This is a genomic window from Stenotrophomonas sp. S39, assembly GCF_016624665.1.
GTDB lineage: Bacteria > Pseudomonadota > Gammaproteobacteria > Xanthomonadales > Xanthomonadaceae > Stenotrophomonas.
This window is the reverse complement of record NZ_JACVTT010000030.1, coordinates 1-48,770: the sequence shown is the minus strand read 5'-3', so window position 1 is coordinate 48,770 and position 48,770 is coordinate 1. Positions and strand designations below refer to the sequence as shown.

The following is a 48,770-nucleotide window of genomic DNA, read 5'->3' as shown; positions in this document are numbered from 1 at the left end:
ATGCGTGGATGCGGGCCGCCGTGCAGGTCGTAGATCCACGCCATGCGTGGACGGGGGCCGACGTGCAGGTCGTAGATCCACGCCCTGCGTGGATGCGGGGATCAACGCCGCGCCAGCAACACCAGCACCGCACCGGTGCCACCCTGGCCGGTCGGCGCCGAGTGGAACGCAAGCACGTCGTTGCGCAGCCGCAGCAGTCGGTCCACCAGGTTCTTCAACACCGGTGCGCCGCCATCGGACTGCAGGCCCTTGCCGTGGATGATGCGCACGCAGCCGTACTCGTGAGCGTGCGCTTCCAGCAGGAACTGGCGCAGCAGCATCTCTGCCTGCGCGGCGGTCGCGCCGTGCAGGTCCAGTTCGTCCTGCACCGAATACTGGCCGCGCTTCAGGCGCTGGAACATGCGCGGCGGCAGGTTGTCGCGGCGGTAGCTGGCGGTGTCGCCGGCTTCCAGCGGGCTGCTGTCGCGCAGCAGGCGGGCGAACTCACCCGCCGCCTCGGCTTCGTCGCGTTCGGCCATGCGCGCGCGCGGCTTCGGTCGCGGCGCCGCGGGCGCTGGCTCGACCTCCTTGCGCAGCGGCTTCACTTCGCCGATGGCCGCACGGAACAGGGCGGCCGGATCTTCATCTTCAGGGTGCGACATGCGCACAGGGTAAACCGCCCGCGCGGGTCTGCCTATGTCGATTCGATGACGCGCATCACCACCGGCAGGGTAGGACCGGCGGCCCGCTTGCGGCACAATACCCGACGCACTTGCGCGATCGCCGGCCCCCGACAGGGGCGCGGGTGGTCCCGCCCACGCGACAAGGTGACGGAATCGAATTCTTGGAAAATCAAGCGGTTAAATCGAAGATGCGCATCCTGGTCAGTAACGATGATGGCGTCGACGCCGCAGGCATCCGGATGCTTGCCGCGGTGCTGCGCGAGGCCGGCCATGAAGTGACGGTGGTCGCCCCCGACCGTGATCGTTCCGGTGCCAGCAATTCGCTGACGCTGGACCTGCCGATCCGGCTCAAGCGCATCGACCACTACACCGTCTCGGTGGCAGGAACTCCGACCGACTGCGTGCACCTGGCGCTGACCGGCCTGCTCGAATTCGAACCCGACATTGTCGTTTCCGGCATCAACAACGCCGCCAATCTCGGCGACGACGTCATCTATTCGGGCACCGTCTCGGCGGCGATGGAAGGTCGCTTCCTCGGCCTGCCGGCGGTGGCTGTTTCCCTGGTCACCCGCAACCACGATCCGAAGCACTTCGAGACCGCCGCGCGTGCCGCAGTGGAGATCGTCGCCCGCCTGAAGGCCGATCCGTTGCCGGCCGACACCATCCTCAACGTCAACGTGCCCGACCTGCCGTGGAGCGAGGTCAAGGGTTTCGAAGTGACCCGCCTGGGCAACCGTCATCGCGCCGAGGGCTGCATCGCGCAGAAGGACCCGCGCGGCAACGACGTGTACTGGATCGGCCCGGCCGGTCGTGAACAGGATTCCGGCCCCGGCACCGATTTCAATGCCGTGCGCACCGGCCACATCTCGATCACGCCCATCCAGGTCGACCTGACCCGCTACCAGGCACTTGAGAAAGTGGCCAGCTGGGTCGGCGGCCTCAGCGCCGCGCTGGACCAGCCGGCATGAGCCCGCGCCTGCGCCTGCAGCCGGAAGCGGTTGGCATCGGCATGACCTCGCAGCGGGTGCGCGACCGCCTGGTCGATCGCCTGCGCGAAGCCGGCATCGTCGACGAGTCCACGCTGAACGCGATCCGGGTGGTGCCGCGCCATCTGTTCATCGACGAGGCCCTGGCCTCGCGTGCCTACGAAGACACCGCGCTGCCGATCGGCCATGGGCAGACCATCTCGCAGCCGTGGGTCGTGGCCCGCATGACCGAGGCGGTGCTGCAGGTCGCGCCGAAGACGGTGCTGGAAGTAGGCACCGGCTCGGGCTACCAGGCCGCCGTGCTCGGCGCCGTGGGCCTGGAGGTCTACACCGTCGAGCGCATCGGCGATCTGCTGCGGCAGGCCCGCAAGCGCTTCCGCGCATTGGGCATGAACATCCGTACCAAGCATGATGACGGCCGCGTCGGCTGGGCCGAGCACGGCCCCTACGATGCGGTGGTGGTCACCGCGGCCGCGCCGGCCCTGGTCGATGCCCTGGTCGAGCAGCTGGCTGTCGGTGGGCGCCTGGTGGCGCCGGTGGGTGGCCCGGGCGGCCAGTCACTGGTACAGCTGGACCGCAGGGAAGACGGCAGCATCGAACAACGCGTGCTGGCACCGGTCACGTTCGTGCCGCTGCTGTCTGGCATGCTCGATTGAATCCACGGAGCAGGGTTGCATGAAGATTTTCGGGCCGCTGTACGAGCGGGCGATGAAGTGGGCGGCGCACGAACGCGCGCCGACCTACCTGACGGTGTTGAGTTTCTTTGAAGCCATCATTTTCCCGGTCATGCCGGAAGTGATGCTGGCGCCGATGTGCGTGGCCCAGCCCAAGCGCGGCTGGTGGTTCGCCACGCTCAGCCTGGCCGGCTCCATGGTCGGCGCGGTGGTCGGCTATGCGCTGGGGCATTTCGCCTTCGAGGCGATCAAGCCGGTGTTCGAGGCGCTGGGCATGCTGCCGGCCATCGAGCAGGGCATCGCCACCGTGCAGGCCAAGATGGCCGAGTCGCCGTGGGCGGTGTTCACCTTCCTGGTGCTGGGGGGCTTCATGCCCATCCCGATGAAGGTCTTCACATGGGCTTCGGGTATCGTCGGCGTGCCCATGCCACAGTACCTGCTGAGCATGTTGATCGGCCGCGGCAAGCGCGTGTACGTGCTGGCCGCGGTCATCCGCATCGGTGGTGCGCGTGCCGAAGCGGCGCTGCGCCGCTGGATTGAACCGCTGGGCTGGATCGCCACCGCGCTGGTGGTGGGGCTGGTTGCCTGGCTTGTATGGAGGTCGAAGTTCGCATGAGTGCAGATTGTCTGAGCAAGGGAGTGCGCATCGGCGCGCTGGCGTTGCTGGTATCCACCCTGGCCGCCTGTGGCACCGCCACCGTCGTCCGCCCCGGCGGCAGCAGCGGTGGCACCACTGTCAGCACGCCGAAGACTTCGGTTGCCAAGCCGGGGCAGACCGTGGTCGTGCGCAAGGGCGACACGATCTACGCGCTGGCCCGCATCCATGACATCACGCCGGCCGACCTGATCGCCTGGAACCGGCTGGACAATCCCTCGCAGATCTACCCGGGGCAGGTCATCCGCCTGTATCCGGCCGGCGCCACCGGCGGCCGTGCGCCGACCACGGTGGTGACCCCGCCGCGTGGTACCGCAGGCACGACGACGCCGACGCCGGTCGCGACGGCCCCGGTAGGGCCGGTGAAGAGCAACATCGGCTGGCGCTGGCCGGCAGACGGCGCGATCGTCGGTCGTTACGTGGCGGGCGATGCGACCAAGCAGGGCGTGGACATCGCCGGCTCCAGCGGCGCTGCCGTGCGCGCCACCGCCAATGGCGTGGTGGTGTATTCCGGTGCCGGCCTGGTCGGCTACGGCGAGCTGATCATCATCAAGCACAGCGACCAGTGGCTGTCGGCCTATGGCCACAACCGCAAGCGCCTGGTCAACGAAGGGCAGAGCGTCAAGGCGGGTGAACAGATCGCCGAGATGGGCCGCACCGGGGCCAACCGCGACATGCTGCACTTCGAGATCCGCTACAACGGCAAGCCGGTCGACCCGCAGCAGTATCTGCCGGCGCGCTAGCGCAGGCAGATACGGGTAGCGCCGGGCCGTGCCCGGCGTGCTTTGCGCCGCGATGCGGCGCCGTCCGAGCATCGGCTCGGGCGCTACAGACAGCTTGCAATCCAGGGTGATGCCGGGCCATGTCGGCGCGCTTCATCCCAGCACCGTGGTTCGGGTCATTTGCGTCATCATCTGTCGCATATTCATATTCCTGCCGGGCGGGAAAGTGCGGCATGCTGCGGCGGTATCCTTCGTGTCAGGTGCCACATGAATCGCGTTGCCTGCCTGCTTGCACTGTTCACCATCGCACCCATGGCCGCCGCTTCCGACGATCCCCACAGCGTGGTGAGTCGTCTGTATGCCGCCCTCCAGGCGTCAACGCCGAGTGAGGCGAGCATCGATCCACTGCTCGGCGACGCCCTCCGTGCAGCTGTGGAGGCCCAGCGGACCTACGAAAGGGCATGCTCTGCGTTGGCTGCGCATGACGAAAAGCCACACATGCTCGACCAGAGTCCCTATCTGTGGGCGCCGGATCGCCCGGAAACAGCAAGCGTCGGTCAGCCCACGGCGCGCGGTGATGCCGCATGGGTCCGGGTTGACATGGCGGCGGGTGACACACGCTGGACCGATCAGGTCCTGCTCGAGAGGCAGGGCATGGGCTGGAAGATCATGGATATACGCTGGGGCCAAGGGGGGCGCCTGACCGGCCGGCTGAAGGATTTCGCCGACTTCCGCTGCGTCGCTTCGCGCGAATAACGCCGGGCCACGCCCGGCGGCTCCGGCCTCAACCTTCCAGAATGAAGGCGGCGGCCACCTTGCGGCCTTCGCCGGCAAGGATGTTGAACGTGCGCGCGGCGGCCGGATTGTTCATCACTTCCAGGCCGATGCCGCGCGACAGGCAGGCCGCCATCACGGCCGCCGGCGGAAATACCTGGCGGTCGCCGGTGCCCAGCACAATCAGCGCCGGGTTCAGCGCAAGAATCGCTTCGATATCGGCCAGCTGCAGGTCGGACGCCTGGCGCACCGGCCACTCCGCGACCAGCTGGTCGGGGGTCAGGAAGAAGCTTTGCCCCAGCACCAGGTCGTTGACCCTGGCCGAGCGGCCGTCGGCGGCGCGCAGGCTGTAGGCGTAATCGGGCGGTTCGTGGTTCAGCTGCATGGGGGCAGGGCGATCAGCCGCGCGGCAGCACGATCTGGCGCTGTTCCTTGCTCGGGCGGTACAGCACGGCGACGTGGCCGATGCGCTGCACCAGCGCCGCCTCGGTGGCTTCGACGATCTCAGCGATCATCGCGTCACGGGCGTCACGGTCCTCGGCGGCAACCTTCACCTTGACCAGTTCGTGGCGTTCCAGGACTTCGTTCAGCTCGGCGATGAAGGCCGGGGTGATGCCCTTGCCGCCGGTCTGCAGCAGGGCCTTGAGGTCGTGGGCGTGGCCGCGCAGGAAACGGGTCTGGGAGGCGGTCAGTGCGATGGACATGCAGGAAAAGGGGGTTGAATGGGACGATCAGGGTATCATGGCGACCCCATCAGCCCCTATTTCCAATGGCCACCCGTAGCAAAAGCAGCCAGCGCTGGCTCAAGGAACACTTCTCCGACCCCTTCGTGAAGAAGGCGCAGGCCGAAGGCATGCGCTCGCGCGCGGCCTACAAGCTCGAGGAGCTGCTCGAACGTGACCGGTTGCTGAAGCCGCACATGGTGGTGGTCGACCTCGGTGCGGCCCCGGGCGGCTGGTCTCAGCAGGTCCGGAGACAGATCGGCGATACCGGCCGCGTGCTGGCGCTGGACATCCTGGACATGCCGCCGCTGGCCGGTGTGGAGTTCCTTCACGGTGACTTCAGGGAAGAAACCGTCCTATCGCAGTTTGAAGCCATGCTCGGGGATCAGCCGGTAGACCTTGTGCTGTCGGACATGGCCCCCAATAAGAGTGGTGTGGGCGCGGTCGACCAGCCGCGGATGATGCACCTGGCCGAGCTTGCGCTGGACTTCGCCGACAACCACCTCAAGACCGGTGGGGCGTTCCTGATCAAGCTGTTCCAGGGCGAGGGCTTTGACGACTATGTGCGCGAGATGCGCCGCCGGTACGACAAGGTCTCCATCCGCAAGCCGGAAGCCTCGCGCAAGCGCTCGCCCGAGGTGTATGCCTTGGGACAGGGAAAACGCGCCCACATGAAGTAAGCTCGCCGAGTACGCTCGACCCCAACGCAAGACCCGCACTAAGAGGAACGCCGGAGCCAATGAGGATGAACGACTTGACCAAGAACCTCCTGCTATGGGTGGTCGTCGCCGTCGTGCTGATGGTGGTCTTCCAGAGCTTCTCGCCCAAGTCCTCCGGGGCCGGGGCGCAGGGCGCGACGTATTCGCAGTTCCTGGACCAGGTGGACAGCGGCAACGTGCAGAAGGTCACCTTCGGTGGCGATTCGCGCGGCCTGACCAACCAGATCACCTACACCACCCGTGGCGGCCAGACGGCCACCATCGCCGCGCCGGCTGATCGCGACCTGATCAACGTGCTGCGCACCAAGAACGTGGACATCGTGCAGGAAGAGCCGTCCAGCGGCATTTCCTTCGCGGCCATCCTGATGAACTTCCTGCCGGTCATCCTGATCATCGGCTTCTGGCTGTTCATCATGCGCCAGATGCAGGGCGGTGGCGGCGGTGCCAAGGGCGCGATGTCCTTCGGCAAGTCGCGCGCCAAGCTGCAGGGCGAAGACCAGATCAAGGTCACCTTCGCCGACGTCGCCGGTTGCGACGAGGCCAAGGAAGAAGTGGGCGAACTGGTCGACTTCCTGCGCGACCCGTCCAAGTTCACCAAGCTGGGCGGCAAGATTCCACGCGGCGTGCTGATGGTGGGCCCGCCGGGTACCGGCAAGACGCTGCTGGCCAAGGCCATCGCCGGCGAAGCCAAGGTGCCGTTCTTCTCGATCTCCGGTTCGGACTTCGTCGAAATGTTCGTCGGCGTCGGCGCCAGCCGCGTGCGCGACATGTTCGAGCAGGCCAAGAAGCACGCGCCGTGCATCATCTTCATCGACGAAATCGACGCCGTCGGCCGCCATCGTGGTGCCGGCCTGGGCGGCGGTCACGACGAGCGCGAGCAGACCCTGAACCAGCTGCTGGTCGAAATGGACGGCTTCGAGGGTGGCGAAGGCGTGATCGTCATCGCCGCGACCAACCGTCCGGACGTGCTGGACCCGGCGCTGCTGCGCCCGGGCCGCTTCGACCGCCAGGTCGTGGTCGGCCTGCCGGACGTGAAGGGCCGCGAGCACATCCTGAAGGTGCACATGCGCAAGCTGCCGCTGGCCGACGATGTCGAGCCGATGGTGATCGCGCGTGGTACCCCGGGCTTCTCCGGTGCCGACCTGGCCAACCTCTGCAACGAGGCGGCCCTGTTCGCCGCGCGTGGCAACGAGAAGGAGGTCCGCATGGACCACTTCGACCGTGCCCGCGACAAGATCCTGATGGGTGCCGAGCGCCGCTCGATGGCCATGAGCGAGGACGAGAAGACCCTCACCGCTTACCACGAAGCCGGCCACGCCATCGTCGGCCGCCTCGTGCCCGAGCATGATCCGGTCTACAAGGTCACCATCATCCCGCGCGGCCGTGCGCTGGGCGTGACCATGTACCTGCCGGAAGGCGACAAGTACTCGATGAACCGCGTGGCGATCAAGTCGCAGCTGTGCTCGCTGTACGGTGGCCGCGTGGCCGAAGAGCTGATCTTCGGTGCCGACAAGGTCACCACCGGTGCCTCCAACGACATCGAGCGTGCCACCAAGATGGCCCGCAACATGGTCACCAAGTGGGGCCTGTCCGACCAGCTCGGCCCGATCGCCTATGGCGAAGAGGACGACGAGGTGTTCCTGGGCCGTTCGGTCACCCAGCACAAGAGCGTGTCCAACGACACCGCGCGCCGCATCGACGAGGAAGTGCGCAACATCCTCGACGAGGCTTATGCACGCACCACCGAGCTGATGACGGCCAACATCGACAAGCTGCATGCGATGTCGCAGCTGCTGCTGCAGTACGAGACCATCGACGCGCCGCAGATCGACGCCATCATGGAAGGCCGCGATCCGCCGCCGCCGGCGGGCTGGAACAAGTCCAACAAGGACGGTGGTGGCAACGACAAGGGCGGTGACGCCCGTCCGCTGCCGCCGATCGCCGGCCCGGCCGAGTCGCACTGACGGCCCGCCATTGCTGATTGCAGACGAGGCCGGGGAAACCCGGCCTCGTTGTTTCCGGGCCCGCTGCCCGACTGAATTCACCGCCTTACGCTGGAGCCCGCATGTCCGTTCCCCCGCCGCAACCGATTTCCCATACCGTCGAAATGGTCATCGCCACCATCGTCGGCGTTGCCGTGGGCCTGACCGTGGACAACCTGCTGCTGGGCTGCGGCGTCGGCATCGCCGTCGGCATCCTGCTGAGCATCATCAAGACCCTGTACGTGGACAGGAAGCGCCGCCGGCAGCGTTGAGGGTTTTCCCGGCAGGGCTGCGCCCTGCCTCTGACAGATTCCTGCAACTGTTGGTGGGTGCCGACCGTTGGTCGGCACGGCAGATCCACGCCATGCGTGGATGAGGCCTTGCGCGGTACCTCTGCTGCGCGTCAGGATGCGCCACCACGGCCGCCATAGGGGGAGGCCGGGTTTACAGGGGATCACCATGAAACTGCTGCTTCCGCTTGCCCTCGCAGGGCTGGCGACTGTTGTCCTGCCCGCTGCGGCCGCTGAGATACGCGTCGTGCAACCGGTGCCGTTCGCTGAATCAGCGATCATCGCCGACGCCATCAAGAGCGAGTGCACCATCGGTGCCACATTGGCGCAGTCGCTCGCCAGCAATGCCACCCGCCACGGCAACACCCTGGTGTCCGGACCGGTGGGTGCCGACAGCGGCAATGGGCGCTCGTTGAGGCTGGAGCTGGTCGAAGCGCAGAGCGCAGGCAACGCCTTTGTCGGGCATTTCAAGTCTGCCGCAGTGCGTGGTGTCCTGTTCGAGGATGGCCACCAGGTCGCGACGGTCACCGCAAGGCGGATCTCCCGCGGGGGTGCCTTTGCTGGTTTCAAGGGCTCCTGCACGGTGCTCGACCGCACCGTCAATGCGATCGGTGAAGATCTGGCAGCCTGGCTGGCTGCACCGACGGACAACGCGCGCCTGGGCGACTTCTGATCGGGGCGGAACTGCCGCCGGTTTCGGTGCCGGCCCGCAGCCGGCACCACCCCAGGATGCAGCGTGCGGCCCTGCGGACTTAAACTAGACACCGTTGCCCGCAGGATCACCCATGTTCGATATCTCCCCCCAGCTCGACTGCGCCGGCCGCATCCTGCGCCTGGACCGTGCCCGGGTCATGGGCATCGTCAATGTCACCCCGGATTCGTTCTCCGATGGTGGCGCCCATGACAGCACCGACGCGGCCGTGGCCCATGGCCTGAAGCTGGTGGAGGAGGGCGCCGACCTGCTCGACATCGGTGGTGAGTCCACCCGCCCGGGCGCCGCGCCGGTGTCGGTGGAGGAAGAGCTGCAGCGCGTGCTGCCGGTGATCGAACAGCTCGCTGCCCGCACCACCGTGCCGATCAGCATCGACACCTTCAAGCCGGAGGTGATGCGCGCGGCCGTGGCGGCCGGTGCCGGCATGATCAACGACATCTTCGGCCTGCGCCAGGACGGCGCGCTCGACGCGGCTGCCGACACCGGCGTGCCGGTGGTGCTGATGCACATGCAGGGCGAACCCGGCCACATGCAGGCCGACCCGCATTACGACGACGTGGTGGCCGAGGTCCATGGCTTCCTCGTACAGCGCCTGTTCGCCGCCGAAATGGCCGGCATCGCCAGGAAGAATCTACTGATCGACCTGGGCTTCGGTTTCGGCAAGACCACGGCCCACAACATGACCCTGCTGGCCCGGTCCGAGCGTTTCCTGGAACTGGGCGTGCCGATGCTGGCCGGCCTGTCGCGCAAGCGCAGCCTGGGCGAGCTGACCGGCCGTGCGGTGGCGACCGAGCGCGTGGCGTCATCCGTGGCTGCACACCTGATCGCGGTCCAGCGCGGCGCGCGCATCGTGCGTGTGCACGACGTGGCCGCCACAGTCGATGCATTGAAGATCTGGGAGGCCGTGGATGCGGTTCCGACGCCCCGCGCCGATGCCGCCCCGTCGATCCGCTGGCCGGGCGAAGAGTGATGTCCGTCGACCAGCGTCCGCTGGCGATCGCGGTGATGGGCCCGACCGCCAGTGGCAAGACCGCCACGGCGATCGCCCTGGCCCGTCAGCTGGACGGGGAGATCGTCAGTGTCGATTCGGCGCTGGTCTACCGCGGCCTGGACATCGGTTCGGCCAAGCCCGATGCCGCCGAGCGGGCGCAGGCACCGCACCACCTGCTGGACCTGCGCGACCCGTGGCAGACCTATTCGGCGGCCGAGTTCGCCGCTGACGCCGGCCGTGTGGTGGCCGACATCGTCACCCGCGGCAAGACCCCGATCCTGGCCGGTGGCACAGGCCTGTATTTCCGCGCCCTGCTGCAGGGGCTGTCGCCCATGCCCGAGGCCGACCCGGCGATGCGCGATGTGCTGAGCGCCGAGGCTGCTGAGCGCGGCTGGGCCGCCCTGCATGCTGAACTGGCGCAGGTCGATCCGGCCGCCGCCGCGCGCATCCACGCCACCGATCCCCAGCGCATCCAGCGTGCGCTCGAGGTCTACCGCCTGACCGGCACGCCGATCAGTGAATGGCAGCGCCGCCCCGGCGTGGCGCCCCTGCCGGTGCGCACCCTGAAGCTGATCCTGGCCCCGCGCGACCGCGCGGTGCTGCACCAGCGCATCGAGGCCCGCTTCGACGCGATGCTGGGCCAGGGCTTCCTTGACGAGGTGCGTGCCCTGCGGGCCCTGCCGCAGATGGCGGCCGTGGCCGCGCCGCTGGACCTGCCGGCGGTGCGTGCGGTCGGCTATCGCCAGGCCTGGGAATTCCTGGACGGGCAGGGCGACGCCGCCCGCTTCCGCGACAAGGCCATCTTCGCCACCCGGCAGCTGGCCAAGCGCCAGCTGACCTGGCTGCGTGGCGAGCTTGATGCCCGCTGGTTCGATCCCCATATCGACCAGGAGCGCCTGGCAAGCGCGGTGTCGACCTTCGTCGCACGCTGAACCGCCGCTGGCCGTGTACCATCATGGACCGGCGGGCGGCTCGGGGGCCGTGGCAACCGCCGGCAACCCAATAAGAACAATAATCAGGAGTTAGCAATGTCCAAGGGGCAATCGCTGCAGGATCCTTTCTTGAATGCACTGCGGCGCGAACGCGTGCCGGTTTCGGTGTACCTGGTCAACGGCATCAAGCTGCAGGGCACGATCGAATCGTTCGATCAGTTCGTGGTCCTGCTGCGCAACACCGTCAGCCAGATGGTCTACAAGCACGCCATTTCCACCGTCGTGCCGGCGCGTAACGTGAAGGTCGGGCCGGGTGGTGGCTACGTGCAGTCGGGTGAAAACGGTCAGGCGGGTGATGAAGCAGACGAGTAATTCTGGAGCGGTGAATGTTTGACCGCTCGAAAAAGGGCGAAAACGCCCTGTTGATCCAGCCCCACTTCGGCAAGCTGGAAGACGACGTGCTGGAAGAGTTCGGTGATCTGGCCCGCTCGGCAGGGGCCAGCATTGCCGCCACCATCACCGCGCGCCTTGACCGTCCCAACCCGTCGACCCTGATCGGCAGCGGCAAGCTGGACGAGATCAAGGCGGCGGCCGATGCAACCGGCGCTGACCTGATCCTGGTCAACCACTCGCTGAGTCCGGGCCAGGAACGCAACCTGGAACGTTTCCTGGAGCGCCGGGTGATCGACCGTACCGGCCTGATCCTGGACATCTTCGCCCAGCGTGCGCACAGCCACGAAGGCAAGCTGCAGGTGGAGCTGGCGCAGCTGCGCCACCTTGCCACGCGGCTGGTGCGCGGCTGGACCCACCTGGAGCGCCAGCGCGGCGGTTCCATCGGCCTGCGAGGCCCGGGTGAAACCCAGCTGGAAACCGACCGCCGCCTGCTGCAGAAGCGGGTGGAGCAGCTGCAGAAGCGGCTGGAGAAGGTCGAGGTGCAGCGCACCCAGATGCGCCGCGCGCGCCTGCGCAGTGAACTGCCGCGCGTTGCCCTGGTCGGCTACACCAACGCCGGCAAGTCGACGCTGTTCAATGCCCTGACCGGCGCCGAGGCGTACGCCGCCGACCAGCTGTTTGCCACCCTGGACCCGACGGTGCGTCGCATCGCCGTGCCCGGCGGCAGCGTCGTGCTGGCCGATACGGTGGGCTTCGTGCGCGACCTTCCGCATGACCTGGTCGCCGCGTTCCGCTCGACCCTGTCCGAGGCGCGCGAGGCCGACTTCCTGCTGCACCTGGTCGACGCCGCCGATCCGCACCGCGAGGAGCGCATCGCCCAGGTCGACGAAGTGCTGACTGCGGTCGGCGCAGGTGACCTGCCGCAGCTGCTGGTGTTCAACAAGATCGACCGCATCGAGGGCGGCGAGGTCCGCCACGACGGCCAGGACGGCATTCCCGATCCCTCGCGCCGCGAGCGGGTCTGGATTTCCGCCCGCGACGGGCAGGGCCTGGAGCTGCTGCAGAGCGTGCTGGGCAAGCGCCTGGGCCTGCAGCACGTCACCGGCGAGCTGCGCCTGCCGCCCAGCGCCGGCCGCCTGCGCGCGCGCCTGCACCAGCTGGAAGTGATCCGCAGCGAGGCGGCTGACGAAGACGGCTGGCTGCTGCAGGTGGACATCCCGATCGCCGAAGCTGAAAAGCTGGCTGCCAGCGCCGACGGCGGCCCGATCCGCGCCCTGCTGCCGGAAAAACTGCCGGAGTGGTGAACCACGACGGGTGGGGTCAGAGCCCTTTGCTGCGCAAAGGGATCTGACCCCATACCGACCCCGTGCCGACCAACGGTCGGCACCTACCAAAGCAGAGCGACTCCCCTCAGGAAACCTGCTTCTGCTGTTGCTCTGGCTTCGGCTTCTGCAGGTGCAGGGCTGCAAGCCCTGCTGGAACACTCCATCCCGCACTACCGGCCGATTACCGCACTCCAGCCGCCCGATAGTGCACATCCGCTCACGCCCGTCGGGCGGATGATCCGAGGGTCTGCCCCCACGGCACCCCCGGAGTCCCTTCCATGTCCCACGTCAGCACCGACGCACTCCCCCAGTACACCGCGGCGGAGAAACGCCACCGCGTGTTCGCCATCATGTCGGCCTCGTCCGGCAACCTGGTGGAGTGGTTCGACTTCTACGTCTACGCGTTCTGCGCCATCTACTTCGCCGGCGCCTTCTTCCCGGCATCCAACCCGACCGTGCAGCTGCTCAACACCGCCGGCGTGTTCGCGGCCGGCTTCCTGATGCGGCCCATCGGTGGCTGGCTGTTCGGCCGCATCGCCGATCGTCTTGGCCGCAAGAAGTCGCTGCTGATCTCGGTCAGCATGATGTGCGGCGGCTCGCTGATGGTCGCCTGCCTGCCGACCTACGCCAGCATCGGTGCGATGGCACCGGTCCTGCTGCTGGTCGCGCGCCTGATCCAGGGCCTGTCGGTCGGTGGCGAGTACGGCACCACGGCCACCTACATGAGCGAGGTTGCTCTGCGCGGCCAGCGCGGCTTCTTCTCCTCGTTCCAGTACGTCACCCTCATTGGCGGCCAGCTGCTGGCGGTGCTGGTCATCGTCATCATGGAAGCCCTGCTGAGCGAAGCGGAGATCCGCGCCTGGGGCTGGCGCATCCCGTTCGTGCTTGGCGCCGTCGCCGCCGTGGTCGCGCTGCTGCTGCGCCGTACCCTGCATGAAACGCAGAGCGAGGCCGACCGTGGCGACAAGGATGCCGGCAGCCTGTCGGCGCTGTTCCGTGACCACAAGGCCGCCTTCTTCACCGTGCTCGGCTATACCGCCGGCGGCTCGCTGATCTTCTACACCTTCACCACGTACATGCAGAAGTTCCTGGTCAACACAGTGCACCTGCCGATCAAGACCGCCAGTTACGTGATGACCGGCGCGCTGTTCCTGTACATGTGCATGCAGCCGCTGTTCGGCATGCTGTCCGACCGCATCGGCCGCCGCACCAGCATGATGCTGTTCGGTGCGCTGGGCGCGCTCACCACCGTGCCGATCCTGATCACCCTGCAGCACGTCACCAGCCCGTGGGCGGCCTTCGGGCTGATCGTGCTCGCGCTGGCCATCGTCAGCTTCTACACGTCGATTTCCGGCATCGTGAAGGCCGAGATGTTCCCGCCGCAGGTGCGCGCGCTCGGCGTCGGCCTGGCCTACGCCATCGGCAACGCGATCTTCGGCGGCAGCGCCGAGTACGCCGCGCTGGGCCTGAAGAGCCTGGGCCATGAGCAGCTGTTCTTCTGGTACGTCACGGTGATGATGGTGGTGGCGTTCCTGGTCAGCCTGCGCCTGCCGCGCCAGGCCCGCTACCTGCACCACGACCACTGAGGGGCAGGGGAGGACAGCGCCGCCGTTCTGCGGTACAAGATGACCGTTGCTACCTCGATCCATGCCGATGTCCTTCCCCTCCGACGCCGATCTCCATGCCCAGGCCGCCGCGCTTGGGCAGCGCCTGCAGCAGGCCTCGCTGCAACTGGTCACCGCTGAAAGCTGCAGCGGTGGCTGGATCGCCAAGTGCATGACCGATATCGCCGGATCCTCGGCGTTCTTCGACTGCGGCATGGTGGTCTACAGCTATGAAGCCAAGCAGCGCCTGCTGGGCGTGCGCGCGCAGACCCTGGAGCAGTTCGGTGCGGTCAGCCGCGAGGCCGTGCTGGAAATGGTGTCCGGCGCGCTGGTCAATTCCGGCGCCGGTATCGCCGTGGCCGTGACCGGCATCGCCGGCCCGGGCGGTGGCAGCCCGGACAAGCCGGTCGGCAGTGTCTGGATCGGCTGGAAGCGCCGCGGCGGTTACGCACGCGCCGAGCTGTTCCAGTTCGACGGCGACCGCGAAGCCATACGGCGGCAGACCGTCGCAGCCGCCCTGCACGGTATCGACGCCCAGCTGTGACATGCTGGCCCGGTACCGAACCGGAGTAGGCGACGATGTGGGAGACGCTGGGTACCGTCCGTGACCTTGGCCGGCTGCAGGAAATCGCGGCCGTCCTGATCCGTTACGGCTTCGGCGACGTGGTCCGGCGCATCGGCCTGGCCACCGTGCTCGAGCGCGCCGGCCGGCTGCTGCACTGGAACGAGGAAAGCCAGCAGATGCTGCGCATGACCGCGCCGGTGCGGGTGCGCAGCGCCCTGCAGGATCTCGGCCCGACCTTCGTCAAGCTGGGCCAGGTGCTGGCCACCCGTGTCGACCTGCTGCCGCCGGAATGGATCGCCGAGCTTTCCGAACTGCAGAACGCGGTGCCGGCGCTGCCGTATGCCGCCATCCGCGAACAGCTGGAAGCCGACCTCGGCGCGGCACCTTCGCAGGTGTTCGCCTTCCTCGATGAAACGCCGATGGCCGCGGCTTCGCTGGCGCAGGCCCACCGCGCGCGCCTGCACGATGGCCGGGAAGTCGTGTTGAAGGTGCGCCGGCCCGGCATCCGCGATGTGGTGGAAGCCGACCTGCGCCTGCTGGCGCGCCTGGCAGAGATCGTCGAGGCGCGCCTGCCTGACCTGCGTCGCTATCGCCCGGCCGAAGTGGTCCAGCAGTTCACCGTATCGCTGCGCCGCGAGCTGGATTTTGCCGCCGAGTGCCGCAATGCCGAGCGCATCGCCCGCAACTTCCACGGCCGCGACGACATCCTGATTCCCGAGGTGCACTGGCAGTGGACCTGCGAGAGCCTGAACGTCCAGGATTTCGTCGATGGCATTCCCGGTCGTGACCTGGCCGGCGTGGATGCGGCGGGGCTGGACTGCCGTGAACTGGCCCGGCGTGGTGCCGACATCGTGCTGAAGATGGTGCTGGAGGACGGCAGCTTCCACGCCGACCCGCACCCCGGCAACATCATCTACCTGCGCGACGGCCGCATCGGCGTGATCGATTTCGGCATGGTCGGCGCGCTCTCCGAGGTGCGCCGGTTCCAGGTCGCGCAGTTGCTGCACGGCCTGGTCGAGCAGGACCCGCAGGGCGTGGCCGACGTGCTGCTGGACTGGGCCGGTGGGGTGGAGGTGGACGAAAACCGGCTGCAGCACGACATCAGCCAGTTCGTCGACCAGTACCGCGGCGTGCCGCTGAAGGACCTGCGCATCGGCCTGATGCTGGGCGACATCACCCAGTTGCTGCGCAGTTACAGCCTGACCCTGCCAGCGGACCTGGCGCTGATGATCAAGGCCTTCCTGACGCTGGAGGGCATGGGTCGCCAGCTTGACCCGGATTTCGACATGGCCAGCGCCGCACGCCCGTTCCTGGAGCGGGTGGTACTGCAGCGCTACGCGCCGCGTGCGTTGCTCAAGCGCGGACGGCGCAGCCTGCTGGGAATGATCGATTTCGCTGGCGAACTGCCGCGCGACCTGCGCAAGCTGGTCCAGGCCGCGCGCCGCGGGCGCCTGCAGTTGAAGGTGGAAACCAGCGCGCTGCAGGGCTTCGGCGACCAGGTGAACCGCGCCGCCAACCGCCTGGTGATGGGCATCGTCACCGCCGCGCTGATCATCGGCTCGTCCATCGTGATGCACAGCGTGGGCGGCATCTCCAGCCGCTGGCTGCTGGCCCTGGGCGTCTGCGGCTTCGTCGGTGCCGGTTTCTGCGGGGTCTGGATCCTGTTCTCGATATGGAGAAGCGGCAAGCACGCGTAGCGTGCTTACCGCAGCGGTTCCCCCCGGGAACCGCGGAATCGTGCAGCGATTCCTGTAGAGCCGACCGCTGGTCGGCTGCTCTTGCTCCTGAGCTTCTACCGCGATTGCCGAGCATAGGCTCGGCACTACAGCCGGTAGCGCCGGGCCATGCCCGGCGGCCGTTCCCGAAGCCTCGTGTCGCCCCAGGCACTTGCACACCCGTCAGTTAGTAGTAATACTACTAACCATGGACCTGACCGACACCCAGCAGGCGATCCTGCAGTTGATCGCCGAGCGTATCGAGAGCGAAGGCGCACCGCCGTCGCAGACTGAAATCGCACGTGCATTCGGCTTCAAGGGCGTGCGTGCGGCCCAGTACCACCTGGAGGCCCTGGAGCAGGCCGGTGCGATCCGTCGCATCCCCGGCCAGGCCCGCGGCATCCGCCTGGTACAGGCGCCGCCGATCGAGAAGCTGGCCGAACCCGGGCTGCCCGACAGCGTCCTGCGCCTGCCGGTGCTGGGTCGGGTCGCCGCCGGCCTGCCGATCGGCGCCGACATCGGTTCGGACGATTTCGTGGTGCTGGACCGGGTGTTCTTCTCGCCGGCCCCGGATTACCTGCTGAAGGTGCAGGGCGATTCGATGATCGACGAGGGCATCTTCGACGGCGACCTGATCGGCGTGCACCGCACCCGTGACGCGCATTCCGGGCAGATCGTGGTGGCCCGCATCGACGACGAGATCACCGTGAAGCTGCTGAAGATCGCCAAGGATCGCATCCGCCTGCTGCCGCGCAACCCGGACTACAAGCCGATCGAAGTCCTGCCCGACCAGGATTTCGCGATCGAGGGGCTGTACTGCGGCCTGTTGCGTCCCAACCGCTGAGCCAGCTGCGGCAGCACCGTTCCACCAGCATTACCCCGCGGTCTTTTGTGGCGATTCTCTGGTTCCACTGAGGTTGGTACGGATGTCCGATAATTCTTTTCTGAGCGCCGGGCAGAATCTCAGCCTGTGCGATACATCCGACTTAAAGTGAACCCATGGCAAAGAAGACCCCGAAAGACAGCACCCCCAACGACATGACCTCTGCTAGGAGCAACACGATGGACGAGAACAAAAAGCGCGCATTGGCTGCTGCTCTGGGCCAGATCGAGAAGCAGTTCGGCAAGGGCTCGGTGATGCGCATGGGCGACCGCGTGGTCGAACCCGTTGAAGCGATCCCGACCGGCTCGCTGATGCTCGACATCGCACTGGGCATCGGTGGCCTGCCGAAGGGGCGTGTCGTTGAAATCTACGGTCCGGAGTCGTCGGGCAAGACCACCCTGACCCTGCAGGCCATCGCCGAATGCCAGAAGATGGGCGGCACTGCCGCGTTCATCGACGCCGAGCACGCACTGGACCCGATCTACGCCGCCAAGCTGGGCGTGAACGTGGACGACCTGCTGCTGTCGCAGCCGGATACCGGTGAGCAGGCGCTGGAAATCGCCGACATGCTGGTCCGTTCGGGCTCGGTGGACATCCTGGTGGTCGACTCGGTCGCCGCGCTGACCCCCAAGGCCGAAATCGAAGGCGAAATGGGTGACCAGCTGCCGGGCCTGCAGGCCCGCCTGATGAGCCAGGCGCTGCGCAAGCTGACCGGCAACATCAAGCGCTCCAACACCCTGGTGGTCTTCATCAACCAGCTGCGCATGAAGATCGGCGTGATGATGCCGGGCCAGAGCCCGGAAGTGACCACCGGCGGCAATGCGCTGAAGTTCTATGCCTCGGTGCGCCTGGACATCCGCCGTATCGGTGCGATCAAGAAGGGCGACGAGATCATCGGCAACCAGACCAAGATCAAGGTCGTCAAGAACAAGCTGGCGCCGCCGTTCAAGCAGGTCATCACCGAGATCCTGTACGGCGAAGGCATCAGCCGCGAGGGCGAGCTGATCGACATGGGCGTGGATGCCAAGCTGGTCGAGAAGGCCGGTGCCTGGTACAGCTACGGTGAAGAGCGCATCGGCCAGGGCAAGGACAACGCCCGCGGCTACCTGCGCGACAACCCGACCGTCGCCGCCAAGCTCGAGGCCGAGCTGCGCGAGAAGTTCCAGCCGTCCGAAGCCACCCGCGAGGAAGGCGACGACGACGGCGACGACGAGTAAGACTTGCTGTGGGGCAGGGCGGCGCCGTCAGTGACGTCGCCCTGTCCCGCAGGTTCGAACCGCCCACGGACGGGCAGGGTGCCAGGGACGGCGCCACCCTTGGAGTAGCAGATGTCCGATGCCGACGCCCCCACCGGCCGCAAGCGCCGGCCGCGCGAACAGACCCCCGTACAGCGTGCCCTGGGCCTGCTGGTACGGCGTGAGCATTCGCGCAAGGAGCTGACCCGCAAGCTGACCGCACGCGGTATTGAAGGCGAGGCCGCCGAGGCTGCCGTTGCCAAGCTGACCGAGGCCGGCTGGCAGGACGACACCCGCTTTGCGGAAAATCTGGTCCGGATGCGCGCCAATACCGGCTATGGGCCCATCCACGTCCGTGCCGAGCTGGGAACCCATGGCCTGGACAGCGCGGCGATTGCCGCCGCGATGGAGACCTACGAGGGCGACTGGCAGGAAAATGCCCGCGATCTGGTGCGCCGCCGCTTTGGCGAGGATGGCCCGCAGGACCTGGCGCAGCGGCGCAAGGCCGCCGATCTGCTGGCCCGGCGGGGCTTCGACGGTGACAGTATCCGCCGTGCGACCCGCTTCGACCCGGATGACTGAGACTGGCGGCGCCGGGCCTGATACCCTTTAGGTTTTCGGCGGTCCGTTACGACCCTGGCCAGTGAGGCCGGCGGTTCGGGGCTGCCGGCCCGCACACTGCCAGCCCCCTCAATGAACGCACCCGCCAAATTCACGACCTCCCAGATCCGCAGCGACTTCCTTGAGTTCTTCAAGGGCAAAGGCCACACCATCGTGCCGTCGGCGCCGCTGGTGCCGGGCAATGATCCGACCCTGCTGTTCACCAACTCCGGCATGGTCCAGTTCAAGGACGTGTTCCTGGGCGCGGAAAAGCGCAGCTACGTGCGCGCGGCCGACGTCCAGCGCTGCCTGCGCGCTGGTGGCAAGCACAACGATCTCGACCAGGTCGGCTACACCGCGCGTCACCACACCTTCTTCGAAATGCTGGGCAACTGGTCTTTCGGTGATTACTTCAAGAAGGACGCCATCGCCTGGGCCTGGGAACTGCTGACCCAGGTCTGGAAGCTGCCGGCCGAGCGCCTGCTGGTCACCGTCTACCAGACCGACGATGAGGCCTACGCGCTCTGGCGCGACATGGTGGGCATCCCGGAAGAGCGCATCGTGCGCATCGGCGACAACAAGGGTGCCCCGTACGCGTCGGACAACTTCTGGCAGATGGCCGACACCGGCCCCTGCGGCCCGTGCACCGAGATCTTCTACGACCACGGCGACCACATCGCGGGCGGTCCCCCGGGCTCGCCGGATGAAGACGGTGACCGCTTCATCGAAATCTGGAACCTGGTGTTCATGCAGTTCGACCGCCAGAGCGACGGCACGCTGGTGCCGCTGCCGGCACCGTGCGTGGACACCGGCATGGGCCTGGAGCGCCTGGCGGCGATCCTGCAGCACGTGCACACCAATTACGAAATCGACCTATTCCAGGCGCTGATCCGCAAGGCGTCCGAGCTGACCGGCATGGCCGACCTGGAGAACAAGTCGCTGCGCGTGATCGCCGATCACATCCGCGCCTGCTCGTTCCTGATCGTCGACGGCGTCCTGCCGTCCAACGAAGGCCGCGGCTATGTCCTGCGCCGCATCATCCGCCGTGCCCTGCGCCACGGCTGGATGCTGGGCGTGCGCCAGCCGTTCTTCAGCAAGCTGGTGCCGACCCTGGTCGAGCTGATGGGTGAGGCTTATCCGGAGCTGCCGGCCCAGGCCGACACCGTCGTCCGTGCGCTGCAGGCCGAGGAAGAGCGTTTCGCCGAAACCCTCGATGCCGGCATGAAGATCTTCGAGGACGTGGCGGCCAAGGCGAGCAACGGCGTGATTCCCGGCGTTGACGCCTTCCGCCTGTACGACACCTACGGCTTCCCGCTGGATCTGACCCAGGATATCGCCCGCGAGCGCGAGCTGACGGTCGATACCGACGGCTTCGACGCGGCGATGGAGCAGCAGCGTGAGACCGCGCGTGCCGCCGGCAAGTTCGGTGGCGGCGTGACCCTGCCGGCCGAGCTGGTGGCGACGCTGACCCCGACCCTGTTCCTGGGCTACGACCGCCTGCAGGCCGACGGCCTGACCGTGCTGGCCCTGCTCAAGGACGGCCGCCCGGCGCAGTCGGCAGATGCCGGCGACGCGGTGATCGTCATCACCAACCAGACCCCGTTCTACGCCGAATCCGGCGGCCAGGTGGGTGACACCGGCGTGCTGACCGGCAACGGTGTGCGCCTGGTCGTGAGCGACACCCAGAAGTTCGCGGGCCAGTTCCATGGCCACGTCGGCACCCTGTCCGAGGGCGGCCTGAAGGTCGGCGACGTACTGTCCGGCCAGGTCGATGGCGAGCGCCGTGGCGCCACCATCCTCAACCATTCGGCCACCCACCTGCTGCATGCCGCCCTGCGCGAAGTGCTCGGCACCCACGTGCAGCAGAAGGGTTCGCTGGTCGCACCGGACCGCCTGCGTTTCGACTTCTCGCACTTCCAGCCGATCAGTGCTGAAGAGCTGGCTGTGATCGAGCGCAAGGTCAACCAGCAGGTGCGCGCCAACAACGCCGCCGAAGTGCACAACATGGGCATGCAGGAAGCGCTGGACTTCGGCGCAATGGCCCTGTTTGGCGAGAAGTACGGCGAGAACGTCCGTGTGCTGAAGATGGGCGATTACTCCACCGAACTGTGTGGCGGTACCCACGTCAGCCGCACCGGTGATATCGGCCTGTTCAAGATCACCTCCGAAGGCGGTGTCTCGGCGGGCGTGCGCCGCATCGAGGCCGTCACCGGCCAGGGTGCCCTGGATTACGTGGATGCCGAGGAAGCCCGCCTGGCCGAAGCGGCCGAACTGCTCGGTGGCAGCGCCGCCGACGTGGTCGAGAAGATCCGTGCCCTCGGCCTTCGCCAGAAGCAGCTGGAACGCGAGCTGGAAGCGGTGAAGGCCAAGGTCGCCGCCGGCGCCACTGCGGACCTTTCCGGCCAGGCGGTCGAGGTTGCCGGTGTGAAGGTGCTGGCCGCACGCCTCGAAGGCTTTGATGCCAAGGCCCTGCGTGACGCCATGGACCGCCTGAAGCAGCAGCTGGGCAATGCCGTGATCGTGCTGGCCGGCACCCAGGACGGCAAGGCTGCCCTGGTCGCGGGTGTGAACGGCAGTGCAATGGGCAAGGTCAAGGCCGGGGAACTGTTGTCCCATATCGCCAGTCAGATCGGGGGCAAGGGCGGCGGACGCCCGGACCTCGCCCAGGGTGGTGGCGAGGACGGGCCCGCCCTTGCTACCGCTCTGGCCGCGGTCGTCGAATGGGTCAGCCCCCGCCTGTGATGTGAACCCCTGCCGTCCCCCTCCTTGTAGGAGCGGGACGGCTGACGGTACCATTGCGAAATCTTTTCCCTTTGTCGTGGGGACGCTTCTTGACGGAGCGTCAAGCCGGTGGGGGATACCCTTCCACACGGTTCCATGGAGACTTGCAAAAATGTTGATCTTGACTCGCCGCGTCGGCGAAACCCTGATGATCGGAGACTCGGTGAGCGTCACCGTGCTCGGCGTCAAGGGCAACCAGGTGCGTATCGGTATCACCGCGCCGAAGGACGTTGCTGTGCATCGCGAAGAGATCTACCAGCGCATCCAGCGTGGTGACGAAGCCGGCAGCACCGGAAGCGAAAATTCCGGCGAATAAAAGCTTTACCTTCGCGTCTGATTAACGTTATGATTCACGCCCCGCTGAGGTGCACCGCACCAGACGCGGAGAAAACCCCGGAGCGATGCCCGAGTGGCTGAAGGGGCTCCCCTGCTAAGGGAGTATAGGGTCAAAAGCTCTATCGAGGGTTCGAATCCCTCTCGCTCCGCCAGATACAAGAATGCGCCCGTAGATCTTCGATCTGCGGGCGTTTTTCGTTGTGCGTGACTGGTGCGGAACTGCAGGCGCCGATCAATCGTGGGACGCGGAATATTTCCGTTCGCCAGAAAGCACTGCCAGCCGAACGAGCGTGCGGTCTGCATCCTGCTGCGCCAGCCGGTTCTCCGGTGGCGGCAGTGGGCACGTTGCGAATTCGGTGTACGCGCACGGTGGGTTGTAGGCGCGATTGAAATCGAGCGTGACCGAACCGTCCGCGGCGACCGCATCGGTGCGCAGGTAGCGACCGACACCATAGGTCTGCCGGCCCGTCGTCTGATCCTGGAACATCAAGTTCAGCCCCTTGGCCGGATCGCCCAATGCTTCCAGCCTCCATTGCCGCCCCTCTTTTTCAAAGACGACGTAACCAGGATTGGGCGTTTCGGTGACCTCGCCGATGACGCTGGCGATGGGCAGCGTCCTGCCGGCGGGGTGGGGCACGAACTGCGCCTGCAGCCGCCAGCCCTCGTCTGCGGGGAAGAAATCAAGACCGGAGAAGGCCAGGCGAGCGGGTGCATCGGCATGCCGGACCCGCAGCGCAAGGCGTTGGCCGCGGCGGATGACACTGATTTTTCCCTTGCCGTCGTCATAGGTGAGCGTGGTGCCACCGCCGGGGCCCTCCGGTGCCAGGCGAGTGCTGCCCAGCACCGGATTGCCTTCTGCGATAATGGCCACTCCATCGGCAGGCTGGAAGAACACGCCGTCGCCACGTTGCTCGATCTGGCCCAGGCGAGCGGGTGCAATGGCCAGCCGGATGTCGTTTTCCTCGCTTCCCCCCACGCGTTGTGTACCGACTTCCAGCCAGTGCAGCCCGGTGAGGCTGGTCCAGCCATCCGGCTTGCCCAGGTCCGCGGCGCGCCGACGCACCCACTCGGCGTGTTGTTTCTCGAACGCCGACGCTGCAGGCGTTCCGGTAGCGGCCTGCGCATCGACGGGGTGCCGTGGGCTGCATGCGGTAACGGCCAGTGTCGCCGCAAACAGGAACGCGAGTGGCGGTGTCTTCATGCGGTTCACCAGTTCTTTGAAATGCCGAGGTGGAGATAGCGCCCGTAGGTCTCGTGCAGCGCGCTCAGGTAATAGCCGGAGGCGTTGAGGGGCGGCTCTTTGTTGAACAGGTTGCGCGCTCCCACTTCCACCGCGGTGCCCTGCAGTACTCCCGCGTGGAACTCCTTCTTCACCGACAATGCCCAGCGCTGGGTGGAGGCGACCACGTACGGCCGGCCATCGGCGTACGCCCCGGCCCTGACACTGTCGATGTAGTCGTCGCGCAGCCGCACGGTCCAGTCCTGCAGGTTCCAGATCAAGGTGGCGCTGGCCCGCCACTCCGGCTTTGCCCCGTTGATGCCGACTTCGTTGGCCGCACCAAGGTCGGGCGCGATGATGTTCAACGCGCCGCGGGCGATCGCGGCGGCCACCTCCTGCACTTCAGCAGGCTTCTGCTGGGTGTACTCCTTCAACTGGCTGACGCTGACCAGCAGCGCGAAGCGACCCCATGCGGTGTCCGGCAACCGCCAGTTGAAGTTGTAATCCATGCCGGAGGCCGTCAGCGGACTGCGGTTCTGGTAGCGGTTGTAGATGTTGGTGACCACGCCGGCCGGTTCAAGCCCGGTGCCCGCGAACAGGGCGATGTCTTCGGCAGTTGCCTGCGCGCGTACGACGTTGGGATTGCTGGTGCCTTCGACGACACGCAGGTAGGCGTCGTAGAGCAGTTCCTCGCCCATGGTGCTGATCGGGTTCTCGACCTTCACCCGCCACGTGTCCACGCTCAGGCTGATCGAGCCGAAGCGTTCGGGCAGGAAGCGTGGCTCGAACACGGCGCCCCAGGAAGACTGTCGCGTCGTTTCCGGTTTGACGTCATCGCCGTAGGAGGTCACCGAGCTGACCGATGGCTTGACCGCCGAACCACTGCTGTAAGCGTTGAGGCAGGCGCTGTAGTTCGGCTGTGCACCCTTGGCGATGAGTGCATGGCAGCGGATGGCGTCGTTGTTGAAGCCGAACCCGTAGGTGGGCGGTGAATTGACCAGTTCCAGCCCCGGCGCGCGGAAGCCGCCACTGACCGAGCCGCGCAGCAGCAGGCTGTCATTGACCTTCCACGCAGCGGCCAGCTTCGGCTTGGCGACCTTGCCGGCGTCGCTGTAGTCCTCCCAGCGCGCGGCCACCTGCAGGTCCAGCGATTGCACCAGCGGCACGCCCTGCGCGGCGGACACCAGGGGGACGGCCAGTTCGATCAGCGCGGAGGTGACGTTGCGGCTGCCATGCACGTCAGGCCGCGGGCTGTGGGTGAAGAAATTGCTGGGCGCCACCGTTCCGGTGTACCAGTCGGTATAGGGGTGGCTGCCATCGATGTTCCCATCGCGGTCATCGCTGCGGCTTTCGTAACGGTACTCCACGCCCGCCGCCACGCCGATGTCGCCGGCATACCACGTCAGCAGATCGGAACGGTCGATCTTGAAATCCCACAACGCCAGCTCGCTGGTGCCTACGCGCGTCGCCTCGCCAATGAACGAAGAGGTGTCATACGACGTGGCATCGCCAACCCGGATGCTGGCGGGATCGCCGCCGCTGAACGGATTGTAGGCACTGGCATCGGTGCGGTTCACCGCCTCGATGAAGGCATCGGTGAGCCCGCCCTGCTGCACATCGGTGCTGCGCGCGCGTGAGTAAAGCAGTGCGCTTTCCCAGTTCCAGCCGCCTTCGGTCCAGCCACGTACGCCGAGCAGGATGCGCGATTGGTCGTTGTCGACCGTGACGCGGCGGATCCCCGAATCCGCGAACTGATAGTTCAGCAGTCGGATCGCATCGGCACTGCGCAGCGCTTCCGGAACCCAGTAGGCGTCGGGACGGATGTGCAGCAGGAAGCCCTCGCCGCCGAAGCCGGACTCACTGCTCACCCATGACTCGGACCTGGCCCGGTAATAGGCCAGCTCGCCGAACAGCTGCAGCGAGTCGTTGACGTCGAACCGGCCGCTGGCGAACACATTGCCCTTGCGGATGGCCGGCGCCGAGGTGATGCCCGGCTCGGCGGCCGAGTCATAGTGGTAACGGGTCGGCACCGTGCCGGAGACGAGTGCGCCGGTCGCAGGATCGATGCTCCAGCTGCCGGTGCGCCTGCCATTGGCATAGGTATCGAAGTGGCCCCAGGGCGTCCGCGTGCTGAAGCCGGTGCTGCCATCCGGGTCGGGCACGCTGGTGCCATCTCCCAGTGGCCGACGACCATCGGTCGCCGTGAACCAGGCATCGGAATTGCGCTGCGCCGTCCGCGTGGAGAATCCGTAGAGCAGCGAGATGTTGCCGCGTCCATCGGCGAAGTCGCTGCCCAGGTAGCCATCCAGAGAGACGTCTTCACGATGGCCGTCGGACACCTTGCCGTAGTCCAGGCGGACGCCGCCGCCGTTCTGCAGGTTGGCCGGCGTCACCAGGTCGACCACGCCCGCGACCGCGTCCGAGCCGTAGATGGAGGCTGCGCCGTCAAGCAGCAGGTTGATGCGTTCCAGGCCGAAGGTCGGGATGGCATTGGCGTTGTAGGTCGTGTCGTCGCCGCTGTTGCTGATGGGGTGCTGGACGGTGCGCCGACCGTTGACCAGCAGCAGCGTGTACTTCGCGCCGAGGTTGCGCAGGTTGATGGAGCCGACGTCGCCACGGGCGACATTCGAATTGCGCCCGGCGTTGGTGGTGCCTTTCTCGGTGACGGCGACGTCGCCAAACTGCGGCAGGCTGCGGAACAGCTCGTTGCCGTTGGTGGCGCCGGTCGATTCGATCTGTTCGCGGTCCACCGCCACCACCGGCAGCGCTGCCTGGGCGCCACCGCCGGCAATCTGCGAGCCGAGTACGGAGACCTTGTCGAGCAGGCGTGCATTGCCCTCATGCGCGTGCGCGGCGGATGTCTGCTTCTCCTCGGCGGCTTCTGCTGCGGGCGCAAGCAGGGTGCACAGCGCCAGTGCCAGGTGGCGGCGGCGCGCTCGCTGCGGGCGCAGGTTGTACCACGGGCGTTGCACGCTCGAATGCGAGCGCAGGACGAGCTTCATCGAGTATCCCCAGGGATGCTGACAACCGGAATGAAGGGGCGTCTCCCGGGCCGCTGTGGGCCGGGGAGATCGCCACCGCAAGGTCAACCCATGCAGCGCCTGCGGCTACTGCGCGGCGTCTGCATACGGACCGCGAACAATGCGGCCTTCGAGCTTCTGCTCGTCCTTGACCAGGTTGTAGAGCGGGCAAGTGGCCTCGACCGACTGACGGAGCGCATCGATCTCCTGGGCCGATGCAGGCGACTCGATGCGCACGCGGTAGCGGATGCCGCTGTAGCGTGCCGGGGTGGTGACGCCCTTGCCGAAGCGCGGGCTCAGTTGACCATCAACGGTCAGCTCCAGCGAGTCCAGCAACACGTTGCGGGAGGCTGCCTGCACTTCGAAGATGTGGGTCAGGCAGGTGCCGGTGACGCCCAGCAGGTGCTCCTCCACCGTGGGTGCCAGGCCGTAGCCAAGCAGCCCCGGCGCACTGTCATGCAGCTGCTGGTGGTAGCCATCCTTGCCCAGGAAAACGTGGCGCAGGCCGGTGTGGGGTTCGACGTGGGCGCGGGCGACCAGGGTCTCGGGTTCCCTTGGTGCATCCTTCGGATCGCGTGGCGCCTGCCGGGCGAGTACCGCCGGGCGCTTCTCCTCGGTGATGAAGTCTCGCAGGCCGGGGGGCAGCTTCGGATCGCGCGTGGGACTGCTGTGGACATAGTCCACGTCGGCGTGGCTGACCTGCTGTGGTCGTGTCACCAGATCGATCGCCGAGGAATTCTCGTGCACCGCGCGCTTCAGCGCCTGCAGCTGCGCATCGGATGCCGGCGAATCGATGTAGACGACATAGGAGAGGTTGTTGGGATAGGCAAGGCTTGCGCTCTTGCGCTCGGGAATGCTGGTGAACACCACATCCAGCGCATCCAGCGGAATGTCCTGCACCGCCGCCTGCACGACGTACTCGTCAGCCACCGAGCTGGCGAGCGTACCGACCAGCGAGTCCCAGGAGCCTGCACCCAGGTTGTAGCCGGCGTAGTCCCGGCCACTGTCACTGATGTACTGGAACTCGCCGGTTGGCCCGATGCGCAGGCGCCTGACTCCTGAGCGGCTCTCGGCAGTCACCTTGGCATGGATGGTGGTCGGGACTGCAGGCTGCGCCGACTGCGCTTCGATGGCCGTGCGCTTGGCGGCGACATACGCGCGCAGCGGAGAGACCGCATCTTCAGCGGCAACCGCGCTGGGCGCGGACAGCAACAGCAGGGAGGACAGCGCGGTGGCGCCAATGAACGTCAACGCGGTCCGGGGGCGGGCGAGGGACATGGAAGGAGTGGGCTCCGAGGGCGAACATGAACGAGTGCCCACTGTTTCACGTCTGATCGCCCCGGCTAAATAACGCTTGGCCATTCCCATATATGCGCCCGCGCCAGCCACCCAACGTCATCAACGCTGGGCGGCTGTCTCACCGATCAAAAACCGGTACTAGTAAATGCGGCGGGGCTCCGGAACCGGTGCGGGTGCCGGTGCACCGGGGTGCCACGGCCGCTCGATCACCTGCGACGGCTGCTCGCGCCACATCACCGCCAGCGTGCAGTCGTTGGCGCGTTCCCGGCACATCTTTTCTGCCTTGCGCTGCGCGGCTTCCGGACTGGCCTCGGCCAGGGCGAAGCCCATGGACACCGTTCCGGTGAAGATGGCCGAGTAGCCCTCGCCGGTGGCGACTGCCGACTGCCCGCAGTTGCGGGAGCGGGCGGCACAGTACTTCACCGCGTTCTGCATCGAGGCGCTCACCGTCGCCTGGTTCATCGAGTAGCCGTAGGTGCCATCTGCATCGTAGGCAATGGCCGAGGCCGCGCCTGCAGTGGAGGAGACGCCCAACAGCAGCGCACAGGAAATTGCATGCATCCAGTTCATTGAATCCTCCTTTTCATCGATGGTTGACCGAAGGGCCGACGGTATTCAAGCCTGTGGTGCGCGCAACCGCGCCCGCGGTTCACGTTCCGCGGGCGCTGGGGTGCCGGCCCTGGTTCAGAGCCGCACGGTCACGCCCACCTGGAAGCCACGCCCCGGCAGCGGCGCGATGTACTTCAGCGGCGAGTTGTGCGGGCGCGCCTCTTCGTTGAGCAGGTTGCTGCCATTGATGAAGACCTCCATTCCCGCGACAGCGGTCGTGCGCAGGGGAATCTCCCGGCTCAGCTGCAGGTCGACCAGGTTGAAGGCATCCAGCGGCACTTCTTCGCTGACATTGCGGCCCAGGTACTTCTGCGTGTCGTAGTAGGTGCTCGACAGCTGCGCTTTCCAACCTTCGCGCTGCCATTGCAGGCTCGCGCCATAGCGGTTGGTCGGCATGTTGGGCAGATACTCGCCGTCGTTGTGGGCACGCAGTGCGTCGGGATGGTCGGCCTTGTTCTTCACCAGGTCGGCGAACGCGGACACCTCCAGGCTGCCGAAGCGGCCGAGTGCCACCGACTGCGAGGCATCGATCTCGAAGCCCTTCACCGTGGTATCGGTCTGCTTCCAGTACTTCAGCGGCAGGCGGTTGGCCGTCTGCAGGCCGGAGTAGCCCAGGTAGAGGTAATTCTCGTAGCGCATCCGGTAGGCGGTGGCGGTGAGCTGGAAGCCGCCCAGGTGGAACATGCCGGCCAGCTCCAGGTTCTTCGCGCGTTCCGGTTCCAGGTTCTGGTTGCCTTCTTCCTGGGTCATCACCGAGTAGTGCGCGTTGCTGGCGTACAGCTCGTTGATCTCCGGCGCGCGCTGCGAGGAGGAATAGCGCAGCTTGGCGGCGAACAGCGGGCCGAGTTCAACATAGGAGCCGATGCTGTAGCTGTTGAGCCGGAAGTCGCGGTCCTGCAGCGTGGTATTGGCGGAATTGCGCGCGGTCTTGAAGCTGCTGGGCCGCAATGTGTGGTCCACGCGTTCGTGGCGCACGCCCGCGTCGAACGAGGCCCAGTCGAAGTCCAGCGTTTCCTTCAGGAACACCGCCTGGGTGCGGGTGTCGACGTTGGGCAGGTAGCGCTGCGGGCCGCTGCCGGTGACGTCGCGTGACTGCTGGCTGAGGCCGAGCAGGCCGCTCAGCGGGCCCACGCGGCGGTGGGCCAGCAGCAGTTCGGCCTGGGTGCTTTCGAAGTCGTAATCGTTGGCCTTGCGGGCACCCAAGCGTTCGCCGGAGGTGTTGTCCAGCTGCGAGACGCGCAGCTCGGCGCGTTCGATGCCCGGCACCGGATCGCGCAGCAGGGCTTCCAGTGCATAGCGCTCCTGCTTGATGACCACGCCCACCGGCAGGCCATCGGCGTAGTTGGCGCCGAAGGACAGGTTCTGCATCGAGAAGCCGGGCACGCCGTACTCGCTGTCCTTGGCATCGATGCTGACGCCCACGTAGCCGCGGTCGAAGAACAGGGTCGAGCCGAGTGCGACCTGCGAACTGCGTGAGTAGCTGTTGCCGAGGCGATGGTGGTAATCCGGGGTGACGTCGTTGTTGATCCGCTTCTGCACGTAGGACGGCGTGCCGGCGACATAGTCCGGATTGGCCGGATTGACGTAGGTCTGGCGCTGCCAGACCGAGGTCGGGTTGCTGGTGTAGAAGGAGAACTCGCCATCGGCCCAGTCCGGGTTCTCGGTCATGAACTGGTCGATGTAGGGCTGCGATGCCTTGTTGTAGACCTGCTGTACCCGCGCCTCTTTCTGGCAGGCGTCGGCCAGTGCCGAGTTGACCCCGCCGGCGGCCGGGAACAGCTGCGTGTTGCACGCGGCCGCCTTGCTGTTGCCGGGGATGTCGTAGTGCGAGATGCGCTGCCGCGAGACCTGCAGGTTGGTGGAGACGTTGCGCTGGTTGTTGAAGTTCATGCGGAAGCCCTGCGCATCGGCGGCGTTGAAGCCCTTGCGCAGCACCAGCTCCATCGACTGGTCCTTGTCTTCCATCGTGCGCGGGATCAGACCGGAATCGACCTCGACGCTGCCGCCGATGGCGTTGCCGCCATGGCGCACGGTGTCGGAGGACTTGTTGACGGTGACGCTGCGCACGAACAGCGGGTCGAACGGAATGTTGATGTCGCCGCTCATCGCGTTCATGCCCAGGATCGACTGGCCGTCCTGCAGGATCTGCACGCGGCTGCCGCTGAGGCTGCGGATGACCGGGGCACCGGCGTTGGGCCCGAACGCGCTGCTCTGCACGCCGGAAACGTGCTCGAGGAGGCCGCCAAGGGTGCGGTTCTGTGCCTGCGGGTTGTCGACGGTGACCCGGCTGTCGATGCGCGAGCGCTGGCTGGCCTCCACCTGCAGGGTGGGCAGGGTGGGCGCGTCCGCCGCCCGGGCGGAATGGACGGCGACGGACTGAAGGGCGAGGGGGATGGCTGCAGCTAGCAGGTGGCGACGCATGACACGCTCCGTAAAAATAGCGTGAAATGTTATAACGTAACTCTCCGTAACGACAAACGATTTCTTCGCCGTATCATCGAAGCCATCATCGATGGCGACCGGCCCTGCCTTGGATTCCCTGCAGCACTTTCATCCCGCCACCCGTGACTGGTTCCATTCCGCGTTCGCGGCATCGACGCCGGTGCAGGACCAGGCATGGGCGTCGATCGCCGCAGGCCAGCACACGCTGGTGGTTGCGCCCACCGGGTCGGGAAAGACGCTGGCGGCCTTCCTGCATGCGATCGACCAGGTGTTCGCCGAGCGCGATGGCGATGCACGCCGCGACCCGGCGGCCAGGCCCGTGGCACGCACGCGCGTGCTGTACCTGTCGCCGATCAAGGCGCTGGGCAGCGATGTTCAGCGCAACCTGCAGGTGCCGCTGCAGGGCATCAGTGCGCGCCGCAGTGAACGCGGTGACCCGGCCGTTGCCCTGACCGTTGCCATGCGCACCGGCGATACCAGCAGCAGCGAGCGCGCGCGGCTGGTGCGGCGTCCGCCGGACATCCTGATCACCACGCCCGAGTCGCTGTACCTGATGCTGACGTCACAGGCGCGGGAGATCCTGCGCGATGTGCATACGGTCATCCTCGATGAGATCCATGCGGTGGCCGGCGGCAAGCGTGGCTCGCACCTGGTCCTGAGCCTGGAGCGGCTCGACGCGCTGCTGCAGGTGCCTGCACAACGCATCGGCCTGTCGGCCACGGTGCGGCCGGTCGAGGGCGTTGCGGCCTTCCTCGGCGGTGATCGACCGGTGCAGGTGGTGCAGCCGCCCTCGCAGCGGCAGCTGGAGCTGAAGATCGTGGTGCCGGTGGAGGACATGACCGACCTGGTCGTGCACGGTCCGGCGGAAGGGCGCGGGGCCGGCGCGCGCACCGGTTCGATCTGGCCGCATGTGGAAGCCAGCATCCTCGACAACGTGATGCGGCATCGCTCCACGATTGTCTTTGCCAATTCGCGCGGCGTGGCCGAACGGCTGACCGCACGACTCAATGAGCTGCATGCCGAGCGCGCGGACGCTGGGCACGCGAGCGACACCGACGATGCGGCCGCAACCGCCTACGGTTCATTCACCGGCAGCACGGTGAACCGTGTCACTGCACCCGAGTCAGTGATCGCGCGCTCGCACCATGGCTCGGTGTCCAAGGAGCAGCGCGCCGCGATCGAACAGGCGCTGAAGTCGGGCGAGCTGCGCTGCGTCGTTGCGACCTCCAGCCTCGAGCTGGGCATCGACATGGGCCTGGTGGATCTGGTCATCCAGGTGGCGGCGCCGCCGTCGGTGTCCAGTGCACTGCAGCGGGTGGGGCGTGCGGGACACCAGGTCGGCGGCATGTCGCGCGGCCTGCTCTACCCGCGGACACGGCGCGACCTGGTCGATGCCGCGGTGGTGGTGGACAGCATGCTGGATGGGCGCATCGAAGCCATCGATCCACCGCGCAACCCGCTGGATGTGCTGGCCCAGCAGACCGTTGCTGCGGTAGCGATGGAGCCACTCGATGTGGAGGCCTGGTTTGCACGGGTCTGCCGCGCCGCGCCTTACCGCACGCTGCCGCGCAGTGCCTTTGACGCGGTGCTGGACATGCTGGCCGGGCGCTATCCGTCCGACGAATTTGCTGGTTTCCGCCCCCGTCTGGTGTGGGACCGGAAAACGGCCACGCTGACCGCGCGCCCGGGTACCCGGCAGTTGGCGGTCACCAGTGGCGGCACCATCCCGGACCGCGGCATGTACGCGGTGGTGCTGCCTGAGGGCGAGGAGCAGGCCGGTTCGCGTCGGGTGGGCGAGCTGGACGAGGAGATGGTGCACGAGTCGCGGGTGAACGATGTGATCACCCTCGGCGCGACGTCCTGGCGCATCGACCAGATCACCCTTGACCAGGTCGTGGTGACGCCCGCACCCGGGCGCTCGGCGCGGCTGCCGTTCTGGCGTGGCGAGGGCATCGGTCGCCCGGCCGAGCTGGGGCAGGCCACCGGCGCGTTCCTTGCCGAACTGGAGGCCGATCCGGGCGGCGCTGGCGAGCCGTCACCGGCGCTGCTCGCGCGCCTGCGCGAGCGTGGCCTGGACGACAGCGCGATCGGCAACATGCTGGCGCTTGTTGCCGAGCAGCAGCAGGCGACCGGCGTGCTGCCGACTGACCTGCGCCTGGTGGTCGAGCGCTGCCGCGACGAACTGGGCGATTGGCGGGTGATGCTGCATTCGCCCTACGGACGCCGCGTGCACGACCCCTGGGCCCTGGCGGTGGCCGCGCGCCTGCGCGAGCAGGCCGGCATCGATCCGGCGGTGGTGGCCAGTGACGACGGCATCATCGTGCGCATGCCTGACCGCAGCGGCGCTGCGCCGGGCGCGGAGGTGTTCCTGTTCGACGCGGCCAGCCTGCGCCACACCATCACGCTGTCAGTCACCGGGTCCGCATTGTTTGCCGCCCGTTTCCGTGAGTGCGCCTCGCGCGCCCTGCTGCTGCCACGGCGCACGCCGGGCAAGCGCTCGCCGCTGTGGCAGCAGCGCCTGCGTGCGGGGCAGTTGCTGGAGATCGCGCGCGGCCACGAGGATTTCCCCATCCTGGTCGAGACCGCGCGCGAATGCCTGCAGGACGTCTACGACCTGGACGCGCTGGATGCGCTGATGCTGCGCGTGCAGGCCGGCCAGGTGCAGGTGGTGGACGTGGAGACCGCCGTGCCGTCGCCCTTCGCGGCAAACCTGTTGTTCGGCTATGTCGCCGAGTTCATGTACGAAGCCGACGTGCCCCTGGCCGAACGGCGTGCCTCGGTGTTGTCGCTCGACAGTGGCCTGCTCGCCGAGCTGCTTGGCCAGGTCGACCTCGGTGAGCTGCTGGACGATGACGTGGTGGCTACCGTGGCGCGTGAGCTGCAGCGGTTGGATCCGCCCCGCCACGCGCGGGGCAGCGAAGGCGTGGCCGACCTGCTGCGTGAGCTTGGCCCGTTGCCGGCCAGCGACATCGCGCAGCGCATCACCGAACCCACGCAGGTGGCGGCCTGGCTGCAGGCGCTGCACACCGCTGGCCGCGCCATCCGCGTGACCGTTGCCGGTGTTGAACAGTGGGCAGCGGTGGAAGACGCTGCGCGGCTGCGGGATGCCCTCGGCATCGATCCGCCGGCAGGCATTGCCGAGGTATTCCTGGCACCGGTGCTTGATCCACTCGGTGACCTGCTCGGCCGCCATGCGCGCCACCATGGGCCCTTCAGCAGCGGCAGCGTGGCTGCCCGCTTCGGAGTGGGTGTGGCGGTGGTGGATGACGCGCTGCAGTTGTTGCAGGAGCAGGGCCGGATCATTCGTGGTCGCTTCGGCCTTGATCGCCGCCAGCTTCCCGGCAACACCACACCGCCTGCCGCGCGCGCGGACCACGAATGGGTGGCGGTCGATGTGCTGCAGCGGCTGCGGCTGCGCTCGTTGCAGGCCGCCCGCGAGGCAACGCGCCCGGTACCGGTGGACGCCTATGTCGGCGTGCTGCTGGAAGGGCAGGGCGTATTGCACGAGGCCGCGCCTGATCGTGGCAGCGAGCGCGTGCTGCAGGTGATCGAACAACTGGCGGGGTTGCCACTGCCAGCCTCGCTGTGGGAACAGCAGGTGCTGCCTGCGCGGGTGCCCGGTTACACGCCTGCGCTGCTGGATGAACTGCTGGCCACCGGTACGGTGCTCTGGGCCGGCCACGGCCGGCTGGGCGACGATGACGGATGGGTGTCGCTGCACCTGCGGGAGCGTGCGGCCGAAACCCTGCCGCTCATGGACGTGGCTGCCAACGCGTCGCCGATGCAGCTGGCGGTCCTGCAGGTGCTGGCCGCAGGCGGTGCGTTCTTCGCGCGCCAACTGGCGATGCAGGTACAGGCTCAATTCGCGGGTGCAGGCAACGCCGGCGAGGATTTCCAGACGGCGCTGTGGCAGCTGGCCTGGCGCGGGCAGATCAGCAGTGACCTGTGGGCCCCGCTGCGTGCGCTCGACGGCGCGCGTCCGCTACGGGCGCGCCCGATGCCCGTGTCCCGCCGCCGCCGCGGCTTTGCCTTCGCGCCGCTGGCGGCGGGCAGTGCAGGACTGGAGCTGGCCAGCAGCGCGGGGCCGACGCTGGCCGGACGCTGGTCGCTGCTGCCACAGGAGCGGGCCAGTGACACCTTGCGCGCGCTGGCGCAGACCGAGGCGCTGCTGGACCGCTATACGGTGGTTACCCGCAGCGCGGCGATGAGCGAAGCCGTGGCCGGCGGTTTCCCGGCACTGCGTCCGGTGCTGCGCAGCATGGAAGACACCGGCCAGCTGCTGCGCGGGCGCTTCGTGGAGGGCATGGGCGGTGCCCAGTTCGCGCAGCGCGAGGATATCGACCGCCTGCGGGCCAGCGCCGAGCGCGCGGGTGGCCCAGGCGGATGGGTTGCGCTGTCCGCGCTGGATCCGGCCAATCCGTTCGGCAGCCTGTTGCCCTGGCCTCAGACGACGGCCGGGGCGAGGCCGGTGCGCCGCGCCGGTGCGCTGGTGGTGATCGGTGGAGGCCGGCTGCAGCTGTATCTGCCGCAGGGTGGCCGCCAGCTGTCCAGTTGGATCGATGACACGGCCGACGACGTTGCGGCGCGCTGGACGGCGGCGGCACAGGCGCTGGTAGTCGGGCTGCGGCGCGGCCGGCGCCTGTCCTTCACGCTGCAGCGGATCAATGAGGAGCCGGTCCACCGCGGGCCTGCCGTGGACGCCCTGCGCGCGGCAGGGTTCAGCAATGAGCCGCGCGGGCTGGGCTGGAACGGCTGATGTCGAGCCAAGCTCGACTGGCTTTGTAGAGCCGAGCCCACGCTCGGCTGCATTCTGTAGCGTCGAGCCATGCTCGACTGAGCCGAGCATAGGCTCGGCTCTACAGGACCGCGCAGCCGAGCATGGCTCGGCTCTACAGGACCGCGCAGCCGAGCATGGCTCGGCTCTACAGAAACCTTCAGCCGTGCTCGAAGCGCAGTGGCTGGCCACCCATCGCCGGGTCGCTGGTGCCGGGGCGGCCGTCTTCGGCGCGGCCGGCCAGGCGCAGTTCGCTGTCACCGGCCACCACGTGCAGGTCATACCACCCGCTGGTGGGCGCAGCGTCCCAGGCCAGCGTGGTCTGCGCACCCGCGGCCAGCATCAGCGTCTGCTCCGGCATGTGCCCGGCGTAGGCACCGGCGCGCACGCGGATCGATTGCGCGGCGCTGCCTGCATTGCGCAGCTGCAACCGCAGCTGGCCCTCGACCGGGTCAACCTGCGCCTGCAGCACCGGTGCACCGGCCACGCCACGGAAGTGGCGATGGAAGCCATTGGGGCCGAGCAGCCACAGGTCATAGCGACCCTGCGCATCCAGCGCCCAGCGGTCCTGCAGCGGCGCGCCGGGCAGCACCGTATAGCGGCGTGGCAGGGCGGCCAGCTGCAGGCGGTCGTAGACGTGCAGCACGCTGGCGGCGCCTTCGCAGGCCAGGTGCAGGGCCACGCCGTCCGCGGCAATCGCCTGCACCTGCGCGTGTGGCCGATACGGCAACGCGCGCGAAGGGCGCGTGCCCGCTTCCTGGCGCGCCGCCTGCAGGCCCTCGGGCAGTGCCGGCACGGTGCGGCCCGGCAGGGCTGCTGCGCGCGCGGCGGTGGCGCTCACGTCGGGCAGCCTGCGCACGAACGGGCGGGTATCGCGCTGGGCGAAGTCGAAGGCGTTGACCAGGTCGCCACACACGGCGCGGCGCCACGGCGAAATGTCCGGCGCGGCCACGCCGAAGCGGCGTTCGATGAGGCGCAGCACCGAGGTGTGGTCGTACACCTGCGAATCGACCCAGCCACCACGACTCCACGGCGAGATCACGTACAGCGGCACGCGCGGGCCCAATCCATACGGGCGGCCCCGCAGTCCGGCCTCGTCGTACTTCCCGTCGCCCGGTGCCGGGTGCTGGTGGTACTCGCCCTCGGTGCTCACCGATGAAGCGCCTGCCCAGCCGCCACCGGGCTGTGCCGATGGAGGTGCCGGTGGCGGCACGTGGTCGAAGAAGCCGTCGTTCTCGTCGAACATCAGCAGCAGGGCGGTGCGGCTCCAGACCTCCGGATCGGCCGTCAGCGCATCCAGCACGCGTGCGGTGTAGGCCGCGCCCTGCGCAGGGCTGGACGGGCCGGGGTGCTCGCTGCCAGCGGCATCGGCAATGATGAAGCTGACCTGCGGCAGGCGCCCCTCGATGGCGTCCTGGCGCAGCTGGGCCAGGCCCCGCGTGCTGACCCCGCGCTGGCGCAGCGCGGCATCGTGCCCCGGTGCGGCACGGTAGGCCTGGCGGAAGGTCTCGAAGCCGGCCAGCGGGTTGTCGGTGAAGTTGTCGGCCATGTCCTGGTAGATCTGCCAGGACACGCCGGCCTGCTGCAGACGCTCGACATAGCTGGCCCAGCGGTACGAATCCGGATGTCCGCCGTGCTCGGGGAAATTGTCATGCGAGTTGGCGATCACCGGCCCGCCGGCGCGGGCGAAGGCATCGTTGTGGCCGGTCCACAGGAATACCCGGTTCGGGTTGGTGCCGGCCTGCATGGCGCAGTGGTACGCGTCGCAGATCGTGAATGCTTCGGCCAGGGCGAACTGGAAGGGCAGGTCGGCACGCTGGAAATAGCCCATTGCGTGGTTCTGCTTGGCCATCGGCCAGTGCCCCATGCGGCCATGGTCCCACGCGCGCTGCGCGTCGGGCCAGGTGTGCGGGGTGCCTTCCACGCGCATGTAGCCGAAGTGCGCGGCCGTATCCAGCGGGAACGGCGCGATCGCGCGCTGGCCGCTGGCATCGGGCTGCAGCCACAGGCTCCGCGCGCTGTCCCCGCCGGCCAGGGGCGCGGCAGGGGCAACAAAGCGGTCGCCAAAACCACGTACGCCCGGCAGGGTGCCGAAGTAGTGGTCGAACGAGCGGTTTTCCTGCATGAACACCACGATGTGCTGCAGGTCCTGCAGGCTGCGCGTCTGCGCGGCCGGGGCGATGGCCGCCGCCCGGGCGATGCTGGGCAGCAGCGGTGCCAGGCCGGCGGCGACGCCGGCCTGCAACAACCGGCGTCGGCCGATATCAGTCACGAATGCCTCACAGATCCACGCGGAAGGAGATGCCGACGGTGCGCGGCGCGCCGATGAAGGCCGCGTTGGCACCGTCCACCCCTGCAAGATAGCGCTTGTCGGTCAGGTTGCTCACCACCAGGTTGGCGCCCATGCCCTTCAGGCGCGGCGACAGGCCCTGCAGGTCGAAGCCGATGTTGGCGTTGAAGATGGTGGCCGAGGGCAGCTTGTTGACGTTGGCCGCGTCCAGGTAGCGGGTGCCGAGGTAGCGGCCGGACAGGCCGAAGTTCCAGTTCTCGCCCTGCCAGTCGGCCGACAGCACCAGGATCTGCTCGGGCTGGCCGATCACCTTGGCGCCATCGACGATGCCCAGCTGGGTGTCACGCGCGGCATCGCCGCTGCCCAGGTACTTGGAGCGGTTGTAGGTGTAAGCCGCGTTGACCCGCCATCCGTTGTCCCAGCCGTAGCCGAAGGCGGCTTCCAGGCCGTTGCTTTCCACGCCGCCGAAGTTCTCGTAGACGCCGTCGGTCTCGCCCAGGTAGTCGATGCCACTGACGAAACCGGCCGGCAGGTAGACGATGCGGTTGTCGAACTTGATGTTGTACAGGGTGACCGAGGCGGTCAGCGGCCAGCGGCTGATGCGCATGCCTACTTCAATGTTGTCGGCCGTTTCCGGTTCGACGTTGCGGAAGCGCTGCGGATCGGTCTCGCCAAGCACGCCGGAAGGAATCGCGGCGAAGTTCTGCGAGAAGCCGGCGAACAGCTCCATGCCTTCCACGCCCGGCGCCCAGGTGAAGCCGGTGGACAGCAGCGGATCGGACCTGGAATCAGACGTGACGTGTTCGCTGGCGCCGATCACGCGGTTGCGCGACTGGTCGACGAAGAACTGCTTGACGCCCACGCGCGCGCTGAAGGGGCCGAAGCGGGCCACGTCCTCGACGTAGTACATCTGCTCGTCCACCTTGTACTTGTCCTCGAACTGCACCCAGTACGGCTGGTGGTCGAAGCCGATGTCCTGGCCGACGTTGAGCAGGCGGTGCCAGTCGCGGCGCGCGGAGCGGTCCAGCTTCTCCACCCACAGGCCGCCGCGGATCGTGTTGTCGACGCCACCGAAGGTCTGCCGCCATTCGACATCGGCGGTCACGCCCATGCGGTCGTTGTCGTAGTGGGTGTGGCGATAGGACTGCGCACCCAGCACGTTGCCGGCGTAGCAGTTGGGGTCGTACTCGGCGCTGAAGCCCACGCGCGGGGTGCAGCCGGCAATCGGCTGGGCGCTGCTGCCATCGGGGTTCACGAAGTAGATCTGGCCCAGGTTGCTGCCGCCGTACACGGTGCTGCCGCCCAGGTATTCGGACTGCGGGCGACCGGCGCCATCATTGGTGACATCGGCCAGGTAAGGCGGCAGCCAGTCGCCGCGGCCCTGCATGCGGTGGCCATAGGCGGCCATCGAGGCCTTGAAGCCGTTGCCGCCGTCGAAGGCCGCGCGCAGGTAGCCGAAGGTGTTTTCGCGCAGCGCACGCGAACCCGAACGGTAGTTCTGGTCCAGGTAGGGGATGCCGGTGAGGGTGCCGACCAGGTTGTCGCGGTCGGGGTTGGTGGCGAAACCCTGCGGCGAGACGCTGGTGTATTCCGGCTCGTCGGCATCGTTGTAGGACAGGTAGCCGGTCAGCGTCCAGCGGTCCAGTTCGGTGATGAACTTGCCGGCGATATGGTCGTTGCTGGTCTTGCCGCTGCCGTCGATCCAGTCGCTCACCCGGGCCGAGGACGCACTGACCCAGGCGCGGGTGTGGCCGCCCAGCAGCCCGGTGTCGTAGCGCACGTAGTACTTGCGCGCATCGTTGTCACCGGCGCCGACGACGAAACGCAGGCGGCTGTCCTGCAGCGGATCGCCGGTGAGGAAGTTGAGGGTGCCGCCGAGCGCCTCGTTCGAACGCGAGGAGATATCGGCCGTGCCCTGGCTCACTTCCACCGTCTCCAGGTCGAGCGTGTCGATGTAGCGGTTGGCCATCGAGCCGCCACCGTAGCCCGAGCCACCGTTGGGCAGGCCATCGATGGTCGTGCCGATCTGCTGCGTGTCGCGGTTGGTGACGAAGCCACGCATGCTGATCTGCGTGCCCCACACCGATGAACCGGTGGCGTCGGCTTCGCTGACCACCACGCCCGGCACTTCATTGAGCGCGCCGTTGACGCTGCTGAGCACGGTCTGCCGGTTCAGCGTTTCGGCGCGCACCGAGGTCTTGGCGTAGCTGGTGGCCTGGCCGATCACCTGCACCTGGTCCAGGGTCCGTGCATCGGTGCTGTGCGTTTCGGCGGCTTCGCCCTGCGGTGCTTCGGCCAGGGCGTCCAGCGCGGGGGCGATCAGCAGGGCAAGCAGCGAGACTCGGGGAAAACGCGCAATCGTTCGCATCGAAACCGGACCTTGAGTGGGGGAAAGCCCGGGAGTTTCAGCAGCGCCAATGACATCACGGTGACGCGCGAACGCAGGAACGATGGCAATGTGTGGCCCGTCACGGCCATGGGCTATGCTCGGGCCCTTCTCAATGGACGTGAGGTGTGGCGATGCAGGCATGGACGAAGATCTGGCTTGGGGCCGCGGTGCTGCTGGTACTGGCAGGCTGCGAACGGACACCCGTACCGGCGCCGGATGCGGCAACGGCGCCTGCAGACACACCCGCGGCCCCTCCTGCCGCCGCCAGCGCTGCACCGGCTGCGGACGCCGTGCCGGGCCTCACTGACCGCGATGGCAAGCCCGTGCCGGTGCTGGCCTTCGACACCACCGCGTTGTCGAGCAGCAGCGTGGCCCTGGGGGAACTGCCGTTCTTCAGCCTGCCGCAGGGCTATGCGCCGCAGAACGCCGCCAGCACGCGCGCCTGGGCGCGCTTCCCGTTCCGCATCGGCGATGGCGTGCACTGGGAGGAAGGCCCAGCTGGTCGGCGCGCATCGTGGCAGACACCAGTGCTGCCGCAGACAAGACCTTCTCTGCGCTGGAAGTGCAGCGCAACTTCGACGGCGTGCTGGCGGCGGCCGGTGGGCACAAGGTGTTCGAAGGCAAGCTGCTGCGTGACATCTACTACGGCCCGCAGCTGGAAGACGAAATCGGCGGTGGCTTCATCGATGCGGTGAACATGGACCAGGACGCGGCGACCACGGTGTACGTGGTGCGCCAGGCCGATCGCACGGTCTGGGTGCAGCTGGCCGTGGACAGCAATGGGGCCGGGCTGGTGGTGCTGGATGCGGTGCCGTTCAAGGCTACCGCGCAGTGGTCCGGCAGCTTCCCGCACCTGGCCCTGCCGGCCGGCTACAGCGACCGCAATGCGCCGCAGAAGCGCGACTTCGATGCCTTCCCGTTCTGGAACGGCGAGCGCTTCGAACAGGTGGAAGGACGCACCTGGGCGCAGGATTTCGACAAGGGCGAGCACGCGTATTCGATGCACGAGGTGCGGCGCAACCTTGAGGCGATGATGGCGCAGGCCGGTGGCCGCAAGGTGTTCGAAGGCCGCATCCCGCGCGAGGCGGCCGACGGTGTGCCGCAGGCGGTCAAGGCCGCCTACAGCCATGCCGCCGGCTTCAGCTGGCAGGACTACGACACCGTGGTCTACCAGGTTGACCTGGCCGAGGGTCGCCAGCTCTGGGTTCATGCGCGGCTGGAATATCTCAGCGCCGGCTGGGTGATGGTCGAACGCAAGGGCTTCACCCAGACCGCTGCGCTGCTGCCGGCCGACGCCCTGAAGAAGCAGCTGGACAGCGCTGGCCGGGTCGCCATCCAGGTCAACTTCGCCACCGACAAGGCGGACATCCTGCCCACGTCCGAACCGCAGCTGGCGCAGGTGCTGGAGCTGCTGCGTGCCGATCCCTCGCTGAAACTGTCCATTGAAGGCCACACCGACAACAGCGGTGCGGCGGCCCACAACCGCAGCCTGTCCGAAGCCCGGGCGGCATCGGTGGTGGCGGCGCTGGCCGGCAAGGGCATTGCGGCCGAGCGCCTGCAGGCAGCCGGTTTCGGTGCGGACAAACCGGTGGCCGACAATGGCAGCGAAGAGGGCAGGGCACGCAATCGACGCGTCGAGCTGGTCAAGCGCTGACGGGTCAGTAGCGCGCATCCTTGGGCTTGGGGTCGCGCGGCCAGTCCTTGCCCTTGCCGGCGAAATCCGGCCGCGGCTGGTGGATGAAGTAGTCGGCGATGTCCACCGCGTCCTGGTCGGGCATCACCTGCTGGCCCAGCGGTGGTTCGCGGCCCGCCGCCGGTGGCATGTTGTGCTTGACGAAGCTGGCCGCCTTGTACAGCCGTGCCATGCCCGCACCGATGTTGAAGCTGCGCTCGCCCCACAGCGGCGGGAAGGCGATATCGCCGCTGCCATCGCGGCGCCCCTCGCCGTTGTCGCCGTGGCAGGCGGCGCACTGCGCTGCATACAGGGCCTGGCCGCGCACGCGGTCGGGCACCAGCGAGGAATCGATCGGCCCTTCGCTTGGCGCCGCCACGCGCGCGCCGTCGGGTACGGGGCGGCTCAGCCAGGCCATGTATTCCAGCATCGCGCGCATCGGTGGTGCGTCGCCGGCCAGCGGCTTGCCGTTCATCGAACGCTGCAGGCAGCCGTTGATGCGTTCGACCAGGCCGATCTCCTTGCCGGGGCGGGTCATGTAGCGCGGGTAGCTGCCGCCGCCGGTGTTGAGGTAGTGGTTGCCGAAAGGCCGCTTGCCCTCGGCCATGTGGCAGGAGTTGCAGTTCAGGTCATTGCCCACGTTGTCCGGCAGCAGGCGTGCGGTCTCGTTGAGCAGGCGCCGGCCGTACATCACCGCATCGCCATTGCCGAGGCTGGCGATCTCTTCGGCGCTGGGCATGTGGTACGCGCCGACCCGCGCGCCCTGTGCGTCGAGGATGTCCAGCGTGGCGGGGGTGGCATCCAGCGACGGATGGCGGTACGCGTACAGCAGTGCGGCGGCTGCGGCCACCACCAGTACGCCGATGGCAATGACGATGGCCGCGCTTCTGCGCTTGCGTGCGCGCCTCATGGTGCCACCTCCTGCGGAACCACATGCACGGGTTTGTCGCGCACCACCCTGCGCATGCGCGCGATGTCGGCTTCGCTCACCGCGCTGGCCTGGTTGCCCCAGCTGCTGCGGATGAAGGTCAGGATCTGCGCGAGCTGGGCGTTGGGCAGATGCTCGAAGCCGGGCATCGAGAAGGCCATCCGGTCGTGCGGCGTGTGCGGGGTGCGGCCACCGGCCAGGGTGACCTGCACCAGCGAACTCGGATCATCGGCGAAGACGATGGAGTTGCCGGCCAGGGCAGGGTAGATGCGCGGCATGCCACGGCCATCGGCGCGGTGGCAGGCCTGGCAGTGCTCGGCATAGGCCAGCGAACCCTCCACGCGGTAGTCGCCGTCGCGCAGCGCGGTGGTGGTCGTGTCGGGGCCGGCAGTCCACTGCGTGCTGCGGCCGGCGCGCGGCGGCAACTGCTTCAGGTAACGGGCCATGGCCAGCAGATCGGCGTCGGTCAGGTACTGGGTGCTGTGTTCCACCACGTCGGCCATGCCGCCGAACGCGGCGGAGCGATCGGTGCGGCCGGTACGCAGGAACTCGACGATCTCGTCCTGGCTCCAGCTGGCCAGGCCGGTGGCTTCGTTGCGCAGGTTCTTCGCATACCAGCCTTCCAGTACCGAACCGGAGAGGAAGCGGCGGCTCTCGTCATCAGCCATGGCGGTTTCCTGGAAGGCCAGCCCGCGAGGGGTATGGCAGGCGCCACAGTGGGCCAGGCCCTCCACCAGTTCGGCGCCGCGCTGCTGGCCGGCATCCAGCGCAGGATCGGCAACGAAGCTGCGGGGGCGGGCAAACAGCAGTTGCCACCATGCCAGCGGCCAGCGCATGTTGGCCGGCCAGGGGATCGTGCTGTCGGCGTTGTGCTGGCGCACCGGCTGCACCGCGCCCATGAAGTAGGCGTACAGCGCCTGGACCTCGTCATCGCTGGCGATCACGTAGGAGGCGTAGGGCATGGCCGGGTACAGCGGCTGGCCATCGTGGCGGATGCCGCGGCGGACCGCGCGCTCGAAATCGGCGTAGTCGTAGCGGCCGATGCCGGTATCCGGGTCCGGGGTGATGTTGGTGGAATAGATCGTGCCCATCGGCGTCTGCATGCCCAGCCCGCCGGCAAAGGCTTTGCCGCCGGGGGCCGTGTGGCAGGCGGCGCAGTCGGCCGCGCGCGACAGGTATTGGCCGCGGGCGATCAGCGCGGGATCGTGGATGTCGACCACGGCGTGCTGGCGCGGCGCGAACCAGTACGGCGTGCTGCGGGCAATGCCCAAGGCCGCACCGGTCGCGGCGGCCAGGACAAGGAGGAGCTTGAACGAGGTACGCATGGGCGCACTGTCGGCAAACGCGCGGGCGCGTTCATTGATCCGGATCAATGCTTTGTCCATATGCGACATCGCACGAAGCTGAATCGATCCCGGCGTGTCATCAATACGTCATCGAGCTGCGATAGATGCGCCCGGCCGCGCCCGCTAACCTGCCACGCTGTCGCACCTTTTCCCTGATTGCCCATGAAGCGCCCGCTGCTGCTGTTGCTGGCGTGCGCCGGCCTGTGGCTGGCTGCATGCTCATCCTCGATCACCGCCTCGTCCACCTCGCTCAGCGACCAGCTGGTCGCGCCCGGTGGCGTGTCCACCCTGCTGGACCAGCCGCGCATCGCCGCGGCCATCGCCGAGCTGCCCAACCGCCATGGCTTCCTGCCCGGGCGCGACAACGTGCCGATCTTCTGGCGCGTCTTCGACCCCGGCGATTACGGCGCCCGCTACCACTACCTGCCGCAGCGCCATGAGAACGGCCAGCCGTTGGATACCGGGCTGAGCCTGTCGGTGCCGCAGCCGTTCCGTGCGCAGGCGCCGCGCGGCACCGTGGTGCTGCTGCACGGCTGGATGATGAACGGTGATTCGATGCTGCCGTGGTCGCTGCAGCTGGCCGAGTCGGGCTACCGCGTGGTCACCCTGGACCTGCGCAACCACGGGCAGTCCGGGCGCGGCCCGTCCGGCTACGGCACCTACGAATCGGATGATGTGGTCGATGTCATCGGCGAGCTGCGTGCGCGTGGCGAGGTCGCCGGGCCGTTGTACCTGTTCGGCGTGTCCTACGGCGCCGCGACGGCGGTGTTCACCGCCGACAAGCTGGGCGACCAGGTGGCCGGCGTGGTGGCGATGGAATCGTTCGCCAATGCCGGCGTGGCGATCCGCACGATGATCCCGCACCTGATGGCCCTGCAGCCGGAGGGGTTGAAGGCGCAGGCAGTGGCGTCCTATGCGCGCTGGCGTTATGGCGGCCAGGACATCAACCAGGTGATCGCCGCGGCCAGCCGCCGCATCGACGTCGACCTGGACCAGGTGGACGTCGCCCGCGCGCTGGCCGATACCCGCGCCTGCGTGCTGCTGCTGCACGGGCAGGGCGACCAGCACATCCCGGTCAGCCAGGGCCGCGAGCTCGCCCTGGCCAATCCGCGCGCGCACTACATCGAGATGCGCGGCGAAGACCACATCACCCTGCCGCTGCGGCTGGACCTGCTGGCCGGCGTGGTCGATGACTGGATGGCCCAGGACGAGCACCACCCCCGCGCAACCTGCCCGGCGCCGCAACTGCCAGCGCAGGCCGAGTGGCTGGTGCGCGATACCGCTGCCGCTGCGCCCAGCCGCAGCTGACGTCTTTCCTTACGGCAGGCGGCGTGCCAGCGCCCGGGCGGAGGCGGCCACGCCCAGCAGCAGCGCTGCCACGCACAGGAACGCGAAGCCCAGGGTGGTGAGGTGGGCCAGCCCGCCGATCGCTGCCGGGCCGGCGAGGATGCCCGCATAGCCCAGCGTGGTCACGGCCGTGATCGCAATGCTTTCCGGCATCGCACGCTGCTGGCCGGCCATCGAGAACAGCGCCGGTACGATGTTGGCGCAGCCCAGGCCGACCATCACGTAGCCCGCCAGCGCCACCGCGAAGGAAGGTACCAGCGTGGCCAGGGCGAAGCCCGTGGCTGCGGTGATGCCCCCCAGCACGATCGTGCGCGTACGGCCCAGGCGCTCGACGATGCCGTCGCCGAACAGGCGCATCGCGGTCATCGCCAGGGTGAACACCGCGAAGCCCGCGCCGGCCTGGTCGCGCGGCACCTGCCGCACTTCGGCCAGGAACACCGCGCTCCAGTCCAGCATCGAGCCTTCGGCCAGGAACACGATGAAGGCCAGCACGCTGATGAACAGCACCACGCCATGCGGGACGGCCAGCATCGGGCCGTCATGGGCGATGCGCTGCGGGCGCCAGTGCGGTGCCGACAGCAATGCCACCACGAGCATGGCTGCCACCGACAGCAGGGCCGCCGTCCACAGCGGCGTGCCCAGCAACAGCAGGCCGGTCATGCAGCCGGCACCGACGAAGCCGCCGATGCTGTAGAACGCGTGGAAGCCGGACATCATCGCGCGGCCGGCATCGCGTTCGACCGCGACGGCCTGCATGTTCATCGTGCAGTCCATCGCGCCGACACCGGCACCGAACAGGAACAGGGCCGCACCCAGTGCCAGCGGCGATGGTGCCAGCGCCAGCAGTGGCAGGGCCAGCAGGATCAACGCCGTGGTGATGACCATCAGGCGACGGCACCCCAGGCGTCCACTCAACGCACCGGCCAAGGGCATCGCCAGCAGCGAACCCAGGCCCAGGCAGAGCAGCACTGCGCCCAGGCTGGCATCGGACAGGCCGGCCTTGGCCTTGGCATAGGGCACCATCGGTGCCCAGGCGGCGGTGGCAAAGCCGGGAATGAAGAAGGCGGCGCGGGTGGCGTGCTGCTGGGCACGCGGGGAAGAAGGCGTCATGCGCAGGAAAGGCTCCGGAGGATCCCGGTCATGAAAACGTTTCCAGATCGGTCGGGCAAGTGCCATTTGTGTCATTCCAATGCGAATACGAATGCAACGTCGCCCGTCGCACACGCAAAGGCCCGCGATACCGATGGGTATCGCGGGCCTCGCTGCACGGTACTGCCGGGTGCTTACAGCGGCAGGTCGAACACCAGCACTTCAGCGTCGTTGCCGTTCTCCAGGGTCAGCTGGGCCTCGTCGCTGATCTGCAGTGCATCACCGGCATCGAGGGTGATGCCATTGACCTGCAGCTGGCCACGGGCGACCTGCACATAGGCACCACGGCCGTTGCCCAGTGCGTGGTGCAGCTTCTGGCTGCCATCGAGGATGGTGGCGTAGATGCGGGCGTCCTGCTGGATGCGCAGCGAACCGTCGGCGCCATCGGGCGAGGCGATCAGGCGCAGCTGGCCGCGCTTGGTCTCCGGCGCGAAGTGGGTCTCGCGGTACGACGGCTCGATGTTCTCGCTGTCCGGGAAGACCCAGATCTGCAGGAAGTGCACCGGATCAGTGGCCGAGTGGTTGAACTCGCTGTGGCTGACACCGCTGCCGGCACTCATCACCTGCACGTCGCCGTAGCGCAGCACCGAGCCAGTGCCCATCGAGTCCTTGTGCTCCAGCGCACCGCCCAGCACGTAGGAAATGATTTCCATGTTGCTGTGGCTGTGGGTGCCAAAACCCTGGCCGCCAATCACCTTGTCTTCGTTGATGACGCGCAGCGGGCCGAAGCTGACGTAGCGCGGGTCGTAGTAGCCGGCGAAGGAGAAGGTGTGGCGGGAAGACAGCCAGCCATGCTCGGCCAGGCCACGGGTAGCGCTCTTGCGGATCTGCAGCATGATGATTTCTCCTTGTTCGATGGTTTCGATGGGGCGGGGTGGGCCGGTGGCCGCTGTGTTTCCCCGTTGGAGAGAAGTATCCGCTTGCACCCCGGGTTTGAAAAACGGATAGTTTTGACAGCCATCATCGAAAATTTCGAATGCTCAAGCTCAGCCTCGACGCGCTGCAGATCCTGGACGCCATCGACCGCCGCGGCTCGTTTGCCGGCGCTGGCAAGGCCCTGCACAAGGTGCCCTCGACCATCTCCTACACCGTGGCCAAGCTGGAGGAGGACCTGGGCGTGCAGCTGTTCGACCGGGTCGGCCCCCGTGCGGAGCCGACCGAGGCCGGTCGCGCCCTGCTGGAGGAGGGCCGCCACCTGCTGCGTGCCGCCCGCGAACTGGAGCTGCGGGTGCGCCGGGTGGCCTCTGGCTGGGAGGCCGAGCTGACCCTGGCGGTGGATTCGATGTTCCCGACCTGGCTGCTGGGCCCGGACATCGCTGCGTTTCGTGGGATTGAAGCGCCGACGCGCCTGCGGCTGTTCGGTGAAGCGCTGTCAGGTACCTGGGAAGCGCTGCTGGATCGCCGTGCCGACCTGCTGGTGGGTGCCGCGGGCGAAGGCCCCAGTGGTGGTGGCTATGTCGTGGAACCGCTGGGCAGCGTCGATTTCGTGTTTGCGGTGGCGCCGGATCATGCGTTGGCGCAGGTGCCGGGCGTGCTGGGCCGCGAGCAGCTGGCCGAGCATTGCGCGATCGCGGTGTCCGATTCCGCGCGGCGGTTGCTGCCGCGGACGGTGGGCTTGTTGATGGGGCAGGAAATGCTGACGGTGCCGGACATGGCCAGCAAGTTGAAGCTGCAGTGCCAGGGCGTGGGCTTCGGTTTCCTGCCCGGGCCGTGTGCGCGCGCGGCGGTGGCGCGCGGGCAGCTGGTGATCCGCGAGGTGGAGGAGCCCAAGCCGGAGGAGACATTCTGGCTGGCGTGGCGCACGGGTGAGGATGGTGCGGCATTGCGCTGGTGGCGCGAGCGGTTGCGCAGGCCGGAGCTGCTGGCGCAGTGGTGGCAGGCGATGGGGTAGATCCACGCCATGCGTGGATGGGGGCCTTGTTTGCAGGGCTGCGCCCTGCGCCTGCTCAATGCAACGTCAACGTCAAAGGCTGGCATTCCGTGGGTTGGCGGGGGGGGGGGGGGGGGGGGGGGGGGGGGGGGGGGGGG

General features: G+C 67.7%; 39 protein-coding genes and 1 tRNA gene. 26 read left to right on the top strand and 14 right to left on the bottom strand.

What is annotated here, in order from left to right; all coding sequences use genetic code 11:
- Positions 1 to 101 precede the first annotated feature (101 nt).
- Positions 102 to 641, bottom strand: a complete 540-nt coding sequence (locus IAE41_RS10125; protein WP_200733027.1) for a Smr/MutS family protein — start codon at positions 639 to 641, stop codon at positions 102 to 104.
- 209 nt (positions 642 to 850) lie between these two features.
- Between IAE41_RS10125 and surE the strand changes: the two genes are divergently transcribed.
- The 5 genes from surE to IAE41_RS10100 all read left to right on the top strand — a co-directional run bounded on the left by surE (position 851) and on the right by IAE41_RS10100 (position 4,455).
- Complete coding sequence (gene surE / locus IAE41_RS10120) at positions 851 to 1,630, top strand: 5'/3'-nucleotidase SurE (protein ID WP_079221439.1); 780 nt, start codon at positions 851 to 853, stop codon at positions 1,628 to 1,630.
- Positions 1,627 to 2,304, top strand: a complete 678-nt coding sequence (locus IAE41_RS10115) for a protein-L-isoaspartate(D-aspartate) O-methyltransferase (RefSeq protein WP_079221440.1) — start codon at positions 1,627 to 1,629, stop codon at positions 2,302 to 2,304. The genes surE and IAE41_RS10115 overlap by 4 nt, the downstream gene beginning before the upstream one ends.
- Before the next feature lie 19 nt (positions 2,305 to 2,323).
- A complete protein-coding gene (locus IAE41_RS10110; protein WP_079221441.1) occupies positions 2,324 to 2,938 on the top strand; it encodes a YqaA family protein in 615 nt (204 codons plus the stop codon).
- Positions 2,935 to 3,720 carry a peptidoglycan DD-metalloendopeptidase family protein gene (locus IAE41_RS10105; RefSeq protein WP_200733026.1) on the top strand — a complete coding sequence of 262 codons (786 nt, stop codon included), beginning with the start codon at positions 2,935 to 2,937 and terminating at the stop codon, positions 3,718 to 3,720. Before IAE41_RS10110 ends, IAE41_RS10105 begins: the two co-directional genes overlap by 4 nt.
- A 246-nt stretch (positions 3,721 to 3,966) precedes the next feature.
- Positions 3,967 to 4,455 (top strand): DUF3828 domain-containing protein, encoded by a 489-nt coding sequence (locus tag IAE41_RS10100; protein ID WP_200733025.1) that lies wholly within the window; start codon positions 3,967 to 3,969, stop codon positions 4,453 to 4,455.
- A 28-nt stretch (positions 4,456 to 4,483) separates the two neighbouring features.
- Here the strand turns inward: IAE41_RS10100 and IAE41_RS10095 are convergent, their stop codons facing one another.
- Both IAE41_RS10095 and yhbY read right to left on the bottom strand, forming a co-directional pair.
- Positions 4,484 to 4,858, bottom strand: a complete 375-nt coding sequence (locus IAE41_RS10095) for an Mth938-like domain-containing protein (protein ID WP_108759519.1) — start codon at positions 4,856 to 4,858, stop codon at positions 4,484 to 4,486.
- Between the two features lie 13 nt (positions 4,859 to 4,871).
- On the bottom strand, positions 4,872 to 5,177 hold the full coding sequence (gene yhbY / locus IAE41_RS10090) for a ribosome assembly RNA-binding protein YhbY (protein WP_079221444.1): 306 nt from the start codon (positions 5,175 to 5,177) through the stop codon (positions 4,872 to 4,874).
- Between the two features lie 65 nt (positions 5,178 to 5,242).
- On the opposite strand from yhbY, the gene rlmE reads away from it, so the two are divergent.
- The 17 genes from rlmE to IAE41_RS10005 all read left to right on the top strand — a co-directional run bounded on the left by rlmE (position 5,243) and on the right by IAE41_RS10005 (position 22,410).
- Positions 5,243 to 5,875 (top strand): 23S rRNA (uridine(2552)-2'-O)-methyltransferase RlmE, encoded by a 633-nt coding sequence (gene rlmE / locus IAE41_RS10085; RefSeq protein WP_008265654.1) that lies wholly within the window; start codon positions 5,243 to 5,245, stop codon positions 5,873 to 5,875.
- A gap of 65 nt (positions 5,876 to 5,940) precedes the next feature.
- The gene (ftsH, locus tag IAE41_RS10080; RefSeq protein WP_079221445.1) at positions 5,941 to 7,878 is read left to right on the top strand and encodes an ATP-dependent zinc metalloprotease FtsH; all 1,938 of its coding nucleotides are present in this window, start codon (positions 5,941 to 5,943) and stop codon (positions 7,876 to 7,878) included.
- Positions 7,879 to 7,979: 101 nt separating this feature from the next.
- Positions 7,980 to 8,168: a hypothetical protein gene (locus IAE41_RS10075; RefSeq protein ID WP_200733024.1), complete on the top strand. Its 189-nt coding sequence runs from the start codon at positions 7,980 to 7,982 to the stop codon at positions 8,166 to 8,168.
- A 187-nt stretch (positions 8,169 to 8,355) separates the two neighbouring features.
- Positions 8,356 to 8,859, top strand: a complete 504-nt coding sequence (locus IAE41_RS10070; RefSeq protein WP_200733023.1) for a hypothetical protein — start codon at positions 8,356 to 8,358, stop codon at positions 8,857 to 8,859.
- 112 nt (positions 8,860 to 8,971) lie between these two features.
- Positions 8,972 to 9,868, top strand: a complete 897-nt coding sequence (gene folP / locus IAE41_RS10065; RefSeq protein WP_200733022.1) for a dihydropteroate synthase — start codon at positions 8,972 to 8,974, stop codon at positions 9,866 to 9,868.
- Complete coding sequence (miaA, locus tag IAE41_RS10060) at positions 9,868 to 10,821, top strand: tRNA (adenosine(37)-N6)-dimethylallyltransferase MiaA (RefSeq protein WP_200733021.1); 954 nt, start codon at positions 9,868 to 9,870, stop codon at positions 10,819 to 10,821. The genes folP and miaA overlap by 1 nt, the downstream gene beginning before the upstream one ends.
- A 96-nt stretch (positions 10,822 to 10,917) precedes the next feature.
- Positions 10,918 to 11,193, top strand: a complete 276-nt coding sequence (hfq, locus tag IAE41_RS10055; protein WP_079221450.1) for an RNA chaperone Hfq — start codon at positions 10,918 to 10,920, stop codon at positions 11,191 to 11,193.
- A 14-nt stretch (positions 11,194 to 11,207) separates the two neighbouring features.
- The gene (gene hflX, locus IAE41_RS10050; RefSeq protein ID WP_200733020.1) at positions 11,208 to 12,518 is read left to right on the top strand and encodes a ribosome rescue GTPase HflX; all 1,311 of its coding nucleotides are present in this window, start codon (positions 11,208 to 11,210) and stop codon (positions 12,516 to 12,518) included.
- 299 nt (positions 12,519 to 12,817) lie between these two features.
- Entirely contained in the window at positions 12,818 to 14,125 is a 1,308-nt protein-coding gene (locus tag IAE41_RS10045) for an MFS family transporter (RefSeq protein WP_108746439.1), read from the top strand.
- A 61-nt stretch (positions 14,126 to 14,186) separates the two neighbouring features.
- Positions 14,187 to 14,687 (top strand): CinA family protein, encoded by a 501-nt coding sequence (locus IAE41_RS10040; protein ID WP_200733019.1) that lies wholly within the window; start codon positions 14,187 to 14,189, stop codon positions 14,685 to 14,687.
- A gap of 35 nt (positions 14,688 to 14,722) precedes the next feature.
- Positions 14,723 to 16,405: a 2-polyprenylphenol 6-hydroxylase gene (gene ubiB / locus IAE41_RS10035; protein ID WP_200733018.1), complete on the top strand. Its 1,683-nt coding sequence runs from the start codon at positions 14,723 to 14,725 to the stop codon at positions 16,403 to 16,405.
- Positions 16,406 to 16,631: 226 nt separating this feature from the next.
- A complete protein-coding gene (gene lexA / locus IAE41_RS10030; RefSeq protein WP_079221455.1) occupies positions 16,632 to 17,267 on the top strand; it encodes a transcriptional repressor LexA in 636 nt (211 codons plus the stop codon).
- A gap of 218 nt (positions 17,268 to 17,485) precedes the next feature.
- A complete protein-coding gene (gene recA, locus IAE41_RS10025; RefSeq protein ID WP_200733017.1) occupies positions 17,486 to 18,523 on the top strand; it encodes a recombinase RecA in 1,038 nt (345 codons plus the stop codon).
- A 111-nt stretch (positions 18,524 to 18,634) separates the two neighbouring features.
- A complete protein-coding gene (recX, locus tag IAE41_RS10020; RefSeq protein ID WP_079221457.1) occupies positions 18,635 to 19,123 on the top strand; it encodes a recombination regulator RecX in 489 nt (162 codons plus the stop codon).
- Positions 19,124 to 19,234: 111 nt separating this feature from the next.
- Positions 19,235 to 21,883 (top strand): alanine--tRNA ligase, encoded by a 2,649-nt coding sequence (gene alaS, locus IAE41_RS10015; protein WP_108759513.1) that lies wholly within the window; start codon positions 19,235 to 19,237, stop codon positions 21,881 to 21,883.
- A gap of 151 nt (positions 21,884 to 22,034) precedes the next feature.
- Positions 22,035 to 22,238, top strand: a complete 204-nt coding sequence (csrA, locus tag IAE41_RS10010) for a carbon storage regulator CsrA (protein WP_079221459.1) — start codon at positions 22,035 to 22,037, stop codon at positions 22,236 to 22,238.
- 79 nt (positions 22,239 to 22,317) lie between these two features.
- Positions 22,318 to 22,410, top strand: a tRNA-Ser gene (locus tag IAE41_RS10005).
- Positions 22,411 to 22,490: 80 nt separating this feature from the next.
- On the opposite strand, the gene IAE41_RS10000 is transcribed toward IAE41_RS10005, so the two are convergent.
- The 5 genes from IAE41_RS10000 to IAE41_RS09980 all read right to left on the bottom strand — a co-directional run bounded on the left by IAE41_RS10000 (position 22,491) and on the right by IAE41_RS09980 (position 30,826).
- Entirely contained in the window at positions 22,491 to 23,459 is a 969-nt protein-coding gene (locus tag IAE41_RS10000; RefSeq protein ID WP_200733016.1) for a DUF1684 domain-containing protein, read from the bottom strand.
- 5 nt (positions 23,460 to 23,464) lie between these two features.
- Positions 23,465 to 26,479 (bottom strand): TonB-dependent receptor, encoded by a 3,015-nt coding sequence (locus IAE41_RS09995; RefSeq protein ID WP_200733015.1) that lies wholly within the window; start codon positions 26,477 to 26,479, stop codon positions 23,465 to 23,467.
- Between the two features lie 105 nt (positions 26,480 to 26,584).
- Positions 26,585 to 27,775: an OsmC family protein gene (locus IAE41_RS09990; RefSeq protein WP_200733014.1), complete on the bottom strand. Its 1,191-nt coding sequence runs from the start codon at positions 27,773 to 27,775 to the stop codon at positions 26,585 to 26,587.
- A gap of 159 nt (positions 27,776 to 27,934) precedes the next feature.
- Positions 27,935 to 28,366 (bottom strand): DUF4189 domain-containing protein, encoded by a 432-nt coding sequence (locus IAE41_RS09985; RefSeq protein ID WP_200733013.1) that lies wholly within the window; start codon positions 28,364 to 28,366, stop codon positions 27,935 to 27,937.
- A 114-nt stretch (positions 28,367 to 28,480) separates the two neighbouring features.
- Positions 28,481 to 30,826, bottom strand: a complete 2,346-nt coding sequence (locus tag IAE41_RS09980) for a TonB-dependent receptor (RefSeq protein WP_200733012.1) — start codon at positions 30,824 to 30,826, stop codon at positions 28,481 to 28,483.
- A 91-nt stretch (positions 30,827 to 30,917) separates the two neighbouring features.
- Between IAE41_RS09980 and IAE41_RS09975 the strand changes: the two genes are divergently transcribed.
- The gene (locus tag IAE41_RS09975) at positions 30,918 to 35,603 is read left to right on the top strand and encodes an ATP-dependent helicase (protein WP_200733011.1); all 4,686 of its coding nucleotides are present in this window, start codon (positions 30,918 to 30,920) and stop codon (positions 35,601 to 35,603) included.
- A 178-nt stretch (positions 35,604 to 35,781) separates the two neighbouring features.
- On the opposite strand, the gene IAE41_RS09970 is transcribed toward IAE41_RS09975, so the two are convergent.
- Positions 35,782 to 37,893 carry a phospholipase C, phosphocholine-specific gene (locus tag IAE41_RS09970; protein WP_200733010.1) on the bottom strand — a complete coding sequence of 704 codons (2,112 nt, stop codon included), beginning with the start codon at positions 37,891 to 37,893 and terminating at the stop codon, positions 35,782 to 35,784.
- Positions 37,894 to 37,900: 7 nt separating this feature from the next.
- Positions 37,901 to 40,279 (bottom strand): TonB-dependent receptor, encoded by a 2,379-nt coding sequence (locus tag IAE41_RS09965; RefSeq protein WP_200733009.1) that lies wholly within the window; start codon positions 40,277 to 40,279, stop codon positions 37,901 to 37,903.
- Positions 40,280 to 40,814: 535 nt separating this feature from the next.
- On the opposite strand from IAE41_RS09965, the gene IAE41_RS22730 reads away from it, so the two are divergent.
- Entirely contained in the window at positions 40,815 to 41,954 is a 1,140-nt protein-coding gene (locus IAE41_RS22730; protein WP_325166997.1) for an OmpA family protein, read from the top strand.
- Between the two features lie 4 nt (positions 41,955 to 41,958).
- Here IAE41_RS22730 and IAE41_RS09955 read toward each other — a convergent pair whose 3' ends face one another.
- The gene (locus IAE41_RS09955; protein WP_200733008.1) at positions 41,959 to 42,882 is read right to left on the bottom strand and encodes a c-type cytochrome; all 924 of its coding nucleotides are present in this window, start codon (positions 42,880 to 42,882) and stop codon (positions 41,959 to 41,961) included.
- The gene (locus IAE41_RS09950) at positions 42,879 to 44,225 is read right to left on the bottom strand and encodes a cytochrome c (RefSeq protein WP_200733028.1); all 1,347 of its coding nucleotides are present in this window, start codon (positions 44,223 to 44,225) and stop codon (positions 42,879 to 42,881) included. Before IAE41_RS09950 ends, IAE41_RS09955 begins: the two co-directional genes overlap by 4 nt.
- A 183-nt stretch (positions 44,226 to 44,408) precedes the next feature.
- On the opposite strand from IAE41_RS09950, the gene IAE41_RS09945 reads away from it, so the two are divergent.
- Entirely contained in the window at positions 44,409 to 45,554 is a 1,146-nt protein-coding gene (locus IAE41_RS09945; RefSeq protein WP_200733007.1) for an alpha/beta fold hydrolase, read from the top strand.
- Positions 45,555 to 45,563: 9 nt separating this feature from the next.
- Here the strand turns inward: IAE41_RS09945 and IAE41_RS09940 are convergent, their stop codons facing one another.
- Both IAE41_RS09940 and IAE41_RS09935 read right to left on the bottom strand, forming a co-directional pair.
- On the bottom strand, positions 45,564 to 46,703 hold the full coding sequence (locus tag IAE41_RS09940) for an MFS transporter (protein WP_079221471.1): 1,140 nt from the start codon (positions 46,701 to 46,703) through the stop codon (positions 45,564 to 45,566).
- A 173-nt stretch (positions 46,704 to 46,876) separates the two neighbouring features.
- The gene (locus IAE41_RS09935; protein WP_108764760.1) at positions 46,877 to 47,578 is read right to left on the bottom strand and encodes a pirin family protein; all 702 of its coding nucleotides are present in this window, start codon (positions 47,576 to 47,578) and stop codon (positions 46,877 to 46,879) included.
- Between the two features lie 140 nt (positions 47,579 to 47,718).
- Between IAE41_RS09935 and IAE41_RS09930 the strand changes: the two genes are divergently transcribed.
- The gene (locus IAE41_RS09930) at positions 47,719 to 48,633 is read left to right on the top strand and encodes a LysR family transcriptional regulator (RefSeq protein WP_200733006.1); all 915 of its coding nucleotides are present in this window, start codon (positions 47,719 to 47,721) and stop codon (positions 48,631 to 48,633) included.
- Positions 48,634 to 48,770: the final 137 nt, after the last annotated feature.

Excerpts from the sequence above, each read along its gene's own strand:
- ftsH (WP_079221445.1), top strand. The coding sequence starts at position 5,941 with ATGAACGACTTGACCAAGAACCTCCTGCTATGGGTGGTCGTCGCCGTC.
- IAE41_RS09975 (WP_200733011.1), top strand. The coding sequence starts at position 30,918 with ATGGCGACCGGCCCTGCCTTGGATTCCCTGCAGCACTTTCATCCCGCC.
- miaA (WP_200733021.1), top strand. The coding sequence starts at position 9,868 with ATGTCCGTCGACCAGCGTCCGCTGGCGATCGCGGTGATGGGCCCGACC.
- lexA (WP_079221455.1), top strand. The coding sequence starts at position 16,632 with ATGGACCTGACCGACACCCAGCAGGCGATCCTGCAGTTGATCGCCGAG.
- IAE41_RS10075 (WP_200733024.1), top strand. The coding sequence starts at position 7,980 with ATGTCCGTTCCCCCGCCGCAACCGATTTCCCATACCGTCGAAATGGTC.
- recX (WP_079221457.1), top strand. The coding sequence starts at position 18,635 with ATGTCCGATGCCGACGCCCCCACCGGCCGCAAGCGCCGGCCGCGCGAA.
- IAE41_RS10040 (WP_200733019.1), top strand. The coding sequence starts at position 14,187 with ATGCCGATGTCCTTCCCCTCCGACGCCGATCTCCATGCCCAGGCCGCC.
- IAE41_RS09940 (WP_079221471.1), bottom strand. The coding sequence starts at position 46,703 with ATGACGCCTTCTTCCCCGCGTGCCCAGCAGCACGCCACCCGCGCCGCC.
- hflX (WP_200733020.1), top strand. The coding sequence starts at position 11,208 with ATGTTTGACCGCTCGAAAAAGGGCGAAAACGCCCTGTTGATCCAGCCC.
- IAE41_RS10125 (WP_200733027.1), bottom strand. The coding sequence starts at position 641 with ATGTCGCACCCTGAAGATGAAGATCCGGCCGCCCTGTTCCGTGCGGCC.
- IAE41_RS09950 (WP_200733028.1), bottom strand. The coding sequence starts at position 44,225 with ATGCGTACCTCGTTCAAGCTCCTCCTTGTCCTGGCCGCCGCGACCGGT.
- surE (WP_079221439.1), top strand. The coding sequence starts at position 851 with ATGCGCATCCTGGTCAGTAACGATGATGGCGTCGACGCCGCAGGCATC.
- recA (WP_200733017.1), top strand. The coding sequence starts at position 17,486 with ATGGACGAGAACAAAAAGCGCGCATTGGCTGCTGCTCTGGGCCAGATC.
- rlmE (WP_008265654.1), top strand. The coding sequence starts at position 5,243 with ATGGCCACCCGTAGCAAAAGCAGCCAGCGCTGGCTCAAGGAACACTTC.
- IAE41_RS09930 (WP_200733006.1), top strand. The coding sequence starts at position 47,719 with ATGCTCAAGCTCAGCCTCGACGCGCTGCAGATCCTGGACGCCATCGAC.
- IAE41_RS09985 (WP_200733013.1), bottom strand. The coding sequence starts at position 28,366 with ATGAACTGGATGCATGCAATTTCCTGTGCGCTGCTGTTGGGCGTCTCC.
- IAE41_RS10115 (WP_079221440.1), top strand. The coding sequence starts at position 1,627 with ATGAGCCCGCGCCTGCGCCTGCAGCCGGAAGCGGTTGGCATCGGCATG.
- IAE41_RS09980 (WP_200733012.1), bottom strand. The coding sequence starts at position 30,826 with ATGCGTCGCCACCTGCTAGCTGCAGCCATCCCCCTCGCCCTTCAGTCC.
- ubiB (WP_200733018.1), top strand. The coding sequence starts at position 14,723 with ATGTGGGAGACGCTGGGTACCGTCCGTGACCTTGGCCGGCTGCAGGAA.
- IAE41_RS09995 (WP_200733015.1), bottom strand. The coding sequence starts at position 26,479 with ATGAAGCTCGTCCTGCGCTCGCATTCGAGCGTGCAACGCCCGTGGTAC.
- IAE41_RS10045 (WP_108746439.1), top strand. The coding sequence starts at position 12,818 with ATGTCCCACGTCAGCACCGACGCACTCCCCCAGTACACCGCGGCGGAG.
- IAE41_RS10110 (WP_079221441.1), top strand. The coding sequence starts at position 2,324 with ATGAAGATTTTCGGGCCGCTGTACGAGCGGGCGATGAAGTGGGCGGCG.
- hfq (WP_079221450.1), top strand. The coding sequence starts at position 10,918 with ATGTCCAAGGGGCAATCGCTGCAGGATCCTTTCTTGAATGCACTGCGG.
- IAE41_RS09935 (WP_108764760.1), bottom strand. The coding sequence starts at position 47,578 with ATGCTGCAGATCCGCAAGAGCGCTACCCGTGGCCTGGCCGAGCATGGC.
- IAE41_RS10105 (WP_200733026.1), top strand. The coding sequence starts at position 2,935 with ATGAGTGCAGATTGTCTGAGCAAGGGAGTGCGCATCGGCGCGCTGGCG.
- IAE41_RS10095 (WP_108759519.1), bottom strand. The coding sequence starts at position 4,858 with ATGCAGCTGAACCACGAACCGCCCGATTACGCCTACAGCCTGCGCGCC.
- alaS (WP_108759513.1), top strand. The coding sequence starts at position 19,235 with ATGAACGCACCCGCCAAATTCACGACCTCCCAGATCCGCAGCGACTTC.
- yhbY (WP_079221444.1), bottom strand. The coding sequence starts at position 5,177 with ATGTCCATCGCACTGACCGCCTCCCAGACCCGTTTCCTGCGCGGCCAC.
- IAE41_RS10100 (WP_200733025.1), top strand. The coding sequence starts at position 3,967 with ATGAATCGCGTTGCCTGCCTGCTTGCACTGTTCACCATCGCACCCATG.
- IAE41_RS09945 (WP_200733007.1), top strand. The coding sequence starts at position 44,409 with ATGAAGCGCCCGCTGCTGCTGTTGCTGGCGTGCGCCGGCCTGTGGCTG.
- csrA (WP_079221459.1), top strand. The coding sequence starts at position 22,035 with ATGTTGATCTTGACTCGCCGCGTCGGCGAAACCCTGATGATCGGAGAC.
- IAE41_RS10000 (WP_200733016.1), bottom strand. The coding sequence starts at position 23,459 with ATGAAGACACCGCCACTCGCGTTCCTGTTTGCGGCGACACTGGCCGTT.
- IAE41_RS09955 (WP_200733008.1), bottom strand. The coding sequence starts at position 42,882 with ATGAGGCGCGCACGCAAGCGCAGAAGCGCGGCCATCGTCATTGCCATC.
- IAE41_RS09965 (WP_200733009.1), bottom strand. The coding sequence starts at position 40,279 with ATGCGAACGATTGCGCGTTTTCCCCGAGTCTCGCTGCTTGCCCTGCTG.
- IAE41_RS10070 (WP_200733023.1), top strand. The coding sequence starts at position 8,356 with ATGAAACTGCTGCTTCCGCTTGCCCTCGCAGGGCTGGCGACTGTTGTC.
- folP (WP_200733022.1), top strand. The coding sequence starts at position 8,972 with ATGTTCGATATCTCCCCCCAGCTCGACTGCGCCGGCCGCATCCTGCGC.
- IAE41_RS09990 (WP_200733014.1), bottom strand. The coding sequence starts at position 27,775 with ATGTCCCTCGCCCGCCCCCGGACCGCGTTGACGTTCATTGGCGCCACC.